This is a genomic window from Paracoccaceae bacterium Fryx2 (assembly GCA_032334235.1).
Lineage (GTDB): Bacteria > Pseudomonadota > Alphaproteobacteria > Rhodobacterales > Rhodobacteraceae > JAVSGI01.
In genome coordinates, this window is the sequence record JAVSGI010000003.1 from 1,457,495 (window position 1) to 1,513,513 (window position 56,019).

Genomic DNA, 56,019 nt, shown 5'->3' on the forward strand with positions numbered 1-56,019 from the left:
GAAGGTCGCCAGCGTCTTGCCAGCCGGTAGCTGTGCCTCGTTCATGTGGCGCTGAATGCGGCGCATGTCGCGCTCGGCCAGTTCGTATTCCGCGAGGACGGCCAGAAAGCGGGCAGCGGGCCAGCCTTCGGCATCGGCGCGGGTGGCGATGTCGGCCCAAAGCTTGTGGAAGCTGGGCAGGCGCAGCGCGGTCAGCATGCCTGGCAGCGTGTGGATGTCGATCTCGCGGGAGGTCATGCGCAGGCTCCCAGAAGGGCATCGAAGCTGTCGAGCGAGGGATGGGCGACGGTGACATCTGTCGGCAGCGCCGTTTGCTTCGGGCTCAGGCGGAGCATCAGCAGGTCAGGGTCCGGCACCCGGCCGGCGTCGAGATCGTCCGTCAGGAGATGTGCCAGTTCCGCCTCGCAGGCCCGGTCGTGGGCGATGAACAGCAGGTCGACCATGCGGCGGCAGGCGTCGCGGCGGGGCAGATCACGCTGCAGCACCTTCCAGGCCTCAGCGTATTCGGTTCGCGGGAACAGGCTGTCGCGGTAGATCGAACTCCACAGGGCTTGCGGTTTGCGCCGCAGCGCGTGGATGACGTGATGGTAGTTGATGACATGCACGCGATGGCCGTCGCCGCGACCACGCGCCCTTGTATGGCTGACGACCAGGGTGCTGCCGAGAAAGGCCTCAAGGCGATCGTCGTAAAGGTGGACCCGCAAGCGCTGCCCGATCAGCTGCGACGGGGCGCTGTAGAAGATGCTCTTGACCAGAAAGCCGCTGGTGCGGGTGACCGGAACCACGGTCTCTGTAAAGTCGGTGGTGCGCCGGGACGGCAGGGGCTTCAGATGCGCCTGTTCCGCCTGAACCGCGATCGCCCGCTGCCGGTTGCGCCGTGCCACCAGAATGTCGACGAAGCGCCGGTAGTCCTCGATGCTGGCGAAGTCGCGGCTGCCGCGCAGGATCAGCGCCTGTTCGATGGCCTTCTTCAGGTGCCGGTTCTGGGACTCCACCGCGCCGTTCTCATGAGCTTCCCCGCGGTTGTTGCGACTGGCCTCCATGCCGTAATGGCCGACGAAGGCATTGTAGCGCGTGGTGATATCCTGGCGCTGGTCAGCCGTCAGGTTGCGGAAAGCGGCCGAGAGGCTGTCGGTGCGATGCTCCTGTGGTGCCCCGCCGAGCGACCAGAGCGCCTGCTGCAGGTTCTCGGCCAGGGCCGTGAAGCTCTCCCCGCCCAGGACCACCCCGACATGCTCCCACCGGCTGTAGACCATGACGAAGTGGTAGAGCAGATGCGGGAATAGCTGGCCCGCGATCGTCACCTCCAGCTCCTCGGCATGAGTGAAGTCGGACTGGGCCATGCGGCCCGGCTCCGGCGTCTGGCGGAAGATGATGTCGCGCTCGGGTCCGTTCAGCGCCCGCCACTGCCGCACCCGCCGTTCCAGGGTGCGCCGGATGCGGTCATCGGGGAAGGCCAGCGGGTGCAGGCCCTGAAGGTGGCGCAGCAGGGTGACGGCCTGCAAGGCGCTGTCCCTCTCCAGCAAGGGAAGGATGTCGCCCTCCCAATAACCCTCGAGGGGATCGGCCACCGTGCGCCCGTGAACGATCTTGCGGTTCGAGGGCAGCGTCGGGTTGGCATCGAACCGTCGGGCCGTGCGCTCGCTGAACCCGGCGCGGGCGGCCGACGTGCGCTGACTGTGATATCGGAGGTCGGACATGTATAATCTCAATTGCTGGTCGTTGATGGGTTTGTAGGCCAACCCGGATCCTCCGTTTGACGGCAGAGGAACCCGGCTTACCAACCCGCAGCGACCAGCACCTTCCCCGAAATCACTCAAGCCGGTGGGGCTGCCCTCCAGACGGGCATGCCCGTCTTCCGTTCAGCCCCACCGGCCAAGGTGGTTGCCGGCACCGGCCAAGATGGTTGTCGCGCAACAAAATCGCTCGAAAGCAAGCCCCTTGATGTCGTCGCCGGTCTTGGACAAATCGAAGGTTTGCAACTCCTTTACGATGCGGCGGAAGGTGGTCTCGGAGATTTCGAGGCGATCGGTTTCAGAGAAAAGGTCGTCAGCCTTGTAATAGTCCTTCGTTTCCTGAAACAGCTCATCATGGATAGCGACGGTCTTGGTAGTCTTGAATTTCTCTCGACCATCGATGAAATCAACCGAGAAGGTTCCGTGAAGCCCGGAGCGTTCAATATACATTTTTATGAAGAGAATTTTCGAGATGGTATCAAAGGCTCGGCCCGGTTCCATTTTATGAACATCGCGTAGGATGGAATGGCACTTGAACAATAGGTCCTGAAACTCCTTGCGGTTGAAGGCGCGGAGCTTGTTCTTGATTGCCTCGATGCGCTTTGCATCTCCCCAATCAGTTGCTTTGGGAATCTCGCTGATCTGGACAAAGTCTCCGGGTAGCCCGGGCACAAGTTTGAATGCGGCAGTGAATCTAGTATTATGAGCGACAAAGAACTCGCAGCCCACCGCCCTTGTGTAGCTTTCCCCTTGATAATAATCCCTAATATTGATATCGACAGCCTCTGACTTGCATTCAATTATGAGAACTGGAGTATTGTTGTTGTTCCGTTTCGTCTCGTTTTCCCAAATAACGATATCGGCACGCGGGCTTTTGTGCCCATGCATCGTGCGGCGCTCTTGATCCATTTGGTCGAGCGAGTAACCATAGTTCTTGACGAGGTGGCGAATGTATGTCTGTCGCACAATTTCCTCCGGCTTTGTCGAAACATCACGCCATTCGGAGCGTAAAGGAATCCAGAGCCAATCATCTTCGCGATGGAGACCGTCAACCGACGGCGGAAACGCGCTTACTGGGTTGGCCTTAGGTTTCTTAGTTACCATTAAATGCGATCTCCCATTCGACGCTCATGTTAGCTGATTTGCTCTCACCCGCCCGCACGTCTGGCGTTTCGTGACCGACATCGCATAACCAGCCTTTTCGCAAGTTAGTAACCGCCCGGCATAGTCAACGCCACACCCAATGTGGTTTGCGTTCGTGTACATCAGCGAGTGAACCCCAGCATGGTCCAGGACCCCTATAGGCCGACCACCCGCAACCTCGGCTTCAGCATTTCGCCCACCGCGTTCACCCCTGCCCGCAAGGGAGAGTCAATGAGGTGGGCATAGCGCTGGGTGGTGCCGATCTGGGTATGACCCAGCAGCCGCCCGATCATTTCCAGCGAGGCCCCACCAGAAACCAGCAACGAGGCGAAGGTGTGACGCAGATCGTGGATGCGGACGTCGGGGATCTCGGCCTGCACGCGCATCCGCTCCCAGAAGCGCTTGAGGTCAACCACGGGCTGGCCGGGCACATCGCCGGGGAAGAGGAAGGGACAGCCCTTGGGCACGGCATCGCCGCGCAAGCGGATCAGGGCGACGGCCTCATGCGAGATCGGCACCCGGTGGACGCGCCGCTGCTTGGTGTAGGCGGCTTGCTTGGTCCAGATGGCCAGATCGAGGTTGAACTGGTCGAATGTCGCAGTGCGGGCTTCGCCGCACCGGGCGCCAGTGAGCATGCAGAGGCGGATTATCCCGGCGGCGCGCTGATCGGGATCGGCGCACAGTGCCTCGGCGAGGCGCTTGATTTCATCAAAGGAAAGAAAACGTTCGCGGGCCGTTTCGGGGCGCTTGCGGAAACTGGTCGCCGGATTGTCGGTGCGCATTTTCCACGTGACGGAAAGGCTGAACATCTTGCGTAGAACCTCTCCAACCCGATTTGCGCGCACTGGCGTCGGCTTGAAGGTCTTCGGCGGGGACTTTGGTGCGGGTCGTTTTGATTTGAACGCCCGGGGCACCGCGATCGGCTTGACGGGTTTCTTCCAGACCCGTGGCCGCCCTGCCGCAACCTTGACCAGCAGCCTGTCAACATCCGTCGGCGTGATGTCGGTCACTTTGCGTGATCGCCAATCGGGCAAGACCAACGTTTTGAGCATACTGGCCTGATCCTTGGCACTGGATGCGGACAGTTTCGGCAGATGTTCATCTATGTATCGTTCGACCAGTTCATCAACGGTGGGCGCGTGCCGCGCGTTGGTCCGCACATCCATCGGATCTTCGCCGCGATCGACATCGCGCTTCAGCCGCTTGGCCTCCTCCCGGGCGGCAATCACCGACCAGCTGGGCCATGTCCCGATCGTCATGCGCCGCTGCCGCCCGGCCGCGCAATAGATCAGGACGAACCCCTTGCGGCCCGACAGAAAGACACAAAGGCCGAAGCCCGCGCAGTCCTCGTCAAACACAACATACTTGCGCGTGCCGATTTCGGCAGCCTTTACAATCCGTTCCGTCAAATGCGTGGCCATCCGGGCTCCTCCTTGGTGCCCCGACTGAGCAAAGAGAATCCGCAAAGAGCAACCTGCTCCACGCAAGCTTCCGGCAGAGAGGCGGAAACCGGCAGAAACATACCGGTCATTCATCCGCCCTTTTGACCACAGATATTGCGGTGTTCGCGCGGTGTTTGCGGTTTTGGACCTGAACACCTCTGGTTTCGTCCGGCACGAAGCCGCATTCGACCGCAAAAGACCCGGATCAACCGCAGGTTTGTTTCCGCCGGTTTCCGCCTCTTCGCCGGTCCCTTGCCCGTGCTTGTCTGCCCTGACCGATTTTAGCGCACCGATCGTGGGGCGCCGGTCACGGAGAAAACACATGAAAAAGATTGGCTTAAGCGCCGCCGAGAATACCGCGCCGGAGGTGGACAGCGGCCTGCTGACCGGCTGGCTGAACCGCTCCGACCTTGCTCGGGAACTGACCCTTTCGGTCGACACGCTGCAGCGCTGGGAGACCCGCTGCATGGGCCCGCCTTGCGTCCGGGTGGGGCGCAAGGTGCTCTACCGCATGGAGGCCGTCAGGAAATGGCTGCGCGAGCGGGAGGCCCGCAAGCAGGGTGTCAGCCGCGCTTTCGCTGGTCGGCGTTGAGGGGGCTCCCATGACACAGATCATCCCCATTGGCGCGATCCCGATCACAGCGCTGATCGCCGAGGCCCAGCGCGAGTTGGACATGCGCAGGCAGGTTTACTGGGCCCGTGTTCGGTCGGGCCAGATGCGCCAGGCTGACGCCGACAAGCGCCTCGCGCTGATGGAGGCCATTGTCCGGCGCCTGATTGTGACGGCCGCGCTATGAGCGGGGTGGCTAGCAATTGGGCGATCCTGCAGCGCGGGCTGCATCCCGCAGCCAAGCTTGTGCTTTGGCATCTGTGCAACCGGCACACCCCCGGGTCCGGCTGCTTTCCGTCGCAAGACCAACTGACCGCCGATACCGAAATCTCACGCGCCTCGCTGAACATCCAGTTGCGCAGGTTGGAAGAGGCGGGCCTTATCCGCAGGCAACGGCGGCCAGGGCGCGGACCAACACCGTGGAAATCGACCCGCTACATTCTCGGTTTCGAGGCCGATTTCACCCAAAAGCTATCTCCGGATTCCGGACGGAAAAGCGGGCAAAAGCCTTCTCCGGATTTGGCACAAATGCCCGCAAAGCCATGTCCAGATTTGGAACAGAAACCTGCAAAGCCATGTCCAGATTCTGACCAAAAGCACCCAAAGCCATGTCCAGATTTGGAACAAAGCCATCTCCGGATTCTGGACACTAACTTAGTAAGAAAGAAAGAAACTACTACCGCGCGTAGCACGCACGCGAGCACGCATGACGCATACGCGAGGGAGGCCCCCGAAACCGTCTGCCTCGCAGCCTGTGGCGAGGGCCTATGCGTTGAAGCCCGTGCCGTGATCCAGGCAACCGCGCCGGTCATCGATGGCTGGCTGGCAGCAGGCTACGACCTCGAAGCCGATATCCTGCCGGTGCTGAAAGCGCGAACGTTGCGCAAGCGCGAAGACCCAATCCGGACATGGGCGTATTTCACTCCGGCCGTTGCCAAGCGCCACGCACAGCGGGTGGCGCTGGTGGCGAAGACGAAAAGTGCTCGGGAAACGAAGACTGCGCCCACGCTCAATGCCCAAGAAATTCTGCTGCAAACGGCCGAATGGCTGAACTCGGGCCGCTTTGTCCCGCCCAGCGCCGTGAACAACACAACCCGGGACGCCCTGCTGCGGGCCGGGCTGGTGACCAAGGAAACCCTTCGCTCCCACCAGATTTATTGACCCGATTGGAAACCCCGATGCCCATCACCCCCCGAGAAATCGAAGATCAGTTCGAGGACGCAGCGCTCACCCTGCGCCGCCTGCCCAACTCACCGGGCTCGGGCGCCAAGGGCTATGGCCAGTTCTGGCCGGAATATGTCCACGATGCCAAGCAGGCTTATGGCTACGACGAGGTGCGGATGAGGGTGGTGCCCAGCGCCCGGGATATTCAGCGGATGGAGCATTGCATCGGTTGGCTGGCCTGGCTCGATCCCGAAGATGCGCGGATCGTCTGGCTGCGGGCTGAGGGTGTGCGCTGGCGGCAGGTCTGCATCCGTGCGGGGGTGGTGCGATCGACCGCTTGGCGGCGGTGGGCGGCGTCGCTCCTCACCATAGCCAAGCATCTGAACGCATTGGAGAAATCAGGGCGCAAAGTGAGTGCGCCGAAAAGGGCGGCGGATAAGGACGTGGTCAAACCGGACGAAAGCGGGTCGGGCACGTTGTTATGACGGGCAAACACGTCGAACTTCGGGCGCGACAGATGCAACACTTTCAGGGCATATATTCCCTATGCTCGGAAGACTTGTGCGGATCGGTTGTCCCGCTCCGGATCGCGCCCCGCGCTCCTCTTGATGCCCCCCCGGCCCCCGGTTCCACCCGGGCCTGAGGTGTATGCGGGGGGCAGAGGCGCGGTAAGCCTCTAGCGTCAAACATTTTTTCTGGGTTCGCACCTTTGGGTGCGCGGTTCGCAGGTACGCACCCCGCGTCTGAGTGCGCGCCCGCAAACTGATCGACACCGCGATCGCCCTGCCGACACCGCCATCCCGTTCCCGCCCAGTCACGGAACCGCCCAGCCCAGGCGTTTTCGATCCCGCCCCACCTTATCCGGCCCGGTGTTCATCACCGGGCCTTTTTCCATGTCCGGAGATCGTCCATGAGCCACGCCGCCACCAATTGGGCCATCCAGCAGCGCGGGCTGAAGCCTGCCACCAAGATCGTGTTGTGGTTCCTCTGCGACCGCCACAACCCAGATTTTGGCTGTTTTCCGACCCAAGCGCGGCTGGCCGAGGACGCGGAAATGTCCATCTCCGCCCTGAACGATCACCTCGCCACGCTGGAGGTTCTGGGCCTGATCCACCGTATCCGCGCCCATGATCCGCACAGCCACCGGCGTCTACCGACGCGCTATATCCTCGGGTTCGAGCAAGGATTCCCGCAAAAGCCAACTCCGGAAAGCGGAGATGGGTTTGCTGAAATCATGGAAGAAAATGACACCCCATCTCCGGAAACGACAGATAGAGCCATCTCCGGATTTTCGGGCATTCCATCTCCGGATTTTCCCCAAAGCCATCTCCGGAATCCGGAGTATAACCTTGTAAGGGAACCTTTAACTAAACCTGTAAAGGAGGAGGAGGATGCGCAGGCGCGCGAGATCGATTTTGATCGTTTCTTCGCAGAGCTGCTGACAGCGCTCGGCCTTGATCCGAACGGCACCCTGCCCGCCTGGTGGCAGGGCTGGCCAGCCCGGACCCATGTGCGCCGTTGGCGGGATGAACTCGGCCTGTCCGAAGACCGGATCATCGAGACAGCCACAGAAACCCGTAGGGACCACCCCGTCCCGCCCGACGGACCCAAGGCCCTTGACCGGGCGATGGAACGCGCCGCTAAGCGCGATGCGCAGATCGCGGCAACCTCCGCCAAGCGCCAGCCCAAGCGCACAGAGGGCACCCGGCCCAGCGCCGATGAACTCGCGGCCTTCTACGCGGACATGGTCAACTCCGACCGCTACCTGCCCGCCAACGCGATCAGTAATACAATCCGAGACGCGATGCTGTCACGCGGCCTCGTCACGCCGGAGCGGTTGAGGGCGCGGGGTGTGCATTGAACCGATTCTATACGTCAGGCAGTCTGGCCGGTGCTGCGGACGGACCATCTTGGCACCTTTGGCAAAGGGAAGCGCCACACATTCAGTGCAACATTTCCTCCAGCCCCAACGCAACGAATGCAGCCTTCATCGCCGGATCATACCCCGGATCGATCCGCGCTGGGCCATAGCCATGCGCCCGGTTCCAAGCATCGATCTCTCGCAATTCGGCGGCGAACTCCTCGGGCGAGGCGGCCTCCTTCAAGGTCGTGTCGCCCTCACAATAGTTGAAGATCATCAGCCGGATCGGGTTGGCCCAAGTCCCGAAATACGAGGCATCCTGCGCCGTATCGACCTGCGCCCAGCCGTTCTGGTAGCTGCAGAGCCCGAAGTCATAGAGGTAGCGATCGGCGGGGGCGAATTCGCGGGTGATCTTCATATCGTCACCGCCGATCGCGCCGTTATCGCGATCACGCAGAGGTCGCGATAGCGCGCCATCGCCTTGGGGCTGCTTGAGACCGGATTGATCTCGAACGCTTGCAAACCGGCGATGTCGCCCGCCTCAGCCAGCGCCACGATCTGGGCCAGCTTGGCCCGAAAGCGGGCGTGGGTCGGCTTGGAGAAATCCGGCGCGTCTGGAAGCGCACCAGTCTGCGCCTGATCGAGGATGGCTTGCCGTTTGCCAACAACCGTGGCGGGCGCGACCTTCGGTTCATCGACGGGCGCCGGTATCGTCTCGCCCGCAGGATCGGGGTTGCCATGGTCCAGCACCAAGGTCAGCCGGGCCTCCGCCTGCTCGGCAGTGGCGGCCGTCATGATCGAGGCGAAGGCAAGGGCCGCGCGCTCGGTGCCGATCCTTGCCGCCAGCAAGCGGGCGAAGTTGTCACCTGCCTTCTTGGCGCTGGTGCTTACCGCGACCGGGGTTTCGGAAAGGCGCTGGGCGAACGCGTCGATTTGCGCGGCGGTGAGGGGTTTGGTTTTCATGGTCGGGTTCCTTCAGGCGTTGGTGATGTGGGCCGAATGCCCAAGGGTGGTGACCGCGTAGATCATCGTGCGGCCGTCGCCGATCGCGGTGGCGTAAGCCTGCGCCTCGGGCAGGGTCGCGAATTGCTCGCGGGTGCGTGTGGTGGGCGTCCGGCCGCGGGCGGCGACAAAGTGCGCGGCGTTCTTGAGGCAGAATTCTTCGTGTGTTGTCAGGGGCTTGATGGCGATCTTCATAGCGGACTCCGTTGCGTTGCATTGGGTGCAGACAGCCGCTGAGACCAAAAGAGAGCAACTCCTAAGTCACTGAATAAATGAGGTTTCGGTTGGAATGGGAGTGTCCCGGCGAAGCTATGCCGTGCAGCGCGGGGTCTCGGAAGCGGCGGTGTGCAAGACCATCGCGACCTAGCAAGTCTTCGCTTGGGTCCCGAAATCGAATTTCGCACTTTGTTAACTGGCGACGGAACAGCTGGCCGTGTTGCCCCGCGAACTGTTTTCGACCTGAAACACAGAAAACCCGGCGGCTTTCAGGAAGAGAAACCACGACGCGTCAGCGCCGGAACCGCGCCGAACCTATTACACGGGCACGCTCAGCTACTTTGCACTACGCCCACCCGGCTTCTGAGCTGCGTGGCTGGGGCCGTGCCTGCCTCCGTCTGCTGATTTTCTGCACCCGCCATCTGATGCGGTCGGACGAGCCACGCTACCTGTGCCCCGAAATCGAATACCTGATGCGCCTTGTTGACTGGCCAAGCTCTGACAAGAAGTGAGAGCGGGCTGGTGATGATGTTGACCGCCATTCGCGTCGCCGTAAGGATCGGTGAAAGGTGCGCGAGCCCGCTTTTCGGGGGAATAGGACCACGACCATCGGGTGATATGCGGCCGACCGAGGCCATTTCAAAGGGTCGCCACTGCCAAAGGCCAGATGAGAAATCAAACCCCCGATTGGCGCATATGGCGGGGCGGTGTAGGAATAACGGCTGGGTTTTGTCATCTGGACATGGTTGGACTTCACGCGCGGCAAGCCTACCTACCCGGCATGGATAACAACCCCAAGACTTCCGTTCTTTACAACGCCAACTGCCCGGTCTGCAATTTCGAGATCGGGCATTACGCTCGCTATGCGGGCAAGGCCGGTCTGCCGATACGGTTTGATGATCTGAACACAGACGCACGGTCCCTTTGGGGGTTGGATGCCGACACGGCTGCGCGTCGGCTTTATGTGCTACATGATGGCGTTTTGACATCGGGCATCCCGGCGTTTTTGGTGCTATGGGCGCAGATGCCACGCTACCGTCTGCTGGCACGGATCATAGGCTTGCCGGGGGCCCGGCAGGTCGCGAGTGCGGCCTATGACCATGTACTCGCCCCAATTATCTACCGCTGGCACCTGCGCCGGTTGCGCAAGCAATCCGCCCGCGCCTGACACGGGAGAGCGCATTTGCCCGATGACAATGACAGCAACGGCGTGGCCGTACCCACCGGACGCGCGGCCCGTCTGTGGCACTTTGGCGGCATGGCCACGGGCAGCGCGGGCAGCGTGGCAGCGGGGGGATTGCGGGCGCTGGCGGGAGGAAAGCGGCCCGATCTGGCGCAGCTGCTGCTGACGCCTGCCAACACTCTGCGGCTAACGGGCGGGCTGTCGCATCTGCGCGGGGCAGCGCTGAAGCTGGGGCAGATGCTGTCTATGGATACCGGGATTGTGTTGCCGGGGGAGCTGACCGGCATCCTGCCGCGGATGCGCGATGATGCCCGCCACATGTCGCCGAAACAGCTGCAAACCGTGCTGAACGCGGAATGGGGACCGGGGTGGTACAGCCGTTTTGCCCGTTTTGACGTGCGCCCCTTTGCCGCCGCCTCAATCGGGCAGGTGCACCGGGCGACGCTGCCCGATGGCACCGACCTAGCGATCAAGGTGCAATACCCCGGTGTCCGCGCCAGCATCGACAGCGATGTGGACAACGTCGCCGCCCTCTTGCGCCTGCCGGGCCTGTTGCCGCGCGGGATGGACCTGTCGCCTCTGCTGACCGAGGCCAAGCGCCAGTTGCACGCCGAGGCGGATTATCTGGCCGAAGCGCAGCATCTGGCGCGGTTTGGGGCCCTTTTGGCGGGGTCCGACATATTTGCGCTGCCCACCCTGCATGACGCGCTGTGCACGCCGCAGGTGCTCGCGATGCGCTATATGGAAAGCGCGCCGCTGGACAGTCTGGTGGATGCGCCGCAGGCGTTGCGTGACCGGGTGGCCGCCGCCCTGATTGACCTTGTGCTGCGCGAATTGTTTGTGTTCGGCGCGATGCAGACCGACCCGAACCTTGCCAATTACCGCTTTGACCCCGCCACCAACCGCATCGTCCTGCTGGATTTCGGCGCGGTGCAGCCGATTGCGCCTGCCCTTGCAGCCGACTTTCGCGCCCTTGCCCGCTTGGCCCTGGATGGCGGGGCAGAAGCCACACGCGAAGCCATGTTGCGCATCGGCTATTTCGGCCCGGATACGGCCCCGCACCATCAAGCCTTGATCCAGTCCATGTTCAACGCAGAGATGGGCCCGCTGCAGCAAGACACCCCGTTCGATTTCGGCAGAAGTGACCTTTTGGACCGCCTGCGCGACATGGGCATTGCCATCGGCAATGACCGCGAGCTTGCCCATGTGCCCCCCGCCGCCACGCTGTTTCTGCACCGCAAGATTGGCGGCATGTACCTGATGGCCGCCAAACTGCGCGTGCGGATTGCCCTGCGCCCGATGGTGGAAACCTATTGCCGCGAACAATCCCCGGAATGACACTGATGACAGACTGGCCCCCCACCCGCGCCGCTGGCGATACAATCCTGCAAGGCTTTATCCCCCGCATGGGCCGCCGCTATGCGAATGGCCGCAACACCGACCATGGGCCCGGCGCACACAATGCTGTGTCTGTCCTGTCACCCTATATCCGGCGCAGGCTGGTGCTGGAGGCCGATGCGGTGGCAGCAGCCCTTGCAGCCCACGGCCCCGAGGATGCCGAGAAATTCGTGCAAGAGGTGATCTGGCGCGGCTATTTCAAAGGCTGGCTGGAACGGCGTCCGCAGGTCTGGGCGAGTTATCGCACCGGTCTGGACACCGATCTTACCGCCCTTGGCCTTGACCGCCGCTTGCGCCGCGATGTGGACCGGGCAATGAACGGTCAGACCGGGTTGGAGTGTTTTGATGCTTGGGCCACTGAACTGGTGGATACCGGCTATCTGCACAACCATGCGCGAATGTGGTTCGCCTCGATCTGGATTTTCACCCTTGGCCTGCCATGGCGGCTGGGGGCAGATTTCTTTTACCGGCATCTCTTGGACGGCGATGCCGCGTCGAACACGCTGGGCTGGCGTTGGGTGGCGGGGCTGCACACGCGCGGCAAACCCTATCCGGCGGATGCGCAGAACATCACCACCTTTACCGCTGGGCGGTTCACCCCGCGCCCGTCTGATCTGGCAGAGGTGACGCAAGGCCTTGAGGCGACCGAGCCTGACGGCCTGCCATCCCTGTTGCCCTTGCGTGCCATAACGACCCCACAGCCCGGCAAGCCCACGGCGCTGCTGATCACCGATGAGGATTGCCGGGTCGAGGATTTCGACCTGTCCGCCCTTGATATCCGGACCACGGCCACGCTGACCACCAGCCACTTGCGATCTCCCTTACCCGTGTCGGACCTTGTCCATGCGTTCGAGGCGGGTGCCTTGGCCGATGCCGCCGTGCGGAGCGGCGCAGCCTCCGTCACCCTACACGCAGCCGACCCCGCAGCGCTGGCCAAATGGGCCGCCGCCAGCGGTGCCACGCAAATCGCCACGCCCTACATCACCACCGGCCCCTTGCGGGACTTTATGGATGACGCGGCCCCGTCGATTGAACGCGCAGGCATCACCTTTCGCGAATGGCGGCGTGATTGGGATGCGGCGATCTGGCCACATGCCACGGCGGGGTTCTTCAAGGTCAAACAGAACATTCCGCGCATTCTGGAACAGGCGCTGCCCGCATGACGCCCGTTATCATCATCGGCGCAGGCATGGCGGGGCTGGCTTGTGCACGCAGGCTGGCCGATGCAGGAATGGCCCCTGTGGTGCTGGACAAGGGGCGCGGCATTGGTGGGCGTGTGGCGACGCGGCGGGCAGGGGAATTGCAGTTCGACCACGGCGCGCAATTTGTAAACGCCCATGGCGCGGGCTTTGCCACAGTCCTAGCGGCGCTGCAAACGGCAGGCAGCGTGGCCAAGTGGGGCGATGGCACCGGGCGGCATCACAGCGTTGGCGTGCCGGGCATGTCGGTCATACCCAAGGCGCTTGGGGTTGGCCTGATCATCCGCCTGAATACGCAGGTGGCACGTCTGGAACCACAGGCAGACGGCTGGCGGCTGCATCTGGCTGATACTACCCTGCGCGCCGCGCGCGTTATGATCACTGTGCCCGCCCAGCAAGTATCAGGCTTGCTGGGTGCCGATCATCCGCTGGTGGCGGCCCTTGATGCGGTGCGGATCGCCCCGTGCCTGACGCTGATGGCGGCTGTTATCGCCCCCGCCCCTTTCATCACCCGCAAGGATGCTGACGACCCGCTGTCATGGATTGCGCAAGACAATACCAAGCCGGGCCGCCCGCAAGGACACACGCTTTGGGTGGCACAGGCGGGAGAGGCGTTCAGTCTGGCACATCTGGAGGATGATCCCACCACCCTGACCGCCCGCATGCTGCCCCTGCTATGCGACAGACTGGGCGTATCCCTTGGCCGAGTGACCCACGCCACCACGCACCGCTGGCGCTATGCACGCGTTACCCAGCCACTTGGTCAGCCGTTTTTGCGCAGTGATGGTGGCAGCCTGTACCTTGGCGGCGACTGGTGCCTTGGCCCGCGCGTTGAAGCCGCATGGGACAGCGGCACCGCCATTGCTGCCGATATGCTTGTGCAGGGTTTATGATGTGGCATGACCCCCGCATCGCAAGGCTGATCACACTGATCCGCGCCGCCCTGCGCCCGCCTGCGGGTGTTGCGCGCATTGTCCTTGCGCTGGCCTTTGGTGCGCTGTGCCATGCGCTGTTTGCCGCAGGCGTGCTGGCCATGATCGTGGCGATGTTCTTTGGCCTGAGCGAAAGCCTTGGCAGTGTGCCTTGGCCGATGGCCACGCTGGCCAATGCCGCGCTGATCGTGCAGTTCCCGCTGGCGCATTCGCTGTTCCTGACAGCACGCGGCGGGCGGTTGCTGGCGCGCCTTGTCCCCGGCCCGCATGGCGCCACACTGGCAACCACCACTTATGCCATCATCGCATCCGCCCAATTGCTGGCGCTGTTTGCGCTGTGGACACCATCAGGTATTGTCTGGTGGCGGGCCGAAGGTGCTGCGTTCTGGGCCATGACCGCTGCATACGCCGCCAGTTGGCTGATCCTGCTGAAGGCCAGCTTTGACGCCGGGGCCGAAGTGCAATCGGGCGCGCTTGGCTGGATGTCATTACTCGCCCGCATCCGGCCCGTATTTCCCGATATGCCGACAGAGGGCTTGTTCCGCCTGATCCGCCAGCCGATCTATGTGGCCTTTGCGCTGACACTGTGGACGCCTCCGGTCTGGACGCCAGACCAACTGGCGCTCGCCGTCTGCTTTTCCGCCTATTGCCTGCTGGCCCCCCGCCTGAAGGAACGCCGCTTTGCCGCGCGCTATGGTGCGCGGTTTGATCAGTACCGCGCCACGGTGCCTTACGCCCTGCCCCGCCTGACCAAGACCAAGACCAAGACTAAGGACCAACCCGATGCGCAATGACCTGACGATCTATGACAAGGTGGCAGATCGCTGGTGGTCAGACGATATCCGCTGGGTGCGCACGCTGAAAAACCTGGTACCGGGGCGGCTGAAATGGTTCGATCGCCAGATCGACTGGCAGGGCAAAGCGGTGCTGGACCTTGGCTGTGCCGGAGGGTTCATGTCCGAGGCATTGGCGGCGCGCGGCGCACATGTCACCGGGATCGACCCGGCGGCCGACGCCATCGACGCCGCCCGCGCCCATGCCCGCGCGACAGGTTTGCGCATCGGCTATGACGTCGGCGTGGGCGAGGCTCTGCCCTACGATGACAGCAGTTTTGACGCTGTTGTCTGCGTCGATGTGCTGGAACATGTTGCCGACTTGAACAAGGTCTTGTCCGAAGTGGCCCGCACCCTGCGCCCCGGCGGGGTGTTCCTGTTCGACACCATCAACCGCAACCCGCTGGCCCGGCTTGCCACCATCACACTCGCCGAAGATGTGCTGCGCCTGTTGCCGCGCGGCACGCATGACCCCGCCATGTTCATCAAACCAGGCGAGTTGCGCGCCGCGATGCAGGGTGCCGGGTTGGTGCCGGGCGCTGTGACCGGCCTTGGCCCGCGCGGGATCAACCGCCGGTTCGATCTGACCTTTGGCCCCCTGCCACTGACCGCCATCCTGTATATGGGAACTGCCCGCAAATCCCTGGCTGGGGCTATGTCATGACCGACCTGCCCCGCGAAAACGTGCAATCCTACCCCCGCCCTCCCGCGCTGGAACCCGTGCCGCAGCGGATCATGATCCGGCTGGGTGGGGCGCTGGTCTCGGAAACCGCCCGCGCCTTGCGGGTTTTGGAAACCCACCACGCCCCCAGCTATTACCTGCCGCCCGCGGATATTCACGCCACGTTGCGCCCCGCCATCGGCACCAGCCTGTGCGAATGGAAAGGCGCGGCGCGGTATTATGACGTCATCGCAGGCGGCAAGACCGCCACGCGTGCTGCATGGGCCTATGACAAACCGACCGCACGCTTTGCGGCCCTTGCGGGTTATGTCGCCTTCTATGCCGGGCTGATGGAGGAGGTCTGGGTCGGCGATCTGCGCGTCATTCCGCAACCGGGCAGCTTTTACGGCGGCTGGGTCACACCCAATCTGGACGGCCAGATCAAGGGTGCGCCGGGAACTCAGCATTGGTAGGTTGCAGCACGGGCGGGGTGTTGCCTGCGCCGCTGCATGGGAAAGTTTGGGGAATAAAATGGTTCCGCGCAGTCTGATCGTCCTTTCCCTTGCAGCTGTCTTGCTTGGTCGTGCCATGCCGCCTGCAATGGCTGACGGCGCTGCAGCCGGGCCCACATTCATCGAGGATTTCACCATGCAGCCGGAAACCCGTTGGCGGTTCTTCACCGATCAGGTGATGGGGGGCGTGTCCACTGGCGGTGTCACATTTGCGCAGGAAGACGGCCTGAATTTTGCGCGCATGACCGGCCGGGTCAGCACCGCCAACCGGGGCGGGTTCATCCAGATGCGGCTTGATCTTGTCAGCCCGCCACCTGAAGGCACAACCGGCGTGCGGTTGATGGTGCGCGGCAACGACCAGCGCTATTTCGTACACCTGCGGACTGGGGGCACGCTGTTGCCGTGGCAATACTATCAGGCAGGGTTCGAGGTCACGGAAAGCTGGACCGAAGTACGCCTGCCGCTAAATGCATTCACCACCTCGGGCGCGTTGCTTCGAAGTGTACCCAAGCCGGGAAGCCTGAGTTCTGTTGCCGTCGTGGCTTACGGCCGCGACCATGACGCGCGGATCGACGTACGCGAAGTGGGGTTTTACTGAACCACAAAAGCCACGCACCTTCTTTCCGGCCTAACCTGCCTCGGGTTGAAGGCGACGCACGAGGGTTCCACCCGTCTCGATGATCGTTTTCATCCGTTCTTCCAGCCGGGTCATCTCGGACATCGCGCCTTTCAGGTTTTCGGTATCGTCCCCGACCGTGGCCAGGGACTGGAACAGGCTTTCTGACGTCGCCAACTGGGTCTCTGCGCTTGCGACAACGGCGCGCAACGCTTCCAGCAACTCGCCCGCCTGGGGCATGTCGCCCGCCTTTGCCAATCGTTCATCAAGCGCCTCAACCGAGGCGCGGATGGCCGCGAACCAATCATTTGAAAGGCGCGGCTCGCGCTTGGCCGCCAACATGGCATCACGTTCCAGCCGCCGAACACCCGTTACCACACGGTCGATCTGGCCGCGTAAGTCACCCTGAACGGTGACAATATCGTCGTTCACAGTGACCACACGCTGCAGAACCTGATTAAGCTCTGATATCAAGCGATTGATGCGATCCAGAAAGATGTTGAGATCGCGCGCCAGCACGCCGAATTCGTCTTCTGTCCGAATTTCCGCCCGTTGATCCAGCGCGCCGTAAGCCTTGGAAAGACTGCTGACGACCGCCCGCAGGCGCAAAAGCGGTTCCATCCGGGCGCGCAGGATCAAGAACAACAGAACCGAATGCAGCACGATCTTGCCAACGGCAAGGCCTGCGGCAAGGCGCACTTCGTTAAACCAGATTGCAAAGTCACGTTGCAGATAATTGTGCACTGTGACCGTGCCCAACACATCGCCGACCTTTGCCTCGGTATGGCATTGCAGACAAAAGGTTTCGGCAGTGATCTCGACCGACGCCTCCTTGAAGTCACCTTCAGGCCACGCCTCGGGGATACCCGCAGGCACAAAATCGAAGGCGTTCTCGATGGATCGGATCGTCACGTCCGACGGGACGATCGCCACCGCATACCCAAGGTCAGTCCAGTTCCGCTCCAGGATCGGATAGATGGTGCGCGCAGCGACCGGCCCGCCTTCGTTGCGCATGATCGACCGCACGTTTTCAGCCAGGTCATCGGCAACAACCTGCGCCTCTGACGCCCCATTGACGCTATAGTTGTAATAGACGGTCGCCGCCTTTACGGCAAATTCGAGAATGCTTACGGAAAGCAGAACAAGGAAAAAATCCTTGATCATGTGCACCAGGAAAGATTTGTCAAAGCGTCCGATGGACGGATTATTGGTGTCGAGCATCAAGGCGCACCCTCCCGATTAGAGGAAGGGTAGACCGGAACAGCGCATGGAACAGCGGATTTGCGGTTTGCGGGGAAAATAGCTTTGGCCCGGCCCGGGTTGCCCGCGGATCGCTGTTTCAGGACGCCCTGCAACATTCCCGCTTGGAAGGTGTGGCAGCAGGTCGTGGATGGTGGTGTGACGCTGCTCCGACCACGGCGCCGCCGGTAGCAACGGGCCCCTTTTTTGCTTTTCAATCAGACTGGCTGGGAACAGAGCGGTTCAGCGCTACTTCCATTGTTGGTGGAGTGGCCTGAAGTAGCAAAAGCACGCCATCGTACACTCAAAGCAAGGACCAAAGCCATGATAGACGGCATCAAGACCCTTGTTGTGAGTTCGTTGTAGCGCGTCAACCAGCATGTCCGTGACCGTCAACCACGTTGGCCGGTTTTAGGCCGCTGGGTTGGCGTATCTGGAATTGTTTTTCGCTCAGCCTTCTCCTTTGTCCTTGTTGTCGGCGATGGTTGTCGTTGGCGGTCTGCTCAGCGCCTCTTTGTTGGAGGCGGCCGCGCGCTGGCGGAAGCTTTCGGCATTCATCTCCAGGATCGCTGCGTGATGAACCAGCCGGTCGATGGCGGCGACGGTCATCGCCTTGTCCGGGAAGATCTGGTCCCAGCCGCTGAAGGGCTGGTTGGCGGCGATGGCGATGCTGCGGCATTCGTAGCGCCGGGCGATCAGCTCGAAGAGCACGCCTGTCTCGGCCTGATCCTTGTGGGCGTAGGTGATGTCGTCGAGGATGATCAGGTCGAACTTGTCGAGCTTGGCGAGCGCGGCTTCGAGCACCAGATCGCGGCGGGCGGCCTGAAGTCGCTGCACCAGATCGCTGGTCCGGGTATAGAACACGCGGTGTCCCCGCTCGATCAGGGCATGGCCTATCGCGCAGAGAATGTGCGTTTTGCCCGTGCCGGAATTGCCGATGGCGATCAGATTGCCGCCACCCTCCAGCCAGTCGCCGGCCGCCAAGGCCTCGATCCGGGCGCGCGGCAGGGTTGGCAGCGCCTTGAAGTCGAAGGTCGCCAGCGTCTTGCCAGCCGGTAGCTGTGCCTCGTTCATGTGGCGCTGAATGCGGCGCATGTCGCGCTCGGCCAGTTCGTATTCCGCGAGGACGGCCAGAAAGCGGGCAGCGGGCCAGCCTTCGGCATCGGCGCGGGTGGCGATGTCGGCCCAAAGCTTGTGGAAGCTGGGCAGGCGCAGCGCGGTCAGCATGCCTGGCAGCGTGTGGATGTCGATCTCGCGGGAGGTCATGCGCAGGCTCCCAGAAGGGCATCGAAGCTGTCGAGCGAGGGATGGGCGACGGTGACATCTGTCGGCAGCGCCGTTTGCTTCGGGCTCAGGCGGAGCATCAGCAGGTCAGGGTCCGGCACCCGGCCGGCGTCGAGATCGTCCGTCAGGAGATGTGCCAGTTCCGCCTCGCAGGCCCGGTCGTGGGCGATGAACAGCAGGTCGACCATGCGGCGGCAGGCGTCGCGGCGGGGCAGATCACGCTGCAGCACCTTCCAGGCCTCAGCGTATTCGGTTCGCGGGAACAGGCTGTCGCGGTAGATCGAACTCCACAGGGCTTGCGGTTTGCGCCGCAGCGCGTGGATGACGTGATGGTAGTTGATGACATGCACGCGATGGCCGTCGCCGCGACCACGCGCCCTTGTATGGCTGACGACCAGGGTGCTGCCGAGAAAGGCCTCAAGGCGATCGTCGTAAAGGTGGACCCGCAAGCGCTGCCCGATCAGCTGCGACGGGGCGCTGTAGAAGATGCTCTTGACCAGAAAGCCGCTGGTGCGGGTGACCGGAACCACGGTCTCTGTAAAGTCGGTGGTGCGCCGGGACGGCAGGGGCTTCAGATGCGCCTGTTCCGCCTGAACCGCGATCGCCCGCTGCCGGTTGCGCCGTGCCACCAGAATGTCGACGAAGCGCCGGTAGTCCTCGATGCTGGCGAAGTCGCGGCTGCCGCGCAGGATCAGCGCCTGTTCGATGGCCTTCTTCAGGTGCCGGTTCTGGGATTCCACCGCGCCGTTCTCGTGAGCCTCGCCGCGGTTGTTGCGACTGGCCTCCATGCCGTAATGGCCGACGAAGGCATTGTAGCGCGTGGTGATATCCTGGCGCTGGTCAGCCGTCAGGTTGCGGAAAGCGGCCGAGAGGCTGTCGGTGCGATGCTCCTGTGGTGCCCGCCGAGCGACCAGAGCGCCTGCTGCAGGTTCTCGGCCAGGGCCGTGAAGCTCTCCCCGCCCAGGACCACCCCGACATGCTCCCACCGGCTGTAGACCATGACGAAGTGGTAGAGCAGATGCGGGAATAGCTGGCCCGCGATCGTCACCTCCAGCTCCTCGGCATGGGTGAAGTCCGACTGGGCCATGCGGCCCGGCTCCGGCGTCTGGCGGAAGATGATGTCGCGCTCGGGTCCGTTCAGCGCCCGCCACTGCCGCACCCGCCGTTCCAGGGTGCGCCGGATGCGGTCATCGGGGAAGGCCAGCGGATGCAGGCCCTGAAGGTGGCGCAGCAGGGTGACGGCCTGCAAGGCGCTGTCCCTCTCCAGCAAGGGAAGGATGTCGCCCTCCCAAAAGCCTTCGAGGGGATCGGCCACCGTGCGCCCGTGAACGATCTTGCGGTTCGAGGGCAGCGTCGGGTTGGCATCGAACCGTCGGGCCGTGCGCTCGCTGAACCCGGCGCGGGCGGCCGACGTGCGCTGACTGTGATATCGGAGGTCGGACATGTATAATCTCAATTGCTGGTCGTTGATGGGTTTGTAGGCCAACCCGGATCCTCCGTTTGACGGCAGAGGAACCCGGCTTACCAACCCGCAGCGACCAGCACCTTCCCCGAAATCAATCAGGCCGGTGGGGCTGCCCTCCAGACGGGCATGCCCGTCTTCCGTTCAGCCCCACCGGCCAAGGTGGTTGTCGGCACCGGCCAAGATGGTTGTCGCGCAACATTCGTGGAATTTCATTTTTGATCATCGTGTAAGCCCGCTTCGCCATATTCCCGATGTCGCTGTCCGTCACTATATTCTGCAAGTCTTGGGGCTTATGTGGGCGGTCAGCTTCTCTGTCGCGATCGGAAGTTACACGTTTCTTGCGGCCAGCATTCTGGGTCATGCGGTCCTGATTGCGGCTGCGGCGGTGACGGCAGCCACGTTTGCAGTCGCGGCAAAGCGGCCAAAACTCTTCATGCGCGGAGCGGGACGCCGCCGCGATGGAGAGCATGATTGAGAGTGGATTGTCATCTCAGCCACAGCTTGTCGCTGGGTAAAACCGGCTTCGAAAAGACCGACCCGAAGAACTGCGTCAACCATCCTGATCCCAAGCGTGGTGAGACGCCCATTCCCGGACCGCTTTTGCCGTCATAACTGGAGGTTTCGTTGTGAAAGTCCTGATCATCGGTGCCAGCAAGGGTATTGGGTTGGCAACGACCAAGGCGGCACTGGCCGCTGGATATGATGTACGCGCTTTTGCCAGGTCTGCCGCCGCCATGACCCTGTCCGATCCGCGACTGGAAAAGGTGCAAGGTGATGCAACGCGCCAGCAAGATGTTGAAGCAGCCCTTGCAGGTGTCGATGCCGTGATCCTGACGCTTGGTGTGGGCTTGGGCGAACTCTTCAAACCCGTACATCTGTTTTCCGACGCGACGCGTGTGATTGTCACCGCCATGACAGCTAAATCGGTCAAGCGTCTGTGCGGATTTCGCGGAGAATGGGCGCTGATTTCGCGCGATCGTGGGCACGCGTTTCGCGCCATTCTGGGCAGTCATTTCACGGGATCGTGGGCAGGCTGGCCGACGCTTTCATGGAGTCAGGCTTGAACGATTTGGTCAAGCTTTTTTGTGACGGCGGAGCGCCTGCGCAGGCTTTCACCTGAGAGGGTGAGGCGGTGTGCGTTGTGAACGAGGCGGTCGAGGATGGCATCTGCGAGCGTTGGGTCGCCGATGGCTTCGTGCCACTGGTCAACGGGGAGTTGGCTTGTGACGATGGTGGAAGCGCGGCCGTGGCGGTCTTCGAGGATTTCCAGCAGGTCACGGCGCTCCGGGGCGGTGAGGACGGCGAGGCCCCAATCGTCAATGATCAGCACATCCATGCGGGCGATGGTTTTGAGGATGCGTTCATGGCGGCCATCGCCACGGGCCAGAGCAAGGGCCTCGAACATGCGCGGCGCACGTTGATAGAGGACGGGCCGCCCATCCCGGCACGCCTTGTGGCCAAGGGCGCAGGCGATCCAGCTTTTGCCCAAACCGGTCGGCCCGGTTATCAGCAGGTTCTCGTGCCGGGCGATCCAGCCGCCATCGGCAAGATGCGCCATGACACTGCGGTCAAGACCACGTGGGCTGCGCAGGTCCAGATCCTCGACGCTGGCATCTTGGCGCAGAGCCGCAAACTTGAGCCGGGAGGCCAGTTTCTTGGTGTCGCGCTCTGCAGCCTCGCGGTCGACCAGCAGGCCGAGACGCTCTTCGAACGAGAGGGCGTCGAAGGCGGTTGACCTGCGTTGTTCTTCGAGCGCCGATGCAATGCCGGTCAGGCCGAGCGCCAACAGTCGGTCGTGGGTGGGATGGGTCAGCATTTTAGTCCTTTCTCAATGGTAATAGCTGCCGCCACGAATGTTGGCGTGCTGGAGGGGGGCGACCTCTTCGGAGCCTTCCAGGAAGGCGCGATCGAGGCCGGTCTTGAGGATCGAACGAATGGAGGTGACGGTGCGGGCCCGGATGGTCACACCCCGCTGGCAGGCCGCATCAACGCGCTCCGGCCCATAGGTTTTGACCAAGGCCAGCACACCCAGGCAGGTGCGGAACCCCTGTTCAGGATGGGGGCGGTCAGCCATCACCATCTCGCAAAAGGCGGCGACGGCGGGGCCGGTCTTGGTTGCCTGCGCCAGCATTCTGGCCGGGGTCCATTCGGCAAAGCGACGATGGGCCGATGGCATATGGTCGGCCACGGTGACATGGCTGCGCCGCCCCGGGGTGCGCACGTGGCTCGCAACCCTCTGACCACGATGGAATATCTCGACCGTCTGGCCGCTTGTGCGAACATCGACCTCTTGTTTGATCAGCGCGAAGGGCACGGAATACCATGAGCTGTCGACCTCAACGTGATAGTCGGGTGCCACGCGGGCGCGCTTCCAGCGGGCGAAGACATAAGGTTCGGGCGGTAGGGGCTGAAGATTGGGCCGATCCAAAGTGGCAAACAGATCGGCGCGGCTGGCGCCATAGCCGCGCATCACGCGCATGTTCAACTCGTCCAGCAGCCGCCGGATCGCCACGTTCAACTCGGCCAATGAGAAGAACCGGTGGTTCCGCAGCCGCGCCAGAATCCAGCGTTGTGCCACTTGGACAGCCACTTCCACCTTCGCCTTGTCCCGGGGTTTGCGCGGCCGGGCGGGCAGAACGGCGGTGCCATAATGCGCCGCCATCTCGGCATAGGTCCGGTTCAGCCCCGGATCAAACCGGTCTGCCTTGATCACGGCGGACTTCAGATTGTCCGGAACCACCGCCTTTGGCACGCCGCCCAGAAAGGCGAACATCCGGATATGCGCGAGGATCCAATCTTCCAACCCCTCCGATGCCACCGCCTCGGCATAGGTGTGATTCGATGCCCCCATTGCCGCCACGAACAGCTTCATGGCCCGCGCTTCGCCGGTCGTGGGGTCGATCACGTCGATGGTGTCGCCGGCAAAGTCAACGAACACCTTCTCGCCGCCCACATGTGTCTGGCGCATCGTCGGGCGCACCCGACCCTTCCAAGCCTCGTAATGCGTGCAAAACCAAGTATAGGCAAAACCCCCGGGGTGCGCGGCACGGTATTCTTCCCAGAGCAGCATCCGCGTCACCCCAGGGCGGCGCAACTCGCGGTCAATCTCCGCCCAGTCGGGCACAAGCCGCTCCGCGTCCGGCACCGTGGGCGGGGCTGGAAACAAAAGAAGTTCAAGGCTGTCGTCATCGATCCCCTCCGGCAAGGGCCACGTGAGCCCGGCATGACGCGCCCGTTGGGTGTAGCTTCCGACGCTCCCCTTGCTCAGACCGAGGGAAGCGGCAATGGACCGCTCGCTCAGGCCTTGCCCAAGCTTCAATCGCAAAACATCTCGTATCCGGCGCATGTTCAATCGTCCTGTCGGCATCAAGCCACCCCTTCATTCCTGAAGGCGCAACTATCCTCAATTTGCCGACCAGACCTGCCCGCGATCCCGCGAAATCAGTGCCCAGCTTCACGCGAAATGACTGCCCATGATCCCGTGAAATCGATGCCCACCATCAAGCGAAACACGCAAGCGTCTGATCTGTGTCACCGGTTTCGGGGCTGGCGACAGCCGGGCCAGCATCGGTTTGTTTCAACGCGCGCCGTTTCAGATCGTGTTTGGCCGCGCCTATGACGACAAGACCCGTCAGGAGGACCTGATCAAGCACAGCGGTCTGGACTGGACGATCGCGCGCCCCGGTGTGCTGCTGAACGGCCCGAAATCCAGCCGCTACAAGGTGCTTCGCGATCCATCCTCGTGGCGCAACGGGATCATCTCACGAGCGAGCGTCGCCGACTTCCTTGTGAAACAGATCGAAGATCGTTCGTATCTGCGCGCTGCACCTGTTCTGGCCAATTGACCGCACCTCCTGCAAGGTCAGTCAGGCGAACATCTCATGCGCCAGCTCCAGCGCGTCGATCAGCACGTCAACCTCTGCCGTGGTGTTGTACACCGCGAAAGACGCGCGGCAGGTGGCGGTTAGCCCCAGATGCGCCATCAAGGGGCCAGCGCAATGCTGGCCCGCCCGGACGGCCACGCCTTTCTTGTCGAGAATGGTGGAAATGTCATGCGCGTGGGCCGCACCTTCCATCGAGAACGAGAAGATAGGGGCCTTGTCGGGGGTCGTCCCTTGCACCGTGATCCAGTTCAAGCCGTCAAGACGGGTGCGGGCATAGTCGCGCAGCCGCTGTTCATGCGCCGCGATATTGGCCATGCCCAGCCCCGTCATATAGTCCAGCGCCACACCCAGACCGATGGTCTGCACGATACCGGGGGTGCCTGCCTCAAACTTCATCGGCGCATCGTTGTAGGTGACGTGATCGCGCGTCACTTCACGGATCATGTCGCCACCCCCCATGAAGGGGCGCATCTCGGCCATCCGGTCCCGGCGGACATAGATCGCCCCTGATCCCGACGGGCCATAGAGCTTGTGACCTGTGACTGCGTAGAAATCGCAGCCGAGGTCTTGCACATTGATCGGCATATGGACGGCGGCCTGGCTGCCATCCACCAGCACGGGCACACCATGGGCCTGCGCGCCCGCGCAGATCGCGGCAACATCGACGACGGTGCCAAGCACGTTCGAGCAATGTGTGACCGCGATCAGCCTTGTCCGCGGCGTGATGGCCGCCAGCACCTTTGCGGGGTCTAATGCGCCGGTGCTGTCCACCTCCACCCACTTGATCACCACGCCCTGCCGTTCGCGCAGAAAATGCCACGGCACGATATTGGCGTGATGTTCCATGATGCTGAGGATGATCTCGTCCCCGGCCTTCATGCGCGGCATGGCCCAGCCATAGGCCACCATGTTGATGCCTTCGGTCGCGCCTGAATTGAAGATGATCTCATCCTCGCTGGCCGCGCCCAGAAAGCGCGCGACGATGCCGCGCACCCGCTCATAGTTGTCAGTCGTCAGATTGGACAGGTAATGCAAACCCCGATGCACATTGGCATATTCATACGCATAGGTCTGCGCGATCGCATCAATGACGACCTGCGGCTTTTGGGCCGAAGCACCATTGTCCAGATAAACCAACGGCTTTCCGTTGACCTGACGCGACAGGATCGGGAAATCACCGCGGATTTTCTCAAGATCAAGCATGGCTTGGCGGGCTCCGGGAAACTGTTTCGGCAGGTGTCGTGTGCGGGCAGACGGTCGCCGCAAGGAAGACATCACGCCCGCTCAGGCAAACCACTTGGGTTGTCCGCGTTTGAAGCCGTAAAGTAGCTGGCCGGTTGTCTCGGCAGCCACTTTTACACCTTGGCATCGGCCTCGGTTCACGCACGCACGCCTTTCGCCAACTGATTGGCAAAGTGGTGGTTGGTATCGCGGTGATGGGCCTCGTCCGCGCGCACCACAAGTACCACGTCGCGCAAGCGCGCAGTGGCTGGCAGGTTCCAGTATTTCAGGGCGATCTCGGGTGCGGCCACGTTTTCGACCCGGCCTGCGTCAATCTCTGCCAGATAATGAGTGTAGCTGATCACCGCCTCCTCCTCGAGGTAGCCGACCACGCGGTGCGCTGTCTTGGGGGCCAGTAGATAGAGAAAGAAGTACAGGTTGTAGAACACCGCCTGCGCCACCATGATCAGACCACGCTCGAAGCGGCTGGGCTGGGCGATCTGGATGAATGTCATCAGATGCATGCGCTCGTTATCCGCCTCATCGATCAGTTCCTTAATCCATCCCCGATCGTCGCGAATGTGGCGAATGGCGCTCAGGTGCTGCAGCAGCCCGCCGACCATGCCCGGAACCGCCGCAACCGTTTCAAGCACAACCGCCCGGTGCCCATAGCGTTTGGCAAAGAATCGGTCTGCGAAGAACCGCATCGTCTTGACCACGCGCAGGGCGATGCGGTCTGGGATGCTGTTCGGAACGTGGTGTACGTGCAAGGTCTCAGATTGGAAGTCGTGAGAATGTTTCATTGATTTTCATTTAGCCTCCGGTGAACCGAACATAGGTGGCTTTCATCCGCTTTCAGCAACCTGTCCTGTGGCAAAACAGCCAGATCCTCGGGTATTGCTGCGAAGAAGGACCGCAGCCGTCAGCCCTCCGTGTGATCGCTTGCCGCCTCGCAACCGACAGCTACAAACCCCAAATGGTAAAACGCACCTCTCCATCCGACGCGCAAAAGATTTCGGTTGCCGCCGATCTTGAAGAGCTTGTTCAGGACAAGCGCGAAGGCTGGCGCGCGTCCGGCGCAAAGGCGCGTCGGCGCCAACGGCGTTACAAGGCGCTTTTGACGCAGCAATTGATGAAGGTGGGCACTTCCGCTGATGACGATGAGTCGGCGGATGGGGACGACTGACGGGCAACCACTCCAAATGCCGCAGCGCCTGGGGGGCCACGCGACTATCTTTCAGTTAAACAGGAGTTCTGACCTTGCCAGCATACAGCCAAATCGAATTGAAGGACCTGAAGATCGCCGCGCGCATTGGAACTTACGGGCCCGACGACGTTGTGCCCGAGGCGCATCTGCTTGACCTGACCCTGACCATCCCGTCGGACCTCGTCTTGATTGCGCAGGATGGGATGACGCATGTCTTCGACTATGACCCCTTGATCCGCCAGATCGATGCCCTGGCGCGCGAGCGCCATTATGAAACGCAAGAGCGGCTTATGACACGTATCGCCAATGCCTGCGCCGCCTATCCAGAGATCAAGGCGCTGGATATCTGCCTGCGCAAGCGGCCCGTTCTGGCCGGGTCGGGCAGCCTTGGCGTGCGTCTGATCCTAGATGCCGAGGCATTGTCTGCGCAGCGCCCTGCGGCAGTCTGATCGGCCCATTGCCTGCACCGCATGGTGCCTTGCATCCGCGACGTCAGGGTACAAGCCAAATTCCCGCCCAGCCCGCATGGCGATCAAACCGGGCGCGGCGATGGTGTGGGCCCAGATGCAAGGCATCAATCGTTTGCACCGTCAGCCGCAGAATGGCGAAACTAGCCGGGTCACGCTGCCTTGCGTAATCAAGCGCCTCTGCGATCGGTCGACCCGGTGCGGGCTGGCAGCCGTAGGACTGGCGCGACGCGTCCGGAAGCCGGGCCCATACCACCGCCGCATCCGGGCCGGTCAGGATGGTGGCCGTGGCCTCCAACCGCATCTGCAGGCGCGCGGCCGCGTCCCACACATGCAGCGCGGCAAAGGGAGTACGGCGCAACCCCGCAACCTTGGCTGAATGCAGGTCGGTGTGAATGTCCAGCATTCCTGTGCCTTTGTCCGCAGCGCGCAGAACCACCGTTCTGGCCTGCGGCATGCCATCAGGCGTGACCGTGGCCAAGGTGGGGTGGCGGGTTGGGGCGCGCCGGTCGCGCACACCGCGCACAAGCCGTGCCCAAACCTGCGCGTGGAGGTCGGACAGATCAGCCGCCCATGGGTGCAACTACGAATTCATTTATACACCTCGCGCCGGTCAGAGAATGCCCGAACCCGCCTGCGCCATGCGCGGTAGCTGCTGCTTTTCAGATTCTGCCGCATCAGCGTTTTCACCGCGTCCGGACCAAGCCCATGCAGGTTTCGGATCGCATCAAAACTATCGTGATCGCTTAAAGCCATCTCGATGATTTCACCAAGGGTTGCCGGGTCGAGCATGGAGTGTTTCATAATGCCCGAAGTGCCTCGGTGGTGTTGCAAGTCAAGGTATCACTGTGGCGCTGCAGACAAACGTTTTGGTGGCAACGCGCTAGGTTGCCATTGAAATGCATTGGTTTCGTTCTCTCCAACCGATTGTGGTCGCAGCATTGGATGGGCGTTACATATGTTGGCCGGAGAGGACGAAAACAGCGTGTCAGCGGGAAGATCAGATGCAACATGATTTCGATTTTCGACAAATGCTCCCAGACAATCCGGTTACGCGCTACATTCATTTAACGCGAACGGTCATGCCCAAACTCGCGCTTGGCGAAAAGCGTTACTGGCCCGTCCGGAACGACCATTGCTTTCAACGAATTGTACTGGATACGATCTGCGGAGGGGTCTGGTACGAACATATCGCCCGGCCTGCGCACAAGCACCTAAGTCAATCACAAGCGTTGGCTGCGGTTCAACTTTGCGAACAGATCATCGCAGACGAGATTGACCTTGCGTTGCTGAACCAAAAATCTCTTGCGTGGCGCGGCAAGCTGAGGCTGCCCCATTCATGACGTGCGTCCTGCAACAGCCTCGACCAGAGGCAGCAATCAAGATTCATCTCGGTGTATGGCGCGTTCTTTGAAACGTGCAGATGTCCGGCATCCGCCTTTGTCGGCCACACTTCGAGCAGCCCGCACAGAATAACCAATCCGCCGCCGATCATCTCACGCACAGACAGCGTTTCCCCGGCAAAGATCGCGGCGGTCAGGGCGCCAAAAATCACCTCGAGCATCAGAAAAATACCGACCCGTGCCGGATCGAGCCGAAGGGTTGCCCACATCAGGGCGGCAATCGACAGCCCCCACCACACCCCGCCTGCAGCGAGGACAGTGATCCCGATGCAGACCGCGTCGGTTGCGGCGTTTGTGGGCAGGGACTCTAGGAACGGAGCAAAGGCGAGGGACGTCAGCGTCGCGCCCAAGGCAAACACGACCGCCGCAGGCAGCGGCGGTACGCGGGACTTCAGGCGCATTCCTGCGGTCGCGCCCGCCCAGACCAGCCGCCCGATAAAGGCCATCCATTCGCCCAGACTGCGCGGAACCGGCAAGCCCCCCTCGCCACCCGGCATGATGAACAATCCGGCAAGCCCCACACTAATCGCGATCAGGCGCAGCTTGGGAACCTGCCAGCGCAGGACGAATTTAACGATTAACACGCTCCAGACCGAACCGAAGAACCACAAAAGGACGACATGCGCCACAGGTCAGAACGGCAAATGCCATAGCCACGGCCAAGATCACGCTTGCAGGCCCGACCGCCGTCGCGATTGCCTGCGCAAACGTCAGACAGTGCCATCACCCCGGATCAATGACATGCGCAATCTGGGTGATTGCTGCGCGCCTGCGTACTGTAATAGCGGATGGCGCGGCTTTTATGTCGCGGCCTTGTCCACATTGTCCGGCACGCTGGTGATGCCGACCCATTACACCGGAAAGGTTCGTTAAACGCAAAATGCCTCCACTTTTTGCAGAAAATCCAGTGCAGCCCGACAGGGACAATCGCCGTGCGCTGCGGGTAAGGTAAGATATCATCGAAAAAGGAAGCAGTAGGCGCACCTCTAACATCCAACCGATGGAAATTGGCAGCTTTGATCTGGCGCGCGGAATATCGGCATGACCCTTTGCCCCGGCGGGCAGGAGCCTATGGCAATTGGCAGACCCTCACACCACGATCTGGCCGTCGACTTGCAGCACCTGCGGCAGTGGAAAGCCGATATCATGATCTCGTTGACCGAGCCCGATGTGATGGCCCGCCTGAATGTGGCGGATAGCCACGGTCTGCCTTTGTGGCAGATGGGCCTGCTTGCGATTTTCTGCTACTCCTTCGGGACGCAAACGTGGCCCGATACCTGCGCGGGCGACGTGTCTTTGAACAATCGCTCCATCGCCTGTCATAGCCATATGTCGCAGCATGCCCTGCCGCCCTTTACTTTCGCAAATTGGGCGTTTTAGCTGGCAAAGGCGACCGTGCAATCTTTCCACGGCCACGCAACAGAAAAGAGACCTGCATGACCAACCCGAACATTGTTCTGATCGATCGCCATCCGGGCCGCTCTACCCAGACCATCGGCCTCGCGCGCGAAATCGGCACCGACCCGGCGCTGATCCACGAACCTTCTGTTGGCGTGGTTGGCACCAAAGGCGACAGTCAGTGCTATCTTGGCGTCATGGCCAAGGTCGAGGCAATTCACCGTGCCCTCAAGGACCGCATCGGCACCCGGCCGGGGCAGTTGAAGTTGCGCCTTGTGCAGCCTGAATACACGATTGCGACCTCGGACGGCATCCGCAATGGCACGCCGGAGATGCGCTATTCGCTGATCGGGCGCGAGGTGACGCAAGATGCCTTGTGCGAACACTTCAGTGCAACCGGTCTGGCCGGTACGATTGCTGTCGTTGCTTGTGACAAACCGCCTGTCGGCACACTCGCGGCCATGCTGGAGCATAACCTGCCGTCCATCATCATGTCGGATGGTCCGATCCACCCCGGAACCGACCCCAAGACCGGCGAAAAGCTGGACATCGTCAGCGCCTTTCAGGTCGCCGGGCACCCGGACGCCGAATACCGCGAGCACATCGCCTTTCATGCCTGCCCGGGCATCGGCAGTTGCGGCGGCATGTTCACCTACAACACCATGCAAACGTTCATCGGCGTGCTGGGGATGCAGCCGTTGCACATGGTTGCACCGCCGTCGGACGATCCGCGCCGTCTGAACGAGTTCCCCGCGGAATTGGTCACGCTGCTTGCGCAGATGATCGAAAATGACCTCAAACCCCGCGATATCGTCATGCGCGACAGCCTGCGAAACGCCACGATTGTCGCCATGGCCATCGGCGGCTCTACCAATGCGATGTTGCACGCGCCCGAGATCGCCCGTGCTGCAGGCTTTGCCGATTTCTGGAAAGAGATCATCACGCCACAAGAGTTCAATCACCTTTCAGAGCATGTCGTGCCGGTGCTTACCAACGCGCGGCCCTACGGGCAGTATTCCATGGTCGATATCGACCGGGCGGGCGGTGTGCAGGTCATCGTGCGCGAATTGCTCGACGCGGGTCTGCTCAACGGCGATGTGCTGACCTGCACCGGAGAGACGCTGGCCGAACAGGTGGCGCGCCTTTGCGCGAAGCCTGCCGATGGCAAGGTCATCTATTCCGTCGAGACGCCTTACAAACCGACCGGCGGTCTGCGCATGCTTGGCGGCAACCTTTCGCCAGAGTTTTCGGCCATCCTGAAGCTTGCAGGCGTCGAAGGCGGGCTTGAAAACAACCTGTTTCGCGGCCGTGCGCGCGTGTTCGATGGTCAGCAGGCACTGATAGATATGCTGGATAAGGCGCCAGACACTTTCGAGAACAATGACATGATCGTCGTGCGTTACGAGGGGCCCAGCGGCGCACCGGGCATGCCGGAAATGCTTGACCCCACCGCGCGCATCACCACCCTGTGCCGCGAGCGCGGCATCGTCATCGCCCTGATGACCGACGCGCGCTTTTCTGGTGGCTCGATCGGCCTTGTGATCGGCCATGTCGGGCCGGAGGCGGCGCTTGGCGGCCCTATTGCGTTTGTCGAGAATGGCGACGAGATTGTGGTGGATCTGAACACCAACGAAATCAACTGCACGGCTCTTGATGATGCCGACGTTCTTGCGGCCCGCACGGTGGCCTGGGTCCAGCAGGTCGCAGACAACGGCGGCTTCCACCCAAGCGCAGGCCTTGCCGATACGCGTCTTTTGCAACGCGCGCGGCACATGGCCGTTCCGGCAAGGCGTGGCGCGGGTCTGCACCCTAACCGTGAAGTCTGGGTGCGCAGCCCGCGAGAGGCGACCCCCTCAGGCTTTGCACCGCGTAACAAATTCCGTCCTGGGACCGGAAAGGGGTCTTGATCCGTGACACCCCTTGGCGCGCATTCAGATCAGGAGGCCAATGAACCTGTCATCGCGGGTGCAGCGTCTTTGTTCTATCCAAAGCGACCCTGCGTCAGCACCTCGGACAAAAGCGGGTTGGGAAAGCGACGCGCTGCGGTTACGGCTTGAAATGTCTCGGTGACATCGTCAAGCCGTGCCGCCTCAACCAGCAGACCTGCCGCCAGTTCGTCTTGCACCACGATTGGCGGGATGACCGCGAGCCCCGCATTTTCGCGGGCAAGCAAGCGCAGCATCGCCATGTCTTCGACCTCGGCGGCAATCATTGGTACGATGCCCAGACGGTTGGTAAGGGCGTCGAACGCCGCACGCAGCGCCGTCTCGGGCGGAGGCAGGATCAACGGTTCCTGCAACAACAATTCCTGCATCGTCCGGGGGACTTGGCCAAGGCGTGCAGACGTTCCGATCAGACTGACGCGCTGTTCAGCCAGCCGGTGCACCAGCCACGGCGTTGTCGCGTCGCGCGGCGGGGCAAGATTGGTCAGCACAACGTCAAAAGCCAAAGACTCCAACCCGCGCAACAGTTCCGCCTGACTGCCCGACCGCAGCACGACCTCCACATCGGACCGTCCGATCAACGGGCGAACGAACTGCATCTGGAAATTGCGCGACAGCGTAGCAAGCGCCCCCACCCGCAAGGCCCGCCGCCCCCTGCCGGTTTCGCGCAGGGTCGCGGTCAGATCGTCAGCGGTGCGAAAGATCGCTTCGGCATGGTCAAGTGCGATGCGCCCGGCCTCGGTCATGATCAGGCCACGGCCGCGGCGTTCAAACAGATCATGGCCCAGCGACTTCTCAAGCGCTTTGATCTGGGTGGACAATGCCGATTGCGACAGGTTCAGCGCCCGTGCGGCGCCAGTCAGCGTGCCATCCGATGCCACAGCACGGAAAAGGCGCAGGTGATGCAGATTCAAGGATGCCATTGTTCTACCATACAGAACGTTTCGCCAGATAATATGTAATTTTCTTTGCGAAACGCAATCGCTATCCCGATCAAACCTGTCGCACACCGGAGAATGCTATGTCTTTCCTTCCGCCCTTGATCGTTTTTGCTCCAATCCTTTTACTGGCCGTGGCCAGCTTTGCTTTGTTTATACCCGGCCGCCGTCCTGGCGCGTTGACACGTCTGGCCGAGGGAGCGGCGCTTTGCGTTCTGGCGTTGGCAATCGCAAGCGTAGTGCAACTGATCGCCTATGGCCCGGTCGCGGTGGAGTTCTTTGGCGGGCCTGCGCTGATCGCCTTCCGCCTTGATGCGATAAGTGCCTCGATGGCGCTGCTCGTCGCCTTTGTTGGCTGGGTGGTTGTGCGCTATGGCCGGACCTATCTGGACGGCGAGGCGCGTGAGGGCACGTATCACGGGCTGATGCTGGCCACGCTGGCCGCTGTGCTGACGCTGGTGCAGGCGGGCAGTCTGGCGGTGCTGGTGCTGGCCTTTGTCGCCATCGGTCTGGGGCTGCGCCAGTTGTTGCTGTTCTACCCCGAACGTGCGTGTTTCGCTTGATGGTGGGCATCGATTTCACGGGATCATGGGCAGTCATTTCGCGTGAAGCTGGGCACTGATTTCGCGGGATCGCGGGCAGGTCTGGTCGGCAAATTGAGGATAGTTGCGCCTTCAGGAATGAAGGGGTGGCTTGATGCCGACAGGACGATTGAACATGCGCCGGATACGAGATGTTTTGCGATTGAAGCTTGGGCAAGGCCTGAGCGAGCGGTCCATTGCCGCTTCCCTCGGTCTGAGCAAGGGGAGCGTCGGAAGCTACACCCAACGGGCGCGTCATGCCGGGCTCACGTGGCCCTTGCCGGAGGGGATCGATGACGACAGCCTTGAACTTCTTTTGTTTCCAGCCCCGCCCACGGTGCCGGACGCGGAGCGGCTTGTGCCCGACTGGGCGGAGATTGACCGCGAGTTGCGCCGCCCTGGGGTGACGCGGATGCTGCTCTGGGAAGAATACCGTGCCGCGCACCCCGGGGGTTTTGCCTATACTTGGTTTTGCACGCATTACGAGGCTTGGAAGGGTCGGGTGCGCCCGACGATGCGCCAGACACATGTGGGCGGCGAGAAGGTGTTCGTCGACTTTGCCGGCGACACCATCGACGTGATCGACCCCACGACCGGCGAAGCGCGGGCCATGAAGCTGTTCGTGGCGGCAATGGGGGCATCGAATCACACCTATGCCGAGGCGGTGGCATCGGAGGGGTTGGAAGATTGGATCCTCGCGCATATCCGGATGTTCGCCTTTCTGGGCGGCGTGCCAAAGGCGGTGGTTCCGGACAATCTGAAGTCCGCCGTGATCAAGGCAGACCGGTTTGATCCGGGGCTGAACCGGACCTATGCCGAGATGGCGGCGCATTATGGCACCGCCGTTCTGCCCGCCCGGCCGCGCAAACCCCGGGACAAGGCGAAGGTGGAAGTGGCTGTCCAAGTGGCACAACGCTGGATTCTGGCGCGGCTGCGGAACCACCGGTTCTTCTCATTGGCCGAGTTGAACGTGGCGATCCGGCGGCTGCTGGACGAGTTGAACATGCGCGTGATGCGCGGCTATGGCGCCAGCCGCGCCGATCTGTTTGCCACTTTGGATCGGCCCAATCTTCAGCCCCTACCGCCCGAACCTTATGTCTTCGCCCGCTGGAAGCGCGCCCGCGTGGCACCCGACTATCACGTTGAGGTCGACAGCTCATGGTATTCCGTGCCCTTCGCGCTGATCAAACAAGAGGTCGATGTTCGCACAAGCGGCCAGACGGTCGAGATATTCCATCGTGGTCAGAGGGTTGCGAGCCACGTGCGCACCCCGGGGCGGCGCAGCCATGTCACCGTGGCCGACCATATGCCATCGGCCCATCGTCGCTTTGCCGAATGGACCCCGGCCAGAATGCTGGCGCAGGCAACCAAGACCGGCCCCGCCGTCGCCGCCTTTTGCGAGATGGTGATGGCTGACCGCCCCCATCCTGAACAGGGGTTCCGCACCTGCCTGGGTGTGCTGGCCTTGGTCAAAACCTATGGGCCGGAGCGCGTTGATGCGGCCTGCCAGCGGGGTGTGACCATCCGGGCCCGCACCGTCACCTCCATTCGTTCGATCCTCAAGACCGGCCTCGATCGCGCCTTCCTGGAAGGCTCCGAAGAGGTCGCCCCCCTCCAGCACGCCAACATTCGTGGCGGCAGCTATTACCATTGAGAAAGGACTAAAATGCTGACCCATCCCACCCACGACCGACTGTTGGCGCTCGGCCTGACCGGCATTGCATCGGCGCTCGAAGAACAACGCAGGTCAACCGCCTTCGACGCCCTCTCGTTCGAAGAGCGTCTCGGCCTGCTGGTCGACCGCGAGGCTGCAGAGCGCGACACCAAGAAACTGGCCTCCCGGCTCAAGTTTGCGGCTCTGCGCCAAGATGCCAGCGTCGAGGATCTGGACCTGCGCAGCCCACGTGGTCTTGACCGCAGTGTCATGGCGCATCTTGCCGATGGCGGCTGGATCGCCCGGCACGAGAACCTGCTGATAACCGGGCCGACCGGTTTGGGCAAAAGCTGGATCGCCTGCGCCCTTGGCCACAAGGCGTGCCGGGATGGGCGGCCCGTCCTCTATCAACGTGCGCCGCGCATGTTCGAGGCCCTTGCTCTGGCCCGTGGCGATGGCCGCCATGAACGCATCCTCAAAACCATCGCCCGCATGGATGTGCTGATCATTGACGATTGGGGCCTCGCCGTCCTCACCGCCCCGGAGCGCCGTGACCTGCTGGAAATCCTCGAAGACCGCCACGGCCGCGCTTCCACCATCGTCACAAGCCAACTCCCCGTTGACCAGTGGCACGAAGCCATCGGCGACCCAACGCTCGCAGATGCCATCCTCGACCGCCTCGTTCACAACGCACACCGCCTCACCCTCTCAGGTGAAAGCCTGCGCAGGCGCTCCGCCGTCACAAAAAAGCTTGACCAAATCGTTCAAGCCTGACTCCATGAAAGCGTCGGCCAGCCTGCCCACGATCCCGTGAAATGACTGCCCAGAATGGCGCGAAACGCGTGCCCACGATCGCGCGAAATCAGCGCCCATTCTCCGCGAAATCCGCACCGAACGGGCCGAAGCGCGGCGGGCGGCGGCAAAGTTCACCTTGGTCTGGGGGGCGGGCGATGCAGTGCTGGTGTTGGCGGCTGTGCTGCTGTGGACTGCGTTCGGTACTGCAGACATTGCCGCGCTGTCGCAGGCTGCTACGGGCGGTCTGCCTTTGTCGGCTCAAGTTGCCGTGGCGCTGCTGGTGCTGGTGGCGGCGCTCAAGACCGCGACGTTCCCGCTGCATGGCTGGCTGACCGAGGTCATGGAGGCACCAACGCCGGTATCTGCACTGCTGCATGCGGGGATCATCAACGGCGGCGGGTTCCTGTTGATCCGCATGTCCGATCTGATGCAGGCCAGCCCCGGTGCGATGGCGGCGTTGGTGATGCTGGGCGGGCTGACCGCGCTGTTTGGCGCTACAGTGATGCTGACGCAAAGTGCGGTAAAGACTGCGCTGGCCTGGTCCACAGTTGCGCAGATGGGGTTCATGCTGCTGCAATGCGGGATGGGACTCTGGGCGCTGGCGCTGCTGCATATCATGGCGCATTCCCTGTACAAGGCGCATGCGTTCCTCGCCTCGGGAGGTGCTGTCAGGGCGGTGGCCGAGGTGCATCGGCCCGGTCCGGTCGCCGTACCGGGTATCGGCGCAGTGGCGCGGGCCTTTGTACTGGCACTGGTGCTTTATGCGGTCGTGGCAGTGGGCTTCGGGCTGGTGGCCGGGCCAAAGTCGGCGCAGGCGCTGGCGCTGGGCGTGATCCTGATCTTTGGTGTGGCATATCTGGTGGCCCAGGGGCTGGCTGATTCCGCACCGCGCGCGCTGACACAGCGCACGGCGGTGGCCTCGCTGGTGGCAGCGGTGGCGTACTTCGGCTTTCAGGTGGTCGCGGCGGCGCTTTGGGGCCCCTATCTGCCTTTCCCGCCAGTGCCCGGGCCGCTGGAATGGGCGCTGATCGTGTTGGCGCTGATGTCCTTTGGTTTGGTTGCGGTGGCACAGGCGCTGTTCCCACACTGGGCACATCATCCGGCCGCAGCGGGCCTGCGCGTGCACCTTGCCAATGGCCTGTACCTTAACGCGGTGCTTGATCGGATGATCGGCGGCTTTCGCGCCACCAAATCCCTCTGCCCCCCCCTTTTTTCTTTCGGAGACCAAGATGTTCCTCAAGCATATCCAGATCGCTCCGGCCCGCCTTGCAGGTCTTGTAAGCGCCGCCGAGGCTGCGGCCCGCGCCATCCCGCCCGCTTTTCCGCTGGATGCAACGGTCGCGGTCAACCCCTTCCTGGGCCAGTCCGGCGAGGATCTGGCTACCGCAAGCGCACGGCTGGCCCGTGTGGCTGGGGTCAAGATAACCCGCCCGCGCGCCGACTATGCGGCGCAGGTGCGGGTGGGCAGTATCAGTGACGACGATCTGGCTGTGGCGCTGATCGCTTGCCAGTCGCCCATAAAGCCTGTTGACTTGGCGCGGCTCAAGGCATCGCTGACCGCGACCAGTGCCGCGCCCCGGATGCTGCCGACGGTGGCCGATCTGGCCGCAAGTGCCACCGGCACCGACTGGCCTTCGGTCATCGCGCGCAGCTTTGGCCTTTGGGCGGCCGGGCATTTCGACCGGGGTCAGGCGCTGTGGTCGCCAGCGCCGATGCTTGGGGCCTTTGCCGCCTGGCGTGCTTGGGCGTCACATGACCTGACGCCCGAGATTGCAGGGCTGACGGGCTTTTGCGCCCACGTCGCCGGGTCCGACGATGCGCCGGAGCGTGTCATCCTGCGCGCAGCCGACCGGCTGGGTCTGACGAATGCAGCGGCCGAGACCGCCTTTCACAGGATGCTGATGGATCTGGGCGGCTGGTCACAGCACGCCCGCTGGCTGCTATGGGAGGCCGAGCTGAAGGGCCAATCCGACATGACAATCATTGATCTCTTGGCCATTCGCCTTCTTTGGGAAGAGGCGCTGCTTTCGCATGTGCCGCAGGTTGCGGCGGACTGGGCAGTAGCGGTTGCGGCACATGCCACGCCCGTGCAGCCTTCGCCGGACGAATTGATTGACGCGATCCTGCAAGAGGCCACCGAGCGGGCCCATCAGCGCAAGCTTGACGCCGCTCTGTCCGGGCCACGGGCCACGACGGGCCGCCCTGCACTGCAAGCCGCCTTCTGCATTGATGTGCGGTCAGAGGTGTTCCGCCGCGCGCTGGAAAACCAAAGCCCGGACATTGAGACCATCGGCTTTGCAGGCTTTTTCGGCCTGCCCCTGCAACACAGGGCACATGGCACCGAAGAGTTGCAAATCCACCTTCCTGTCCTGTTGAACCCCGGTATGACCTCCACCGGCCATGCCGCACCCGAGGTTGAACATGCTACCCGCATCGCTGCCCGCACGACCCGCGCCTGGGGCCGGTTCCGGCAAGCGGCCGTTTCGTCCTTTGCCTTTGTCGAGGCGGCGGGACCGGCCTATAGCTGGAAACTGGTGCGCAGCGCGCTTGCGTTGCCACCCGGTCACCAGCCCCCCGAACCCGCGCCGCGCGTCGAGGGCGGGCTAAGCGCCGAGGCCAAGGCCGCGACCGGGGCCGCCGTGCTGAAGGCGATGAGCATGACCACGAACCACGCACGGCTTGTCCTGCTGCTGGGTCATGGCGGCCAGGTGACCAACAACCCGCATGAAAGTGCGTATCACTGCGGTGCCTGTGCCGGGCAGACGGGCGAGGTGTCAGCCCGGCTACTGGCCCAATTGCTGAACGACCCCGAGACGCGGGCGGGTTTGCCAGCGCAAGGCATTGATTTGGCACAAGACACGGTGTTTCTGGCGGGGCTGCACGACACGACAACAGACCGGATCGCGCTGTTTCGCGACGACGCAGCGCCTGCACACACGGCGGATATCGTGCAGGCCGAAGACTGGCTTGCCCATGCCGGGGCCCTTGCGCGGTCTGAACGCGCGTTGCGTCTGCCGGGGGCCACGGCCAAGTCGATCGGCCAGCGGGCGTTGAACTGGGCCGAGGTGCGCCCTGAATGGGGACTGGCAGGTTGTGCCGCCTTCATCGCGGCGCCGCGTCCGGCCACAGCCGGGGCCGATCTGGGAGGTCGCGCGTTCCTGCACAACTATGACTGGCAGGCCGACACGGGATTTGGCACGTTGGAACTCATCCTGACCGCACCGGTGGTCGTGGCCAGCTGGATCAGCCTGCAATACTATGGATCATCGGTTGCACCCGAGGCGTTCGGTGGTGGTAACAAGCTGATCCACAACGTGGTGGGCGGCATCGGCGTGGTGCAAGGCAACGGCGGCAAGCTGCGCCCCGGCCTGCCTTGGCAAACGGTGCATGACGGCGCGGAACTGGCTCACGAACCGTTGCGGCTGTCGGTCCTGATCGAAGCCCCGCGCGAGGCGATCATCGACGTGCTGGCCCGCCATGACGGGGTGCGTGCGCTGTTCGACAACGGCTGGCTCCATCTGTTCGTCCTGCACAAGGGTCAGATTGCGGCCCGATATCAAACTGGTCTGGTCTGGGACGACAAGGAATATCAGCGCCGTGCAGCATGACACTGCCTGATCGCGCCGCCCTTGGCACCATGCACGGCAAAGCGGCGGCAATCGCGCCACCGCTGGCCCGTCTTGGCATCACGCTGGTGGTTCCCGAGGGGCTGGATACCGACCGGTTCGGCACCTTCACCGCCGAGACCCCGCGCACGGGCACGATGGAGGATGCCGCCCGCGGCAAGGCCCGTGCAGCCATCGCAGCCACCGGACTACCCGTTGGGATCGCCAGTGAAGGCGCTTATGGGCCACATCCGTTCATCCCCTTTCTGCCCATCGGCCGCGAGGTGCTGTTGTGGTACAATCAGGAAACCGGGCATGAGGTGATCGAAAGGCTGATCGACGAGGCGCCGTGTTACGATCATGTAACTGTCTGTTCAGCCAACGAGGCGACTGCTTTTCTGACGAGCATAGGTTTCCCACGAACTGCGGTCATCGTAGCGCCGACCGGCCCAGGTGCGCCACCTTTGGCCAAGGGTTTGCAGGACCGCGATGCTGTTGACGACGCAATTGCGCGCGCAGCTCACCTGTCGGCGCAGGCTGGCGCATTCCTGCAGACCGACATGCGCGCCCATCTGAACCCCCGCCGGATGGAAACCATCGGCCGTCTCGCCGAACGCCTTGCCGCGCGGCTGGCAACGGCATGCCCAAACTGCGCAGCGCCCGGGTGGGGGCTGTTGCGGGTGGAAACCGGCCTGCCCTGTGCCTGGTGCGACGGTCCGACGCTGCTGGTCAAGGCCGAGATCCACGGCTGCACGCTTTGCGGACAACAAGATGTTCACCCCCGCGTCAACGGACCGAGCGTGGCCGACCCGGGCCAATGTCCAACCTGCAACCCGTGATCGTAAAGTTGCGTTGAAACCACGGCGGCGGAAAAAGATTGCAGGTTTTTAACCTACCCCTGACCTGCCCTCATGACGAAAACTTGATTCATTGATGATCGTCGTTTCCGGTTTGAGCAAGCGTGCCGGGTGCGGAGCCATGAGATTGCTTAAGACGCCCGGCGCACTTTTGCCGGAGCAACTTCCCTCGTTTTGTTGACCTATTGTTGACCTGGAATTTGGAACGCAAAAAGCCGCCCGGAGGGCGGCTGCTAACGTCTTGTAATAATTCTGGATTTTGGTTGCGGGGTGCGTGTTTCGCTTGATGGTGGGCATCGATTTCACGGGATCATGGGCAGTCATTTCGCGTGAAGCTGGGCACTGATTTCGCGGGATCGCGGGCAGGTCTGGTCGGCAAATTGAGGATAGTTGCGCCTTCAGGAATGAAGGGGTGGCTTGATGCCGACAGGACGATTGAACATGCGCCGGATACGAGATGTTTTGCGATTGAAGCTTGGGCAAGGCCTGAGCGAGCGGTCCATTGCCGCTTCCCTCGGTCTGAGCAAGGGGAGCGTCGGAAGCTACACCCAACGGGCGCGTCATGCCGGGCTCACGTGGCCCTTGCCGGAGGGGATCGATGACGACAGCCTTGAACTTCTTTTGTTTCCAGCCCCGCCCACGGTGCCGGACGCGGAGCGGCTTGTGCCCGACTGGGCGGAGATTGACCGCGAGTTGCGCCGCCCTGGGGTGACGCGGATGCTGCTCTGGGAAGAATACCGTGCCGCGCACCCCGGGGGTTTTGCCTATACTTGGTTTTGCACGCATTACGAGGCTTGGAAGGGTCGGGTGCGCCCGACGATGCGCCAGACACATGTGGGCGGCGAGAAGGTGTTCGTTGACTTTGCCGGCGACACCATCGACGTGATCGACCCCACGACCGGCGAAGCGCGGGCCATGAAGCTGTTCGTGGCGGCAATGGGGGCATCGAATCACACCTATGCCGAGGCGGTGGCATCGGAGGGGTTGGAAGATTGGATCCTCGCGCATATCCGGATGTTCGCCTTTCTGGGCGGCGTGCCAAAGGCGGTGGTTCCGGACAATCTGAAGTCCGCCGTGATCAAGGCAGACCGGTTTGATCCGGGGCTGAACCGGACCTATGCCGAGATGGCGGCGCATTATGGCACCGCCGTTCTGCCCGCCCGGCCGCGCAAACCCCGGGACAAGGCGAAGGTGGAAGTGGCTGTCCAAGTGGCACAACGCTGGATTCTGGCGCGGCTGCGGAACCACCGGTTCTTCTCATTGGCCGAGTTGAACGTGGCGATCCGGCGGCTGCTGGACGAGTTGAACATGCGCGTGATGCGCGGCTATGGCGCCAGCCGCGCCGATCTGTTTGCCACTTTGGATCGGCCCAATCTTCAGCCCCTACCGCCCGAACCTTATGTCTTCGCCCGCTGGAAGCGCGCCCGCGTGGCACCCGACTATCACGTTGAGGTCGACAGCTCATGGTATTCCGTGCCCTTCGCGCTGATCAAACAAGAGGTCGATGTTCGCACAAGCGGCCAGACGGTCGAGATATTCCATCGTGGTCAGAGGGTTGCGAGCCACGTGCGCACCCCGGGGCGGCGCAGCCATGTCACCGTGGCCGACCATATGCCATCGGCCCATCGTCGCTTTGCCGAATGGACCCCGGCCAGAATGCTGGCGCAGGCAACCAAGACCGGCCCCGCCGTCGCCGCCTTTTGCGAGATGGTGATGGCTGACCGCCCCCATCCTGAACAGGGGTTCCGCACCTGCCTGGGTGTGCTGGCCTTGGTCAAAACCTATGGGCCGGAGCGCGTTGATGCGGCCTGCCAGCGGGGTGTGACCATCCGGGCCCGCACCGTCACCTCCATTCGTTCGATCCTCAAGACCGGCCTCGATCGCGCCTTCCTGGAAGGCTCCGAAGAGGTCGCCCCCCTCCAGCACGCCAACATTCGTGGCGGCAGCTATTACCATTGAGAAAGGACTAAAATGCTGACCCATCCCACCCACGACCGACTGTTGGCGCTCGGCCTGACCGGCATTGCATCGGCGCTCGAAGAACAACGCAGGTCAACCGCCTTCGACGCCCTCTCGTTCGAAGAGCGTCTCGGCCTGCTGGTCGACCGCGAGGCTGCAGAGCGCGACACCAAGAAACTGGCCTCCCGGCTCAAGTTTGCGGCTCTGCGCCAAGATGCCAGCGTCGAGGATCTGGACCTGCGCAGCCCACGTGGTCTTGACCGCAGTGTCATGGCGCATCTTGCCGATGGCGGCTGGATCGCCCGGCACGAGAACCTGCTGATAACCGGGCCGACCGGTTTGGGCAAAAGCTGGATCGCCTGCGCCCTTGGCCACAAGGCGTGCCGGGATGGGCGGCCCGTCCTCTATCAACGTGCGCCGCGCATGTTCGAGGCCCTTGCTCTGGCCCGTGGCGATGGCCGCCATGAACGCATCCTCAAAACCATCGCCCGCATGGATGTGCTGATCATTGACGATTGGGGCCTCGCCGTCCTCACCGCCCCGGAGCGCCGTGACCTGCTGGAAATCCTCGAAGACCGCCACGGCCGCGCTTCCACCATCGTCACAAGCCAACTCCCCGTTGACCAGTGGCACGAAGCCATCGGCGACCCAACGCTCGCAGATGCCATCCTCGACCGCCTCGTTCACAACGCACACCGCCTCACCCTCTCAGGTGAAAGCCTGCGCAGGCGCTCCGCCGTCACAAAAAAGCTTGACCAAATCGTTCAAGCCTGACTCCATGAAAGCGTCGGCCAGCCTGCCCACGATCCCGTGAAATGACTGCCCAGAATGGCGCGAAACGCGTGCCCACGATCGCGCGAAATCAGCGCCCATTCTCCGCGAAATCCGCATGCGGGGACAGGATTTGAACCTGTGACCTTCAGGTTATGAGCCTATAATTCAAGAATTTCAATAACCCAACAATAACAGCTACTTAGGCGATAAGCCTTTGATTTCACAAAATTTCAGGTCTGACATTGAGCAACATTGATGTGTTTTCACCCTCAAAACCCGTCGAAAAAAGACGTACGCGCGTTGACATAGCGTTGACATGAAACTTTCCCAGCAAACATGATTATAATCATTTTCCTCAGCCACACTCCAATCAAAACCACGGTTCCCACCAACATTCTGTCTTCCCCGAACCTGCCGCCCGCGCCAAACGAAGCAAACGGCCCGCGACAGCCTCTCGCGACGGTCGAACTGATGCCCCCGCAAAAGAATCCCATAGCCCAAGAAGGGCGGATTGCGGACCTTCGCTGCGGTGGCAATCCGATCACCCAGAAAAAATGGAAGCCGACCTTCAGGGCGGACTATGATCGAGCTTTCTTCTGCATTGCCGCATGACGGCTCCGAGCCTAGGCTTGCATTCGCAGGATCGCTCCTTCGCTGCGAGGGCTTTTGGCCGGAGTTAGCCCAGAGCCGGCGGTCGTGCATGGCGCGGCACGCCGGGCAGCTCAGACGAGAGGGACGAAACGCGGACTTGGCAGTCGACGCATTGACTGCGCGACATGCTGCGGCAAATAATCTGGTCAGTCTGCCGGGGGAACTTATGTATTATTACATCGATGAAAGCGGAAACACAGGGCTGCATCTATTCGACCCTGCCCAGCCACTGCTCTATTATGGGGTTCTCGGAGCCCGCGCCAATCTGGACGTGATTGCTGCCCCACTGTTACGAACACTTAGAAAAGAGCTTGGCGTAAAGCGAATCCACGCCAATGAACTTGGCGTTGCAAAGCTGACGACAATTGCTGAACGGCTCGAGAAATTTAGCAAGAAGAATGATCTTCGGTTTTCGATCTTTACGGTCGACAAGAAAGATCATGCAATCATTAGCTATTTCGACCAAGTCTTCGACGCAGGCTTGAACGAGGCAGTTGCGTGGAATCACTATTGGACTCCGTTGCGTTACCCCTTGCTCTTCAAAGTTGCCTATCTATTCGATGAGGAAATTGCGAAAACGGCGTGGAAGGCAAGGCTGGAGAAAAACTCTGCGCGTTGTGCTTCGATGCTTCAAGGCGTCCACAGGCAACTACTTGCAAACATCAGCAGGTTACCCGATGCCCGCTCACGGGAAATTATAGATGGTGCCATACGCTGGGCAGATGCAAACCCCGATGAGATAAGCTACGGCGTGGGTAACTACGACACCTCATTACAGATCTCCCCGAACTTAGTCGGCTTCCAATCGGTCCTCTACGGGGTCGGCACAGAGTCAAATGCCATGGGGCAGAAAGTGCATAAGATAACCGTCGACCGTCAGACGGAGTTTAACAAGGCGCAAGCGGAGCTGGCAGGAATATACCAAAAGCTGCGCGGCCATAAATCCAGCCTTGGTCCGGGCATGCCCGAGTTTGATTATTCGACGCTCCCCGAGACTCCACCTGAATACAAGCCTGGCGATGAGAGTGCGGGCCTCGAACTCGTCGATGTCACGCTTTGGACCGCGAAGAGGATGCGCGAGGACAAATCCGTGTCGAACGAGCTGAAAAGCCTCTTCTTTCGGCAAGCACGGCGCGGACATACCGACGAGGTGTCACTTGCTGCACTTGATCGCCGCTGGCGGTTCCTGGCCGACCTCCCGCTGCCGGGACCAGAGAATCCTATATCGCCGGAGCTCCAAGCCGTCGTCAATGAGATGGAACGCAAGCGCCGAGCGGCGGTAGCGTCCCTTAGATGAAGCGAGAGGTCCGCCTGTGGGAGCGGACCCTCGTCATCGGTTAAGGCCGTTGTAAGTTTAATACCAGCAATTCGAGCGAAATGACGACCGTCCTGGTCGTTCAACCCCAAAACCGGGGTGTGTCCGTTTCTTCAAGGATGTGACTAAGGCGGTCTTCTGTGCTTCAAACTCAGTCAAAGCGCCAGAACAGAGCTCATCTTGATCCAAATCCAAAACGCCTCCGTTTAAAAGGCTTGCGTTCAAGCGTCGGCAAAGTCGACCAGCGTCGGTGACGCCCGACTCTGAAACCTGCTTAACCGCCGCCGGTTGTGTCGCGAAGGTGGTGGAAATTTGAAGGTGGCGTAATCTCCGGGTGAACCAAACCCACCCAATCGGCGGCTGCAACCGCCAAGGAGATCACGCCATGACGAAGAATACAGACACCAGCATGCTTGCGCTACTGGCCAATGAAGTGGGCTATGATCCGATCGAGGATCGGCTGCGGCAGAATATCCGTGCGACCATCGAGGCGCTGTTCGAGGAGGAGCTTTCCGCCTTCATCGGTCGCTGTCGCTATGGCCGGGGCGGTGCCACGAAGAAGGGTTACCGCAACGGACACCGCGAGCGCCAGCTCGTGGGCACCTTTGGCACCGAAACGGTCAGCGTGCCGCGCGCCCGGATCGAGAACGAAGAGGGCAAGATCACCGAATGGCGCTCCAAGGCGCTGCCGCGCTATCAACGGCTGACGAAGAAGGCAGAAGCCCTGATCGCCTCGGTCTATCTGGCCGGAACGAACACACGGCGGGTCAAACGCGCGCTCTACGGCCTGTTTCAGGGGGCAGTCGGCAAGGACGTGGTCAGCCGGGCCTGGCGCAAGGTGAAGGTGGACTGGGACGCGTGGTGCGCCCGCAATCTGGCCGATGAAGATATCGTCCGTCTCATTCTGGACGGCACCGTCATCAAGACCCGACTCGACCGCAAGGCCACGAACATCTCGGTGCTGGCGGCCATCGGTGTGCGCCGGGATGGCCAGAAGGTTCTGTTATCCATCATGAATATGGGGGGAGAGAGCAAGGCCGCCTGGGGCCAGTTCCTCGCCGATCTCGATGCGCGCGGGCTGAAGCGGCCCGAGTTCGTCATCATCGACGGCGCCCCTGGTCTTGAGGCCGCACTTGTCGCGCTCTGGGGCGAGGACTTGGCCGTCCAGCGCTGCACGGTCCACAAGCATCGCAACCTGCTCGGCCATGCCCCGAAGACAATGCACGACGAGCTGACCGAGGACTACCGCGACATGATCTACGCCGACACCGCGGTCGAGGTCGAGAAACGCCGCAAGGCATTCCTGCGCAAATGGCGGCTGAAATGCAAGGCCGTCGCCGACAGCCTCGAGGAGGCAGGCGACCGGCTGTTCACCTTCACGCGGCTCGACCCGTCACAATGGAAATCGGCGCGGACAACGAACGCGATCGAGCGGCTGAACGAGGAATTCCGCCGCCGCGTCAAGACCCAGACCGTGCTGCCCTGCGCCGAAACCGTGCCGATGCTACTCTGGGCCCTGATGGCCTCCGGCCAGATCCAGATGCGCAAGGTCGATGGCTGGGAAACCCTAGATCAACCCATCGAACCAATCATCCTTGACCTCGTCGCCTGATCAGGTCCAAATCCCATTGCTCGGAGATCGTCGCCAGAGAATTTCCACCACATTCGAGACACGACCATGCCGCCTTGAGGTCGAACAGTGGTGTTGCGATGATGTGCTCTGCGATGAAGTTTGCATTTTCACTTCGTCGATCCCAATCAACCAATTCATACACTCGCCAAAGATATTCTACGAACCGATCAATGAGCGCAACCGCCAGCTCATGTGAGATGTTCGTTGGGATTTTGAACACCTTCCCTAATCCATAAGCTTTGAATAGCTTTCTGGCGGTCTCAACGATCAAGTTCTCTTCCCGGGTCTCGAAGTCATTGTGATTAGGCCAAAAAACGCTGGTACCAGTATCTGCCAGCTTGAAAACAAAGCCTGTGCCTATGCCCGCTTGCACTGACTGGCAGCCCGGTTCTGACAATATAACATTTCCAAGGTGTGGGTCGCCATGAACGGTCCCCGAGCGGTGCAAAATGCCAAGGGCCTCAGAGTAACGACCCCAAAAACGCATTCGGGCTCGTAAGTCGGGATCCTTTTTCAGCCATTCCTTGCCGGTCACTCCTTCGACCAGTTCCATCACGGCATAGGGTGTGTCACCAGCATAGTCGAAGCGGTATGTTGAAACTATCAACGGGTGCTGAAACTGTGCGATTTTGGAAATTTCGTCTCTTGAGCGCTCCAAGCCATTCAGGTTCCAAACCTTGATAGCGACGTCTCGTCTGAGTAGAGTGTCAGTGGCCCTGAAAACCGTCCCATTCGCGCCGCTACCAAGCTTTTCCACAAGCGCAAACCCATCAATAAGCATCTCGCTGCCATCAATGGATACTCGTCCGTTTCGGATCTGCGAAATGGGGCGTAATTTCATGCTGAGGCGCTAACAGAAATCGACGGCTATAGTAAGCCACGAATGCAAGTGAGATGCGTCGAGATGCTATCCTGTGCATGATGCGGAAAGCTTTCGGATGAACGGCAAAGCCAAGTTTGCCAGAATGAGCCAATGTCTGCTTTCGGAAGCTGCACCGCAGCAAACACGCGCCTACCCAAAAGGCGGGTATAGGCCGTCCTTGTTGAACGGCCCTAACGCTTAGATTTCAATGGCTTCCGAAATTGCTAACGCGTCTTCAAGTTCAACGCCCAAATAACGAACTGTGCTGTCCATCTTCGTATGCCCCAGCAGAAGCTGCACGGCACGCAAGTTGCCCGTCTTCTTATAAATTTGGGTGACCTTCGTGCGTCGCATCGAATGGGTGCCATAGGCGGTCACTTCAAGCCCGATGGACGAAACCCATTCCCGCACAATGCGGGCATATTGGCGCGTTGAGATATGAAGCCGCTCGTGAAAGCGCCCCGGCCAGAGATATTCGGATCCGACCATCAACGGATCTTTCATCCACTTCCCCACCGAGGCGCGAGTGCCTTCGGAAATCTCGAACCGCACCGGTTTTTGGGTTTTGCTTTGCAGCACCGATGCCCGTTCCTTGATCTGTCCAGAAGCCATGACATCGACGACTTTCATGCGGACAAGATCACACCCGCGCAATTTGCTATCAATGGCCATATTGAACAGAGCCAGATCGCGATGGTTCTCGGCCAGTTCCAGCCTGACACGGATCGCCCAGACATGTTTGGGCTTCAGTGGTCGCTTTTGACCAACGATGCGCCCCTTATTCCACGCGGGGCGACGTGTGCGAATGGCCGGTAAGTTTGGTGTTTGCATGACAGTTCCTCCGATCCGCCATGCCCTCCCACATCGACAACCCGACGTTGACACTGCACTATATCATGAAAAGCTGCGGCGCATCGGAGGTCAGCTCCGAGCCCATCTAGACCGAATTTCTGCAATGCGGCTAAAGTATGCTATCACGGAAGAGGCAAAAACCTTCAACAACTGCTCGAGTTTTGAACGGGGTTTGTGGCAGCATCAAACGAGGTATTTTGCAGGCGTGCCAAAAAGGAGGGTTTGTGGAACAAGCGTGGATGGTGGTTTTGTGTGCTAAGAGTATGTGTTGCGAGAAGAGCCTGAACAAGGCCAAGTAGCTAGGATGTCTTATATGCCATAGGCGCTTACATTTAAATTTGAGGATCTATCAAACACAAAAAGGGGTGAATGATTGAAGGCAACTGAGAGAGAACAAAGAATTTCCGCTCTAGACATGAGGCTTCGCATAGAGGGATTCGTATTTCGATGTTTGGCTGTTGCGGCTCCATATCTGAATGATGAGGACAAAGTCGGATGGAAGGCTGCAGATGCATTAAAATTTCTACAAGCTGAAATTGATCCAAACTTTCTTAAAGGCAGACAAGTAGCGATATCTCCGCAGATTCCAGATGCTGAAAATCCAACAGATGACGACTATAAACAACTTGATTGGTCCACACCAGTTTCCGAGCCGGATGTTAACCTTCGCAAGCTCAATAAACATTGGCAAAGCATGGGGCAGTTGCTGCATCAGGACTTGCAAAAAAACGGTTTCGATGTCGAAAGCGCAAGAAGGCAGATTGATGCAGCAAACAAGTTTTGTGATGCCTTAACCACTGATTCACTTTTTGTATTTTCGGATTTTCAGACGATAGAACGCACTTGTTCCAAAGGACATATTACCAAGCGAAACGCGGCGCGTCTGAAGGCCGGTCAGATCATCCCTTGTATGAACCACCAATGCAAAAGTGTTTACATAGTTGAACGCACTAAGCCGCTCATCTGGACAGAATTTTATCTTCAAATCACTTGTGACGAGTGTAGCTCAATAAATTCTTACCCGCTTAAGGATCTAATCAGCCTTTCTTACTGGGAAAAAGCTTCCGTTTCCTGCCTTAACAACGATTGTGAAAGTCAGACAATAGTTCAGTGGGTTCTTAGCAAAGCTGTTAGCAACGAAGGTAAATGACTGCGCTGACTGCCCAAAAACCACCGTTTTTGAACCGCCTCCCCGAAGCTGACATTGGTGCACTTGCAGCGAAAGCTCACTTTGTCTGCTGACCTACGTTTCGGCAGACAAAATGCTGCGTGATGCATGAATGTCTCCTTCGACGGGCCGCACCGCAGCATCCAAGATTACTGTTGGACGTCGGCTAAGGGCCGTCCACGGCGAACATCCTTACGGCGCGGTGATTGGCGGAGGCTTACGTCGCTTGCCTGACACTGCATTTCCTACAATCGCCGCAAGCAGCACAGCACCGCCAATCAGAGTATTGAAGCTCGCTGTTTCACCAAGGAAAAGCCAGACCCAAAGCGGGCCTAGGAGAACCTCGGCCAGCGATAGCAGGGCAAGCTCTGCAGCAGGGAGACTGCGTGACCCCAACGTGTAGAGGATCAGTCCCGCACCTACCTGAAAAACCCCCATGCCCATGGATATAGCGCCATCGTTCAAGCTAAGAGCAACGGACAGCCCCGAGAATTGGCATATGCCAAATGTGACAACGATGGCGAACAGACCGGACAGGAATACCGATGGGAGCATTTCGCCCGTCCGACCCCATCGCAATGCAACGGTGAAAACGGCAAAGCCAAATGCCGATCCCAGCGCGGCAAGGCTGCCTTTCAGGACGACGCTGCCGGACATATCGGCAACCATGATGGCGATCCCGCCGATTGCAACGGCAATCGCGACCCAAGTTGCGACTCGCACGCGTTCACGCAGGATGATCCACCCCAGGACAGCAGCCATGAACGGCGCTGTTGCAAAGAGCAGCATGGCATTCGCGACTGAAGTGTTCTGGATCGAGTAGATCCCGCCGGAATAGGCCGCAACAAGCGACAGCCCGGCGATAACTGAAGGAAAGCCGGTGCGGCGGACCTGAACAAAGGGGCTTTCGCCCGACCGCACCCGAATGACCACGTAAAGAAACAGCGACATGGCAATCGACCGATAAAGCAGGATTTGCCAGACGACGGCATCTTCGATCATGCGAATGCCAAGACCGACCGTTGACCACAGTACCCCTGCCGCAAAGACGAAAAACACACCATACTTGTGGGCGTCCGTTGTAGAAGTGGCAGGGGCTACAGTTGTCATTTCAGGTCATTCCAAGAAGTCTCTCCATGCAAGCTAACTTCCCGGACAGAGCTCCAACCTCTCATATGCGACATTGGCGAAGATCGTTGAGCGCAGTCTTCACTGACTGAGAGGCCTGCACGATGCGCGAATGGCAGCAATGCGAAGCTGCGTCGCAGCGTTGAGACAGTTGGCGAAGGTCCGGTCTGGGCCGGTCGCTACATTCACGCCGCTTTACAAAGCCCCCTTTTTGCGCGCTACGGACGCTCCCTACCGCCACTGCGAATGGCCGTTAGCGTGGATCCTGCAAATTCGCTGCGGCGCTGACCACCCCCTTTTTACGCCTCGCGAAGGACCGAGCGGCGGCATAGCAAAAAAACTCACCGCCTCCCAACTCACGGCAGAACGCTGAGGCGATGATTCTGCCAGCCCGCCACCATTTCTCGCAGCTCGGCTGGTTCAATCACCTCGACCCCATCGCCCCACTTGTAAAGATGCCAAGCCATCTCGACCAAGCCGCTTGCCTCAAAGGAAACGATCAGCCCGCCATCGTCTTGCTCGGCCATCTCTTGTTTGGGGTTGAACTCAAACTCACGTGCGGTGACTGCCGCAGCCGGGCTGAACCGCCACACAACCCGGGTAAACTCTGCGTCCAAATGAAACGATCCAAAGGATTGCGCAGCATAGTCTTCAAGGTCGAAATCCTTATCCCTAGCAAACCATTCTTTTGTGATTTGCGCCTTGGAAATTCGATCAAGACGAAATCGGCGCAAACTCCCAGTTTTTGCAGTGTCACGCGCAATCAGGTAGTGCCGCGTGCCCAGCAGCAAACCATAAGGCTCAATGAAACGCTCGCTTGGAGCCGCATCCTGAGCGCTTTGGTACCAGATGATGAGCCGGCACGGCCCTTTCAGCCCTGCTGCAATGATATTGATGAGCAAGGGCGAAGCCTTCACCTTCGGGCCTGGACGGCAGGCATATCCCTTTGCTTCAAGCACCGCTTCAGCGTCCGACTCCGTCCGGCGTGCAACATTGGAGGGTAGAGCGGCCATCAAGCGATCACGCACAGCTTCCAAGGATGCGGCTTCGGACTCTGCGCCTTCGCGGCGGGCGCGCCGCATGCCCATTTCGAGGGCCAACAGTTCATGGCCGTAAACGCTCTGCTTGCCGAGTATTGCGGTGTCGTGAAGCTTCCACCACCTGCGCCGGTCACTATCTGCTTTATAGGCAAGGCTCGGGAACACTTCCTGTAAAGCGAAAAGCATGCGCTGGGCAGTGCGCTCGTTAACGCGAAATTCTTCGACGATATCCTTCACGCATACACCGCGATGGCGTGACGCCGAAATGCTGGCCAACCTCAATAGTTCCTGCGCTTTATAGTATGACATGGCGTTCCCTTTTTATCCCCGACAGCTTCTGCCGTAGCACCGGGCGTATGCTCTCTCTAGAGGACGATTCGCTCTATGGTGTTAGATTGATTGAGGAATATTGCCGTCAGCTTTTAGGCGGCGATGCAAATGATTGCCTTTTACAATCCAAAGCTTGGACGCCCGCCCTCAGATTAACCTGGGCGTTATCCTGCCTCCTTCAGAGAGCATGCCGGCCCCCTTTAAACGAGGAAATGGACTAAAAATGGCACTGCCACAAAGAGCATTCTTCACCTTGCACGAAACCGCCACACGTTGGGGCTGCACCATCGCCGATATCTCTGGCTGGGCCAGCGAGGGGAAACTCGACATTGTCACCGGCATTCCCTTGGCTATCTGCGGCCCGGACAAGGTGTCCGGCAAGATCACCATATCACCCATGGATATGCTGCCCCTCTTCCGTCGCAACGGAACGGGGCCGACCGTTATCAACCTGCAACGCGTGAAGCCTGAACATGCTGAGGACTGGATCTATGTTACAGAGCCGGTCGGCGGTGTCGAAGTGTCAATTTCAGATTTGTTGATCAGTGGCCAAGATGTGCTTCGGTTCGAAGACGAGCACGATCTGTTGCGCCGCGTCGGTGGCGGCGCTGGTGCTGTGTCGCCCTATGATTGGGAAGGGATGTATGTGGCCATGATCCAGCGCATTCACGAGCGCGGCCTGCCGACCACACAGACCGAGCTGATTGCGGAAATGCAGGATTGGTTTGCCGAGGTCGCAGAAAACGGTGAGGTGCCGGACGAAAGCACCATCCGGCGCAGGTTGCGTCCATTTTGGCGCGCGCTGCGCGGCGACGCCTAATCAGGCGGGCTGCGTCACGCGCGTTTCAGATCAACATCATGGACAATTTTGGGACGTGGCCGGAACATTCCGGCCACCGCATCGACGCCCGCGCGCAGGGGCGAATCCATCAGATGCGCATAACGCTGGGTTGTCTGCACTTGACTGTGGCCCAGCAGCTTTCCGATCATCTCCAATGATGCCCCACCGCTGACTAACAAGGATGCAAAGGTGTGGCGCAGATCATGAATCCGAACGTCGGGCAGTTTTGCGTCTCGTTGCACATTGATCCAGAAGCGGCGGGTTTCTTTGACCGGTTGACCGGGAACATCGCCGGGAAACAGCCAAGGATTGCCTTTGGGCACGACAAGTGCACGCTGGCGCACGATCGCCGCGACATCGGCTGAGATTGGAATTCGGTGGATTTTACGCTGCTTGGTGGTAGCCGCAGGTTTTGACCAGCTTCCCAATTCTAAGCTGAATTGTTCAAACCGCGCCTGACGTACCTCGCCAACCCGGCTACCGGTCAGCATACAGATCCGGATGATGCCCGCCGCGCGCTGATCCTCAGCCGCGTCCAGCACTTCGGCCAGCCTCCCGATTTCTTCTTGCGATAAGAACCGCTCTCGCGCGTTCTCGACGCGCTTCTTAAACCCCGTTGCCGGATTGTCGGCACGCCAGCCCCAGCTGATCGCAAGGGTGAACATCTTACGCAGAACTTCTCCCACGCGGTTGGCGCGGATCGGCGTGGGCTTGGCTCCCTGCAGTTTGCGTGCACGGTTGTTGGGCTTTCGCTTCGACGGGCGCGCCCTGCCCTGCGCAATGACATTGAGCAATTGGGCGACGTCATGCGGGGAAATATCAGCCACCAGCTTGTTGGCCCAATGGGGAGCGACAAGCTTGATCAGCATTGCGCGCTGGTCCGCAGCATTCAGAGGAGCGAGATGGGGAACGTGCTCGGCCACATACCGGTCGATCATGTCTTTGAACCTTGGCGCTTCGCGCAGTTCCCCCCGTTCGCCCAGCGGATCACGCCCCTCGTCGATTTCTCGACGCAAATCTCGCGCGCGCTCCCGTGCAGCCGTCACACTCCATTCCGGCCAGCGCCCAATCGCCATGCGGCGCTGACGTCCTGCGAAGCGGTAATCAAGCACGAACGATCGCGAGCCAGATCGCAAGACGCGGATAGAAAGACCACGGATCTCGGTGTCGAACACCTGGTAATCCCGATCCTCTTCCGGGATCTGCTCCCTCACCGTTTTGTCATTTAATCGCAGACGTTTAACCATATTTTCTCTCCTCCTGCCACGGACACAGGCGTAGATTCGCGGACCTTTCAAGCGAAACACGCTTCCTGGACCGGCACCTAGGCAGTGACCGGCGGTGATGCGCTAAAAGCTTGCCGGTCATTGAATTCATTTGAGAAAATTAAAAAGTATGAGGGCTACACGACAGCATTCGTCATTAAACTGATGCAGGACACTCCAAGCAACAAGTGCCAGCGATGTTGAAACAGAGAAATGCTGCGCCAAACTCATCCTATTTTTTTGTAAATTCCGTTTTAAATCAATGACCGGCAAGGGTCTGAACCCCTTGCCGGTTGGCTAAATGCGCGTGGATGCCCGCCAAACCCCATAAAATGCGGCATAATCTTGTAAATCAGCCGTGAAATAGCGTGCGCACTGACGCGCCAACCAGTCTGCCCATCTATTTTGCAGCCACGAGGTCTCTGCCTCGAGGCGTCAATTTTCTCAAAAACCCAATACTATCAATGACCGGCAAGCTTTTGGCGCATCACCGCCGGTCACTGCCTTCCCGCCACCCCTGCGTGTCTGCGTTTCTTGAGACCTGCAATCCGTCCGTGTCGGGCGATAAACGGGAGACAGACGATGACACAACAAGGAACAGCCCCGCGATCAACCAAAGTAGGCATCTTGAGTGGCTGGATAAGCCGTCTCGATCTTGCTCTTGAGCTCGAAGTGACAGTCGAGACCCTGCGGCGCTGGGAGGGGCTCCGCTTTGGCCCACCCTGCGTGCGCGCTGGGCGTAAGGTCTATTATCGCCGTGACGCGGTGCAGGGTTGGCTTACACAGCAAGAAATACCCAGCCCCCGGCGCGCGGGAGGCCACCGATGAGCGCGCCCCTTCCTTTCCGTCATCGCCGCAATCACGACCAAGCCAGGCTGGACTGGGTTGAAGAGCGGCTGCGCGAGGCGCGCATCGTGGTGGCCGACGTGGCGCATCATTCAGATCACCTCCTGCGCATGGCTTGCAAAGTGCTGGTGCAGCACGGCCAGACACCCGAGGAATGCAAGGACGCACGGATCTTGCTGGTCATCCTCGATGCCAAATCGCCCAGACGTGACGATCACCGGTCTCGCGGCGGGGAGGATCACCTATGAAGCGGCGCGGGACACCGGAGGCAGATCTGCAGCGCGCTGTTGTGATAGCGCTCCGCTTTGCACTGCCCAAAGACACCATCATCCATCACTGCGCCAATGAAGTGACCGAAGCAGGCCCACGCGGCTCCAAGCGCCAAGCGATCCTGGTTGGTATGGGCGTACATGCTGGCTTTGCGGATTTGCTGGTTCTCAGCAATGGGCGCGTGCTGTTTCTGGAACTGAAATCCCTCAAGGGGCGGCTCAGCCCAGCGCAGGAAGCGTTTCGCGATACCGTGCAAGCGCAGGGCTTTGGCTGGGCGCTGGTGCGCAGCCTCGACGAGGCGCTGGGCGCGCTGGCCGATCACGGGCTTACCAGTCGCGTGGTGCTACAAGATACAGGCCAGCGCCAAGCCACCTGCACAACGCGGAGGGCCCAGCCATGAGCCATGCCGCCACCAACTGGGCCATCCAGCAGCGTGGGTTAAAACCCACCACAAAAATATTGCTCTGGCATCTGTGTGATCGGTTCAATCCTGATTACGGCTGCTTCCCCTCACAGGTGCGGTTGGCGCATGATTGCGAAATCGGGCGCGCCACCCTGAACCGCCATCTCGATGATCTGGAGGCGCGCGGTCTTATCCGGCGGATCCGGAATGTCGATCTGCGTACAGGCCAGCAT

At 61.0% G+C, this 56,019-nt stretch carries 56 protein-coding genes, 1 tRNA gene and 2 pseudogenes (2 of these 59 only partly in view); 35 read left to right on the top strand and 24 right to left on the bottom strand.

Annotated elements, in window-relative coordinates:
• The 4 genes from istB (RNZ50_08180) to RNZ50_08195 form a co-directional block, all read right to left on the bottom strand.
• On the bottom strand, nt 1–237 hold the beginning of the coding sequence (gene istB / locus RNZ50_08180) for an IS21-like element helper ATPase IstB (protein ID MDT8854995.1). Its footprint begins 579 nt before the window's first position; only the first 237 of its 816 coding nucleotides appear in the window; the start codon lies at nt 235–237; the stop codon falls past the left edge of the window.
• Nucleotides 234–1,712 (bottom strand): IS21 family transposase, encoded by a 1,479-nt coding sequence (istA, locus tag RNZ50_08185; protein ID MDT8854996.1) that lies wholly within the window; start codon nt 1,710–1,712, stop codon nt 234–236. The genes istB (RNZ50_08180) and istA (RNZ50_08185) overlap by 4 nt, the downstream gene beginning before the upstream one ends.
• A 150-nt stretch (nt 1,713–1,862) precedes the next feature.
• Nucleotides 1,863–2,840, bottom strand: coding sequence for a type I restriction enzyme HsdR N-terminal domain-containing protein (locus tag RNZ50_08190; protein ID MDT8854997.1), 978 nt, complete (start codon nt 2,838–2,840; stop codon nt 1,863–1,865).
• A 194-nt stretch (nt 2,841–3,034) separates the two neighbouring features.
• Entirely contained in the window at nt 3,035–4,300 is a 1,266-nt protein-coding gene (locus RNZ50_08195; protein MDT8854998.1) for a tyrosine-type recombinase/integrase, read from the bottom strand.
• A gap of 343 nt (nt 4,301–4,643) precedes the next feature.
• Here RNZ50_08195 and RNZ50_08200 point away from each other — a divergent pair, with 343 nt between their 5' ends.
• From RNZ50_08200 to RNZ50_08220, 5 genes are all read left to right on the top strand, one after another.
• Nucleotides 4,644–4,913 (top strand): transcriptional regulator, encoded by a 270-nt coding sequence (locus RNZ50_08200; GenBank protein MDT8854999.1) that lies wholly within the window; start codon nt 4,644–4,646, stop codon nt 4,911–4,913.
• A 10-nt stretch (nt 4,914–4,923) separates the two neighbouring features.
• The gene (locus tag RNZ50_08205) at nt 4,924–5,118 is read left to right on the top strand and encodes a hypothetical protein (protein MDT8855000.1); all 195 of its coding nucleotides are present in this window, start codon (nt 4,924–4,926) and stop codon (nt 5,116–5,118) included.
• Between the two features lie 599 nt (nt 5,119–5,717).
• Nucleotides 5,718–6,092 carry a hypothetical protein gene (locus RNZ50_08210; GenBank protein MDT8855001.1) on the top strand — a complete coding sequence of 125 codons (375 nt, stop codon included), beginning with the start codon at nt 5,718–5,720 and terminating at the stop codon, nt 6,090–6,092.
• Between the two features lie 17 nt (nt 6,093–6,109).
• A complete protein-coding gene (locus tag RNZ50_08215) occupies nt 6,110–6,580 on the top strand; it encodes a DUF6362 family protein (GenBank protein MDT8855002.1) in 471 nt (156 codons plus the stop codon).
• Nucleotides 6,581–7,005: 425 nt separating this feature from the next.
• Entirely contained in the window at nt 7,006–7,956 is a 951-nt protein-coding gene (locus RNZ50_08220; GenBank protein ID MDT8855003.1) for a helix-turn-helix domain-containing protein, read from the top strand.
• A gap of 82 nt (nt 7,957–8,038) precedes the next feature.
• Here RNZ50_08220 and RNZ50_08225 read toward each other — a convergent pair whose 3' ends face one another.
• The 3 genes from RNZ50_08225 to RNZ50_08235 are packed head-to-tail and all read right to left on the bottom strand — an operon-like array spanning nt 8,039 to nt 9,153.
• A complete protein-coding gene (locus RNZ50_08225; protein MDT8855004.1) occupies nt 8,039–8,374 on the bottom strand; it encodes a hypothetical protein in 336 nt (111 codons plus the stop codon).
• On the bottom strand, nt 8,371–8,919 hold the full coding sequence (locus RNZ50_08230) for a hypothetical protein (GenBank protein MDT8855005.1): 549 nt from the start codon (nt 8,917–8,919) through the stop codon (nt 8,371–8,373). Before RNZ50_08230 ends, RNZ50_08225 begins: the two co-directional genes overlap by 4 nt.
• A gap of 12 nt (nt 8,920–8,931) precedes the next feature.
• Complete coding sequence (locus RNZ50_08235) at nt 8,932–9,153, bottom strand: hypothetical protein (protein ID MDT8855006.1); 222 nt, start codon at nt 9,151–9,153, stop codon at nt 8,932–8,934.
• 802 nt (nt 9,154–9,955) lie between these two features.
• On the opposite strand from RNZ50_08235, the gene RNZ50_08240 reads away from it, so the two are divergent.
• The 8 genes from RNZ50_08240 to RNZ50_08275 are packed head-to-tail and all read left to right on the top strand — an operon-like array spanning nt 9,956 to nt 16,490.
• Nucleotides 9,956–10,342, top strand: a complete 387-nt coding sequence (locus tag RNZ50_08240) for a DUF393 domain-containing protein (GenBank protein ID MDT8855007.1) — start codon at nt 9,956–9,958, stop codon at nt 10,340–10,342.
• Between the two features lie 15 nt (nt 10,343–10,357).
• A complete protein-coding gene (locus tag RNZ50_08245; GenBank protein MDT8855008.1) occupies nt 10,358–11,695 on the top strand; it encodes an AarF/ABC1/UbiB kinase family protein in 1,338 nt (445 codons plus the stop codon).
• A 5-nt stretch (nt 11,696–11,700) separates the two neighbouring features.
• A complete protein-coding gene (locus tag RNZ50_08250; protein MDT8855009.1) occupies nt 11,701–12,918 on the top strand; it encodes an FAD-binding domain-containing protein in 1,218 nt (405 codons plus the stop codon).
• Nucleotides 12,915–13,847, top strand: a complete 933-nt coding sequence (locus RNZ50_08255; protein MDT8855010.1) for an FAD-dependent oxidoreductase — start codon at nt 12,915–12,917, stop codon at nt 13,845–13,847. Before RNZ50_08250 ends, RNZ50_08255 begins: the two co-directional genes overlap by 4 nt.
• Entirely contained in the window at nt 13,847–14,680 is an 834-nt protein-coding gene (locus tag RNZ50_08260; protein ID MDT8855011.1) for an isoprenylcysteine carboxylmethyltransferase family protein, read from the top strand. The genes RNZ50_08255 and RNZ50_08260 overlap by 1 nt, the downstream gene beginning before the upstream one ends.
• Nucleotides 14,670–15,383 (top strand): bifunctional 2-polyprenyl-6-hydroxyphenol methylase/3-demethylubiquinol 3-O-methyltransferase UbiG, encoded by a 714-nt coding sequence (gene ubiG, locus RNZ50_08265; protein ID MDT8855012.1) that lies wholly within the window; start codon nt 14,670–14,672, stop codon nt 15,381–15,383. The genes RNZ50_08260 and ubiG overlap by 11 nt, the downstream gene beginning before the upstream one ends.
• On the top strand, nt 15,380–15,853 hold the full coding sequence (locus RNZ50_08270) for a DUF427 domain-containing protein (GenBank protein MDT8855013.1): 474 nt from the start codon (nt 15,380–15,382) through the stop codon (nt 15,851–15,853). The genes ubiG and RNZ50_08270 overlap by 4 nt, the downstream gene beginning before the upstream one ends.
• A 58-nt stretch (nt 15,854–15,911) precedes the next feature.
• A complete protein-coding gene (locus tag RNZ50_08275) occupies nt 15,912–16,490 on the top strand; it encodes a CIA30 family protein (GenBank protein ID MDT8855014.1) in 579 nt (192 codons plus the stop codon).
• 30 nt (nt 16,491–16,520) lie between these two features.
• On the opposite strand, the gene RNZ50_08280 is transcribed toward RNZ50_08275, so the two are convergent.
• The 3 genes and pseudogenes from RNZ50_08280 to istA (RNZ50_08290) all read right to left on the bottom strand — a co-directional run bounded on the left by RNZ50_08280 (nt 16,521) and on the right by istA (RNZ50_08290) (nt 20,487).
• Nucleotides 16,521–17,729 carry a HAMP domain-containing protein gene (locus RNZ50_08280; protein MDT8855015.1) on the bottom strand — a complete coding sequence of 403 codons (1,209 nt, stop codon included), beginning with the start codon at nt 17,727–17,729 and terminating at the stop codon, nt 16,521–16,523.
• Nucleotides 17,730–18,197: 468 nt separating this feature from the next.
• On the bottom strand, nt 18,198–19,013 hold the full coding sequence (gene istB, locus RNZ50_08285) for an IS21-like element helper ATPase IstB (GenBank protein MDT8855016.1): 816 nt from the start codon (nt 19,011–19,013) through the stop codon (nt 18,198–18,200).
• Nucleotides 19,010–20,487, bottom strand: a pseudogene (gene istA, locus RNZ50_08290) (IS21 family transposase). The gene istB (RNZ50_08285) and the pseudogene istA (RNZ50_08290) overlap by 4 nt, the downstream one beginning before the upstream one ends.
• A 190-nt stretch (nt 20,488–20,677) precedes the next feature.
• Between istA (RNZ50_08290) and RNZ50_08295 the strand changes: the two are divergent.
• Nucleotides 20,678–20,971 carry a hypothetical protein gene (locus tag RNZ50_08295; GenBank protein ID MDT8855017.1) on the top strand — a complete coding sequence of 98 codons (294 nt, stop codon included), beginning with the start codon at nt 20,678–20,680 and terminating at the stop codon, nt 20,969–20,971.
• Nucleotides 20,972–21,122: 151 nt separating this feature from the next.
• Nucleotides 21,123–21,560: an SDR family NAD(P)-dependent oxidoreductase gene (locus RNZ50_08300; GenBank protein MDT8855018.1), complete on the top strand. Its 438-nt coding sequence runs from the start codon at nt 21,123–21,125 to the stop codon at nt 21,558–21,560.
• On the opposite strand, the gene istB (RNZ50_08305) is transcribed toward RNZ50_08300, so the two are convergent.
• Nucleotides 21,551–22,312, bottom strand: coding sequence for an IS21-like element helper ATPase IstB (gene istB / locus RNZ50_08305; protein ID MDT8855019.1), 762 nt, complete (start codon nt 22,310–22,312; stop codon nt 21,551–21,553). The two genes, RNZ50_08300 and istB (RNZ50_08305), sit on opposite strands and share 10 nt — an antisense overlap.
• Before the next feature lie 12 nt (nt 22,313–22,324).
• Nucleotides 22,325–23,863, bottom strand: a complete 1,539-nt coding sequence (gene istA / locus RNZ50_08310) for an IS21 family transposase (GenBank protein ID MDT8855020.1) — start codon at nt 23,861–23,863, stop codon at nt 22,325–22,327.
• A gap of 157 nt (nt 23,864–24,020) precedes the next feature.
• Here istA (RNZ50_08310) and RNZ50_08315 point away from each other — a divergent pair, with 157 nt between their 5' ends.
• Nucleotides 24,021–24,341 carry an NAD(P)-binding oxidoreductase gene (locus RNZ50_08315; GenBank protein MDT8855021.1) on the top strand — a complete coding sequence of 107 codons (321 nt, stop codon included), beginning with the start codon at nt 24,021–24,023 and terminating at the stop codon, nt 24,339–24,341.
• Nucleotides 24,342–24,362: 21 nt separating this feature from the next.
• On the opposite strand, the gene RNZ50_08320 is transcribed toward RNZ50_08315, so the two are convergent.
• Together RNZ50_08320 and RNZ50_08325 are read right to left on the bottom strand one after the other, a co-directional pair.
• On the bottom strand, nt 24,363–25,583 hold the full coding sequence (locus RNZ50_08320) for a cysteine desulfurase (GenBank protein ID MDT8855022.1): 1,221 nt from the start codon (nt 25,581–25,583) through the stop codon (nt 24,363–24,365).
• A gap of 176 nt (nt 25,584–25,759) precedes the next feature.
• The gene (locus RNZ50_08325) at nt 25,760–26,404 is read right to left on the bottom strand and encodes an alternative oxidase (protein MDT8855023.1); all 645 of its coding nucleotides are present in this window, start codon (nt 26,402–26,404) and stop codon (nt 25,760–25,762) included.
• Between the two features lie 35 nt (nt 26,405–26,439).
• Between RNZ50_08325 and RNZ50_08330 the strand changes: the two genes are divergently transcribed.
• Complete coding sequence (locus tag RNZ50_08330; GenBank protein MDT8855024.1) at nt 26,440–26,787, top strand: hypothetical protein; 348 nt, start codon at nt 26,440–26,442, stop codon at nt 26,785–26,787.
• 74 nt (nt 26,788–26,861) lie between these two features.
• On the top strand, nt 26,862–27,257 hold the full coding sequence (locus RNZ50_08335; protein ID MDT8855025.1) for a dihydroneopterin aldolase: 396 nt from the start codon (nt 26,862–26,864) through the stop codon (nt 27,255–27,257).
• 43 nt (nt 27,258–27,300) lie between these two features.
• Here RNZ50_08335 and RNZ50_08340 read toward each other — a convergent pair whose 3' ends face one another.
• The 3 genes from RNZ50_08340 to RNZ50_08350 form a co-directional block, all read right to left on the bottom strand.
• Entirely contained in the window at nt 27,301–27,801 is a 501-nt protein-coding gene (locus tag RNZ50_08340; GenBank protein MDT8855026.1) for a pyridoxamine 5'-phosphate oxidase family protein, read from the bottom strand.
• A gap of 65 nt (nt 27,802–27,866) precedes the next feature.
• Nucleotides 27,867–28,067, bottom strand: a complete 201-nt coding sequence (locus tag RNZ50_08345; GenBank protein MDT8855027.1) for a DUF2805 domain-containing protein — start codon at nt 28,065–28,067, stop codon at nt 27,867–27,869.
• A gap of 451 nt (nt 28,068–28,518) precedes the next feature.
• Nucleotides 28,519–29,307: a DMT family transporter gene (locus tag RNZ50_08350; protein ID MDT8855028.1), complete on the bottom strand. Its 789-nt coding sequence runs from the start codon at nt 29,305–29,307 to the stop codon at nt 28,519–28,521.
• Between the two features lie 412 nt (nt 29,308–29,719).
• Here RNZ50_08350 and RNZ50_08355 point away from each other — a divergent pair, with 412 nt between their 5' ends.
• Complete coding sequence (locus RNZ50_08355; protein ID MDT8855029.1) at nt 29,720–30,058, top strand: hypothetical protein; 339 nt, start codon at nt 29,720–29,722, stop codon at nt 30,056–30,058.
• Between the two features lie 56 nt (nt 30,059–30,114).
• A complete protein-coding gene (locus RNZ50_08360; protein ID MDT8855030.1) occupies nt 30,115–31,983 on the top strand; it encodes a dihydroxy-acid dehydratase in 1,869 nt (622 codons plus the stop codon).
• Between the two features lie 74 nt (nt 31,984–32,057).
• Here RNZ50_08360 and RNZ50_08365 read toward each other — a convergent pair whose 3' ends face one another.
• The gene (locus RNZ50_08365; protein ID MDT8855031.1) at nt 32,058–32,942 is read right to left on the bottom strand and encodes a LysR family transcriptional regulator; all 885 of its coding nucleotides are present in this window, start codon (nt 32,940–32,942) and stop codon (nt 32,058–32,060) included.
• A 236-nt stretch (nt 32,943–33,178) separates the two neighbouring features.
• Between RNZ50_08365 and RNZ50_08370 the strand changes: the two genes are divergently transcribed.
• The 8 genes and pseudogenes from RNZ50_08370 (at nt 33,179) to istB (RNZ50_08405) (ending at nt 43,182) form a co-directional block, all read left to right on the top strand.
• Nucleotides 33,179–33,520 (top strand): hypothetical protein, encoded by a 342-nt coding sequence (locus RNZ50_08370; GenBank protein ID MDT8855032.1) that lies wholly within the window; start codon nt 33,179–33,181, stop codon nt 33,518–33,520.
• 133 nt (nt 33,521–33,653) lie between these two features.
• A complete protein-coding gene (istA, locus tag RNZ50_08375) occupies nt 33,654–35,192 on the top strand; it encodes an IS21 family transposase (GenBank protein ID MDT8855033.1) in 1,539 nt (512 codons plus the stop codon).
• 12 nt (nt 35,193–35,204) lie between these two features.
• Nucleotides 35,205–35,966, top strand: a complete 762-nt coding sequence (gene istB, locus RNZ50_08380; protein MDT8855034.1) for an IS21-like element helper ATPase IstB — start codon at nt 35,205–35,207, stop codon at nt 35,964–35,966.
• A gap of 118 nt (nt 35,967–36,084) precedes the next feature.
• Nucleotides 36,085–37,167, top strand: a pseudogene (locus tag RNZ50_08385) (proton-conducting transporter membrane subunit).
• Between the two features lie 49 nt (nt 37,168–37,216).
• Nucleotides 37,217–39,595 carry a DUF2309 domain-containing protein gene (locus RNZ50_08390; GenBank protein ID MDT8855035.1) on the top strand — a complete coding sequence of 793 codons (2,379 nt, stop codon included), beginning with the start codon at nt 37,217–37,219 and terminating at the stop codon, nt 39,593–39,595.
• Complete coding sequence (locus tag RNZ50_08395) at nt 39,592–40,431, top strand: hypothetical protein (protein MDT8855036.1); 840 nt, start codon at nt 39,592–39,594, stop codon at nt 40,429–40,431. Before RNZ50_08390 ends, RNZ50_08395 begins: the two co-directional genes overlap by 4 nt.
• Nucleotides 40,432–40,869: 438 nt before the next feature.
• Entirely contained in the window at nt 40,870–42,408 is a 1,539-nt protein-coding gene (istA, locus tag RNZ50_08400; protein ID MDT8855037.1) for an IS21 family transposase, read from the top strand.
• A 12-nt stretch (nt 42,409–42,420) separates the two neighbouring features.
• Entirely contained in the window at nt 42,421–43,182 is a 762-nt protein-coding gene (istB, locus tag RNZ50_08405) for an IS21-like element helper ATPase IstB (GenBank protein ID MDT8855038.1), read from the top strand.
• 115 nt (nt 43,183–43,297) lie between these two features.
• Here the strand turns inward: istB (RNZ50_08405) and RNZ50_08410 are convergent.
• Nucleotides 43,298–43,370, bottom strand: a tRNA-Met gene (locus tag RNZ50_08410).
• Nucleotides 43,371–43,930: 560 nt separating this feature from the next.
• Between RNZ50_08410 and RNZ50_08415 the strand changes: the two genes are divergently transcribed.
• Complete coding sequence (locus RNZ50_08415) at nt 43,931–45,130, top strand: DUF3800 domain-containing protein (GenBank protein ID MDT8855039.1); 1,200 nt, start codon at nt 43,931–43,933, stop codon at nt 45,128–45,130.
• Nucleotides 45,131–45,533: 403 nt separating this feature from the next.
• The gene (locus tag RNZ50_08420) at nt 45,534–46,760 is read left to right on the top strand and encodes an IS256 family transposase (protein MDT8855040.1); all 1,227 of its coding nucleotides are present in this window, start codon (nt 45,534–45,536) and stop codon (nt 46,758–46,760) included.
• On the opposite strand, the gene RNZ50_08425 is transcribed toward RNZ50_08420, so the two are convergent.
• Both RNZ50_08425 and RNZ50_08430 read right to left on the bottom strand, forming a co-directional pair.
• The gene (locus RNZ50_08425; GenBank protein MDT8855041.1) at nt 46,738–47,622 is read right to left on the bottom strand and encodes a protein kinase; all 885 of its coding nucleotides are present in this window, start codon (nt 47,620–47,622) and stop codon (nt 46,738–46,740) included. The two genes, RNZ50_08420 and RNZ50_08425, sit on opposite strands and share 23 nt — an antisense overlap.
• Nucleotides 47,623–47,841: 219 nt before the next feature.
• Nucleotides 47,842–48,474, bottom strand: a complete 633-nt coding sequence (locus tag RNZ50_08430; GenBank protein ID MDT8855042.1) for a tyrosine-type recombinase/integrase — start codon at nt 48,472–48,474, stop codon at nt 47,842–47,844.
• Nucleotides 48,475–48,868: 394 nt separating this feature from the next.
• Between RNZ50_08430 and RNZ50_08435 the strand changes: the two genes are divergently transcribed.
• Nucleotides 48,869–49,645 (top strand): hypothetical protein, encoded by a 777-nt coding sequence (locus tag RNZ50_08435; protein ID MDT8855043.1) that lies wholly within the window; start codon nt 48,869–48,871, stop codon nt 49,643–49,645.
• A 210-nt stretch (nt 49,646–49,855) separates the two neighbouring features.
• On the opposite strand, the gene RNZ50_08440 is transcribed toward RNZ50_08435, so the two are convergent.
• Both RNZ50_08440 and RNZ50_08445 read right to left on the bottom strand, forming a co-directional pair.
• Entirely contained in the window at nt 49,856–50,773 is a 918-nt protein-coding gene (locus RNZ50_08440; GenBank protein MDT8855044.1) for an EamA family transporter, read from the bottom strand.
• Nucleotides 50,774–51,147: 374 nt separating this feature from the next.
• The gene (locus RNZ50_08445) at nt 51,148–52,140 is read right to left on the bottom strand and encodes a WYL domain-containing protein (protein ID MDT8855045.1); all 993 of its coding nucleotides are present in this window, start codon (nt 52,138–52,140) and stop codon (nt 51,148–51,150) included.
• Nucleotides 52,141–52,384: 244 nt separating this feature from the next.
• Between RNZ50_08445 and RNZ50_08450 the strand changes: the two genes are divergently transcribed.
• Complete coding sequence (locus RNZ50_08450) at nt 52,385–52,981, top strand: hypothetical protein (GenBank protein ID MDT8855046.1); 597 nt, start codon at nt 52,385–52,387, stop codon at nt 52,979–52,981.
• Nucleotides 52,982–52,995: 14 nt separating this feature from the next.
• Here the strand turns inward: RNZ50_08450 and RNZ50_08455 are convergent, their stop codons facing one another.
• Nucleotides 52,996–54,249, bottom strand: coding sequence for a site-specific integrase (locus RNZ50_08455; protein MDT8855047.1), 1,254 nt, complete (start codon nt 54,247–54,249; stop codon nt 52,996–52,998).
• A gap of 842 nt (nt 54,250–55,091) precedes the next feature.
• Between RNZ50_08455 and RNZ50_08460 the strand changes: the two genes are divergently transcribed.
• The 3 genes in view from RNZ50_08460 to RNZ50_08470 are tightly spaced (each overlapping or abutting the next) and all read left to right on the top strand, a layout consistent with a single transcriptional unit that may run on beyond the window.
• The gene (locus RNZ50_08460) at nt 55,092–55,361 is read left to right on the top strand and encodes a hypothetical protein (protein MDT8855048.1); all 270 of its coding nucleotides are present in this window, start codon (nt 55,092–55,094) and stop codon (nt 55,359–55,361) included.
• Nucleotides 55,358–55,783: a VRR-NUC domain-containing protein gene (locus RNZ50_08465; protein ID MDT8855049.1), complete on the top strand. Its 426-nt coding sequence runs from the start codon at nt 55,358–55,360 to the stop codon at nt 55,781–55,783. Before RNZ50_08460 ends, RNZ50_08465 begins: the two co-directional genes overlap by 4 nt.
• Nucleotides 55,780–56,019: the 5' end (the start) of a helix-turn-helix domain-containing protein gene (locus tag RNZ50_08470; protein MDT8855050.1), read on the top strand. It continues 795 nt past the right edge of the window; 240 of the gene's 1,035 nt are visible here — the first part of the coding sequence; its start codon is at nt 55,780–55,782; the stop codon falls past the right edge of the window. The genes RNZ50_08465 and RNZ50_08470 overlap by 4 nt, the downstream gene beginning before the upstream one ends.

Bases quoted from the DNA above. Each gene is read 5' to 3' on its own strand.
- RNZ50_08190 (MDT8854997.1), bottom strand. From the start codon at position 2,840: ATGGTAACTAAGAAACCTAAGGCCAACCCAGTAAGCGCGTTTCCGCCG.
- RNZ50_08195 (MDT8854998.1), bottom strand. From the start codon at position 4,300: ATGGCCACGCATTTGACGGAACGGATTGTAAAGGCTGCCGAAATCGGC.
- RNZ50_08200 (MDT8854999.1), top strand. From the start codon at position 4,644: ATGAAAAAGATTGGCTTAAGCGCCGCCGAGAATACCGCGCCGGAGGTG.
- RNZ50_08205 (MDT8855000.1), top strand. From the start codon at position 4,924: ATGACACAGATCATCCCCATTGGCGCGATCCCGATCACAGCGCTGATC.
- RNZ50_08215 (MDT8855002.1), top strand. From the start codon at position 6,110: ATGCCCATCACCCCCCGAGAAATCGAAGATCAGTTCGAGGACGCAGCG.
- RNZ50_08220 (MDT8855003.1), top strand. From the start codon at position 7,006: ATGAGCCACGCCGCCACCAATTGGGCCATCCAGCAGCGCGGGCTGAAG.
- RNZ50_08225 (MDT8855004.1), bottom strand. From the start codon at position 8,374: ATGAAGATCACCCGCGAATTCGCCCCCGCCGATCGCTACCTCTATGAC.
- RNZ50_08230 (MDT8855005.1), bottom strand. From the start codon at position 8,919: ATGAAAACCAAACCCCTCACCGCCGCGCAAATCGACGCGTTCGCCCAG.
- RNZ50_08235 (MDT8855006.1), bottom strand. From the start codon at position 9,153: ATGAAGATCGCCATCAAGCCCCTGACAACACACGAAGAATTCTGCCTC.
- RNZ50_08240 (MDT8855007.1), top strand. From the start codon at position 9,956: ATGGATAACAACCCCAAGACTTCCGTTCTTTACAACGCCAACTGCCCG.
- RNZ50_08250 (MDT8855009.1), top strand. From the start codon at position 11,701: ATGACAGACTGGCCCCCCACCCGCGCCGCTGGCGATACAATCCTGCAA.
- RNZ50_08255 (MDT8855010.1), top strand. From the start codon at position 12,915: ATGACGCCCGTTATCATCATCGGCGCAGGCATGGCGGGGCTGGCTTGT.
- RNZ50_08260 (MDT8855011.1), top strand. From the start codon at position 13,847: ATGTGGCATGACCCCCGCATCGCAAGGCTGATCACACTGATCCGCGCC.
- ubiG (MDT8855012.1), top strand. From the start codon at position 14,670: ATGCGCAATGACCTGACGATCTATGACAAGGTGGCAGATCGCTGGTGG.
- RNZ50_08270 (MDT8855013.1), top strand. From the start codon at position 15,380: ATGACCGACCTGCCCCGCGAAAACGTGCAATCCTACCCCCGCCCTCCC.
- RNZ50_08275 (MDT8855014.1), top strand. From the start codon at position 15,912: ATGGTTCCGCGCAGTCTGATCGTCCTTTCCCTTGCAGCTGTCTTGCTT.
- RNZ50_08280 (MDT8855015.1), bottom strand. From the start codon at position 17,729: ATGCTCGACACCAATAATCCGTCCATCGGACGCTTTGACAAATCTTTC.
- istB (MDT8855016.1), bottom strand. From the start codon at position 19,013: ATGACCTCCCGCGAGATCGACATCCACACGCTGCCAGGCATGCTGACC.
- RNZ50_08295 (MDT8855017.1), top strand. From the start codon at position 20,678: ATGGTTGTCGCGCAACATTCGTGGAATTTCATTTTTGATCATCGTGTA.
- istB (MDT8855019.1), bottom strand. From the start codon at position 22,312: ATGCTGACCCATCCCACCCACGACCGACTGTTGGCGCTCGGCCTGACC.
- istA (MDT8855020.1), bottom strand. From the start codon at position 23,863: ATGCCGACAGGACGATTGAACATGCGCCGGATACGAGATGTTTTGCGA.
- RNZ50_08320 (MDT8855022.1), bottom strand. From the start codon at position 25,583: ATGCTTGATCTTGAGAAAATCCGCGGTGATTTCCCGATCCTGTCGCGT.
- RNZ50_08325 (MDT8855023.1), bottom strand. From the start codon at position 26,404: ATGAAACATTCTCACGACTTCCAATCTGAGACCTTGCACGTACACCAC.
- RNZ50_08345 (MDT8855027.1), bottom strand. From the start codon at position 28,067: ATGCTCGACCCGGCAACCCTTGGTGAAATCATCGAGATGGCTTTAAGC.
- RNZ50_08355 (MDT8855029.1), top strand. From the start codon at position 29,720: ATGACCCTTTGCCCCGGCGGGCAGGAGCCTATGGCAATTGGCAGACCC.
- RNZ50_08360 (MDT8855030.1), top strand. From the start codon at position 30,115: ATGACCAACCCGAACATTGTTCTGATCGATCGCCATCCGGGCCGCTCT.
- RNZ50_08365 (MDT8855031.1), bottom strand. From the start codon at position 32,942: ATGGCATCCTTGAATCTGCATCACCTGCGCCTTTTCCGTGCTGTGGCA.
- istA (MDT8855033.1), top strand. From the start codon at position 33,654: ATGCCGACAGGACGATTGAACATGCGCCGGATACGAGATGTTTTGCGA.
- istB (MDT8855034.1), top strand. From the start codon at position 35,205: ATGCTGACCCATCCCACCCACGACCGACTGTTGGCGCTCGGCCTGACC.
- RNZ50_08390 (MDT8855035.1), top strand. From the start codon at position 37,217: ATGTTCCTCAAGCATATCCAGATCGCTCCGGCCCGCCTTGCAGGTCTT.
- RNZ50_08395 (MDT8855036.1), top strand. From the start codon at position 39,592: ATGACACTGCCTGATCGCGCCGCCCTTGGCACCATGCACGGCAAAGCG.
- istA (MDT8855037.1), top strand. From the start codon at position 40,870: ATGCCGACAGGACGATTGAACATGCGCCGGATACGAGATGTTTTGCGA.
- istB (MDT8855038.1), top strand. From the start codon at position 42,421: ATGCTGACCCATCCCACCCACGACCGACTGTTGGCGCTCGGCCTGACC.
- RNZ50_08420 (MDT8855040.1), top strand. From the start codon at position 45,534: ATGACGAAGAATACAGACACCAGCATGCTTGCGCTACTGGCCAATGAA.
- RNZ50_08425 (MDT8855041.1), bottom strand. From the start codon at position 47,622: ATGAAATTACGCCCCATTTCGCAGATCCGAAACGGACGAGTATCCATT.
- RNZ50_08430 (MDT8855042.1), bottom strand. From the start codon at position 48,474: ATGCAAACACCAAACTTACCGGCCATTCGCACACGTCGCCCCGCGTGG.
- RNZ50_08440 (MDT8855044.1), bottom strand. From the start codon at position 50,773: ATGACAACTGTAGCCCCTGCCACTTCTACAACGGACGCCCACAAGTAT.
- RNZ50_08445 (MDT8855045.1), bottom strand. From the start codon at position 52,140: ATGTCATACTATAAAGCGCAGGAACTATTGAGGTTGGCCAGCATTTCG.
- RNZ50_08450 (MDT8855046.1), top strand. From the start codon at position 52,385: ATGGCACTGCCACAAAGAGCATTCTTCACCTTGCACGAAACCGCCACA.
- RNZ50_08455 (MDT8855047.1), bottom strand. From the start codon at position 54,249: ATGGTTAAACGTCTGCGATTAAATGACAAAACGGTGAGGGAGCAGATC.
- RNZ50_08460 (MDT8855048.1), top strand. From the start codon at position 55,092: ATGAGCGCGCCCCTTCCTTTCCGTCATCGCCGCAATCACGACCAAGCC.
- RNZ50_08465 (MDT8855049.1), top strand. From the start codon at position 55,358: ATGAAGCGGCGCGGGACACCGGAGGCAGATCTGCAGCGCGCTGTTGTG.